47 protein-coding genes and 1 pseudogene (1 of these 48 only partly in view) are annotated in these 57,671 nt (G+C 49.3%); 35 read left to right on the forward strand and 13 right to left on the reverse strand.

Annotation, left to right across the window (positions count from 1 at the left end; translation table 11 throughout):
- Positions 1–312: 312 nt before the first annotated feature.
- The 5 genes from ACEPST_RS09630 (at position 313) to ACEPST_RS09650 (ending at position 6,182) form a co-directional block, all read left to right on the forward strand.
- Positions 313–1,941, forward strand: a complete 1,629-nt coding sequence (locus ACEPST_RS09630) for a peptide ABC transporter substrate-binding protein (RefSeq protein ID WP_204121913.1) — start codon at positions 313–315, stop codon at positions 1,939–1,941.
- 201 nt (positions 1,942–2,142) lie between these two features.
- Positions 2,143–3,072 carry an oligopeptide ABC transporter permease gene (opp3b, locus tag ACEPST_RS09635; protein WP_203642904.1) on the forward strand — a complete coding sequence of 310 codons (930 nt, stop codon included), beginning with the start codon at positions 2,143–2,145 and terminating at the stop codon, positions 3,070–3,072.
- Positions 3,073–3,083: 11 nt separating this feature from the next.
- Positions 3,084–4,109, forward strand: a complete 1,026-nt coding sequence (locus tag ACEPST_RS09640) for an ABC transporter permease (RefSeq protein WP_203637501.1) — start codon at positions 3,084–3,086, stop codon at positions 4,107–4,109.
- A 13-nt stretch (positions 4,110–4,122) separates the two neighbouring features.
- On the forward strand, positions 4,123–5,223 hold the full coding sequence (locus ACEPST_RS09645; protein ID WP_125765881.1) for an ABC transporter ATP-binding protein: 1,101 nt from the start codon (positions 4,123–4,125) through the stop codon (positions 5,221–5,223).
- Complete coding sequence (locus ACEPST_RS09650) at positions 5,223–6,182, forward strand: ABC transporter ATP-binding protein (protein WP_125765880.1); 960 nt, start codon at positions 5,223–5,225, stop codon at positions 6,180–6,182. The genes ACEPST_RS09645 and ACEPST_RS09650 overlap by 1 nt, the downstream gene beginning before the upstream one ends.
- Before the next feature lie 877 nt (positions 6,183–7,059).
- Here the strand turns inward: ACEPST_RS09650 and ACEPST_RS09655 are convergent.
- Positions 7,060–7,716, reverse strand: a complete 657-nt coding sequence (locus ACEPST_RS09655) for a histidine phosphatase family protein (protein ID WP_204121914.1) — start codon at positions 7,714–7,716, stop codon at positions 7,060–7,062.
- A gap of 668 nt (positions 7,717–8,384) precedes the next feature.
- Positions 8,385–10,241, reverse strand: coding sequence for a cation:proton antiporter family protein (locus tag ACEPST_RS09660; protein ID WP_204121915.1), 1,857 nt, complete (start codon positions 10,239–10,241; stop codon positions 8,385–8,387).
- Between the two features lie 911 nt (positions 10,242–11,152).
- On the opposite strand from ACEPST_RS09660, the gene helD reads away from it, so the two are divergent.
- Together helD and ACEPST_RS09670 are read left to right on the forward strand one after the other, a co-directional pair.
- Entirely contained in the window at positions 11,153–13,447 is a 2,295-nt protein-coding gene (helD, locus tag ACEPST_RS09665; protein ID WP_204121916.1) for an RNA polymerase recycling motor HelD, read from the forward strand.
- A gap of 130 nt (positions 13,448–13,577) precedes the next feature.
- Positions 13,578–13,817 carry a LysR family transcriptional regulator gene (locus ACEPST_RS09670; RefSeq protein ID WP_395390690.1) on the forward strand — a complete coding sequence of 80 codons (240 nt, stop codon included), beginning with the start codon at positions 13,578–13,580 and terminating at the stop codon, positions 13,815–13,817.
- On the opposite strand, the gene ACEPST_RS09675 is transcribed toward ACEPST_RS09670, so the two are convergent.
- Positions 13,814–14,986 carry an IS256 family transposase gene (locus tag ACEPST_RS09675; RefSeq protein ID WP_057879063.1) on the reverse strand — a complete coding sequence of 391 codons (1,173 nt, stop codon included), beginning with the start codon at positions 14,984–14,986 and terminating at the stop codon, positions 13,814–13,816. The two genes, ACEPST_RS09670 and ACEPST_RS09675, sit on opposite strands and share 4 nt — an antisense overlap.
- 127 nt (positions 14,987–15,113) lie before the next feature.
- Here ACEPST_RS09675 and ACEPST_RS09680 point away from each other — a divergent pair, with 127 nt between their 5' ends.
- On the forward strand, positions 15,114–15,839 hold the full coding sequence (locus ACEPST_RS09680) for a LysR family transcriptional regulator substrate-binding protein (RefSeq protein ID WP_395409181.1): 726 nt from the start codon (positions 15,114–15,116) through the stop codon (positions 15,837–15,839).
- A 39-nt stretch (positions 15,840–15,878) separates the two neighbouring features.
- On the opposite strand, the gene ACEPST_RS09685 is transcribed toward ACEPST_RS09680, so the two are convergent.
- Positions 15,879–17,057, reverse strand: a complete 1,179-nt coding sequence (locus tag ACEPST_RS09685; RefSeq protein WP_204121918.1) for an NADH-dependent oxidoreductase — start codon at positions 17,055–17,057, stop codon at positions 15,879–15,881.
- Between the two features lie 524 nt (positions 17,058–17,581).
- Here ACEPST_RS09685 and coaA point away from each other — a divergent pair.
- The 6 genes and pseudogenes from coaA (at position 17,582) to ACEPST_RS09715 (ending at position 24,977) form a co-directional block, all read left to right on the forward strand.
- Positions 17,582–18,505, forward strand: a complete 924-nt coding sequence (coaA, locus tag ACEPST_RS09690; RefSeq protein ID WP_125765875.1) for a type I pantothenate kinase — start codon at positions 17,582–17,584, stop codon at positions 18,503–18,505.
- Between the two features lie 12 nt (positions 18,506–18,517).
- Positions 18,518–19,096, forward strand: coding sequence for a hypothetical protein (locus ACEPST_RS09695; RefSeq protein ID WP_204121919.1), 579 nt, complete (start codon positions 18,518–18,520; stop codon positions 19,094–19,096).
- An 811-nt stretch (positions 19,097–19,907) separates the two neighbouring features.
- On the forward strand, positions 19,908–21,449 hold the full coding sequence (gene guaA / locus ACEPST_RS09700; RefSeq protein WP_204121932.1) for a glutamine-hydrolyzing GMP synthase: 1,542 nt from the start codon (positions 19,908–19,910) through the stop codon (positions 21,447–21,449).
- A gap of 971 nt (positions 21,450–22,420) precedes the next feature.
- Positions 22,421–23,094, forward strand: a pseudogene (locus ACEPST_RS09705) (transposase).
- Between the two features lie 382 nt (positions 23,095–23,476).
- Positions 23,477–24,244 (forward strand): hypothetical protein, encoded by a 768-nt coding sequence (locus ACEPST_RS09710; RefSeq protein WP_204121097.1) that lies wholly within the window; start codon positions 23,477–23,479, stop codon positions 24,242–24,244.
- A 226-nt stretch (positions 24,245–24,470) separates the two neighbouring features.
- Positions 24,471–24,977, forward strand: coding sequence for a hypothetical protein (locus tag ACEPST_RS09715; protein WP_395425069.1), 507 nt, complete (start codon positions 24,471–24,473; stop codon positions 24,975–24,977).
- Here the strand turns inward: ACEPST_RS09715 and ACEPST_RS09720 are convergent.
- Positions 24,950–26,029, reverse strand: coding sequence for an IS30 family transposase (locus tag ACEPST_RS09720; protein ID WP_395390477.1), 1,080 nt, complete (start codon positions 26,027–26,029; stop codon positions 24,950–24,952). The genes ACEPST_RS09715 and ACEPST_RS09720 overlap by 28 nt on opposite strands.
- A gap of 169 nt (positions 26,030–26,198) precedes the next feature.
- On the opposite strand from ACEPST_RS09720, the gene ACEPST_RS09725 reads away from it, so the two are divergent.
- From ACEPST_RS09725 to ACEPST_RS09780, 12 genes are all read left to right on the forward strand, one after another.
- On the forward strand, positions 26,199–26,918 hold the full coding sequence (locus tag ACEPST_RS09725; RefSeq protein ID WP_395425070.1) for a hypothetical protein: 720 nt from the start codon (positions 26,199–26,201) through the stop codon (positions 26,916–26,918).
- A 30-nt stretch (positions 26,919–26,948) separates the two neighbouring features.
- Positions 26,949–27,278: a hypothetical protein gene (locus ACEPST_RS09730; protein WP_204121095.1), complete on the forward strand. Its 330-nt coding sequence runs from the start codon at positions 26,949–26,951 to the stop codon at positions 27,276–27,278.
- A complete protein-coding gene (locus ACEPST_RS09735; protein WP_204121094.1) occupies positions 27,275–27,856 on the forward strand; it encodes a hypothetical protein in 582 nt (193 codons plus the stop codon). The genes ACEPST_RS09730 and ACEPST_RS09735 overlap by 4 nt, the downstream gene beginning before the upstream one ends.
- A gap of 180 nt (positions 27,857–28,036) precedes the next feature.
- Complete coding sequence (locus ACEPST_RS09740) at positions 28,037–28,411, forward strand: hypothetical protein (protein ID WP_204121093.1); 375 nt, start codon at positions 28,037–28,039, stop codon at positions 28,409–28,411.
- 21 nt (positions 28,412–28,432) lie between these two features.
- Positions 28,433–29,191, forward strand: coding sequence for a hypothetical protein (locus tag ACEPST_RS09745; RefSeq protein ID WP_204121092.1), 759 nt, complete (start codon positions 28,433–28,435; stop codon positions 29,189–29,191).
- 127 nt (positions 29,192–29,318) lie between these two features.
- Positions 29,319–30,092 (forward strand): hypothetical protein, encoded by a 774-nt coding sequence (locus ACEPST_RS09750; protein ID WP_204121091.1) that lies wholly within the window; start codon positions 29,319–29,321, stop codon positions 30,090–30,092.
- A gap of 42 nt (positions 30,093–30,134) precedes the next feature.
- Positions 30,135–30,593: a hypothetical protein gene (locus ACEPST_RS09755; protein WP_204121090.1), complete on the forward strand. Its 459-nt coding sequence runs from the start codon at positions 30,135–30,137 to the stop codon at positions 30,591–30,593.
- Positions 30,594–30,816: 223 nt separating this feature from the next.
- A complete protein-coding gene (locus ACEPST_RS09760) occupies positions 30,817–31,293 on the forward strand; it encodes a flavodoxin (protein ID WP_204121089.1) in 477 nt (158 codons plus the stop codon).
- 141 nt (positions 31,294–31,434) lie between these two features.
- Complete coding sequence (locus ACEPST_RS09765; RefSeq protein ID WP_204121088.1) at positions 31,435–31,848, forward strand: hypothetical protein; 414 nt, start codon at positions 31,435–31,437, stop codon at positions 31,846–31,848.
- A 98-nt stretch (positions 31,849–31,946) separates the two neighbouring features.
- Positions 31,947–32,429 carry a flavodoxin gene (locus ACEPST_RS09770; RefSeq protein ID WP_204121087.1) on the forward strand — a complete coding sequence of 161 codons (483 nt, stop codon included), beginning with the start codon at positions 31,947–31,949 and terminating at the stop codon, positions 32,427–32,429.
- A gap of 77 nt (positions 32,430–32,506) precedes the next feature.
- On the forward strand, positions 32,507–35,038 hold the full coding sequence (locus ACEPST_RS09775) for a M1 family metallopeptidase (RefSeq protein WP_204121086.1): 2,532 nt from the start codon (positions 32,507–32,509) through the stop codon (positions 35,036–35,038).
- Between the two features lie 316 nt (positions 35,039–35,354).
- Positions 35,355–36,431 (forward strand): hypothetical protein, encoded by a 1,077-nt coding sequence (locus ACEPST_RS09780; RefSeq protein WP_204121085.1) that lies wholly within the window; start codon positions 35,355–35,357, stop codon positions 36,429–36,431.
- Positions 36,432–36,619: 188 nt separating this feature from the next.
- Here ACEPST_RS09780 and ACEPST_RS09785 read toward each other — a convergent pair whose 3' ends face one another.
- From ACEPST_RS09785 to ACEPST_RS09800, 4 genes are all read right to left on the reverse strand, one after another.
- Positions 36,620–38,023, reverse strand: coding sequence for a C69 family dipeptidase (locus ACEPST_RS09785; RefSeq protein WP_204121084.1), 1,404 nt, complete (start codon positions 38,021–38,023; stop codon positions 36,620–36,622).
- Positions 38,024–38,100: 77 nt separating this feature from the next.
- Positions 38,101–38,868, reverse strand: coding sequence for an ion transporter (locus ACEPST_RS09790; protein WP_204121083.1), 768 nt, complete (start codon positions 38,866–38,868; stop codon positions 38,101–38,103).
- Between the two features lie 305 nt (positions 38,869–39,173).
- Complete coding sequence (locus ACEPST_RS09795; protein ID WP_204121082.1) at positions 39,174–40,541, reverse strand: dihydrolipoyl dehydrogenase family protein; 1,368 nt, start codon at positions 40,539–40,541, stop codon at positions 39,174–39,176.
- A gap of 60 nt (positions 40,542–40,601) precedes the next feature.
- The gene (locus ACEPST_RS09800) at positions 40,602–41,039 is read right to left on the reverse strand and encodes a MarR family winged helix-turn-helix transcriptional regulator (protein ID WP_204121081.1); all 438 of its coding nucleotides are present in this window, start codon (positions 41,037–41,039) and stop codon (positions 40,602–40,604) included.
- A gap of 365 nt (positions 41,040–41,404) precedes the next feature.
- On the opposite strand from ACEPST_RS09800, the gene recQ reads away from it, so the two are divergent.
- Positions 41,405–43,204, forward strand: coding sequence for a DNA helicase RecQ (gene recQ / locus ACEPST_RS09805; protein WP_204121080.1), 1,800 nt, complete (start codon positions 41,405–41,407; stop codon positions 43,202–43,204).
- A 100-nt stretch (positions 43,205–43,304) separates the two neighbouring features.
- Positions 43,305–43,838, forward strand: a complete 534-nt coding sequence (locus tag ACEPST_RS09810) for an ATP-binding cassette domain-containing protein (RefSeq protein WP_204121079.1) — start codon at positions 43,305–43,307, stop codon at positions 43,836–43,838.
- Positions 43,839–44,142: 304 nt separating this feature from the next.
- Here ACEPST_RS09810 and ACEPST_RS09815 read toward each other — a convergent pair whose 3' ends face one another.
- From ACEPST_RS09815 to ACEPST_RS09825, 3 genes are all read right to left on the reverse strand, one after another.
- Positions 44,143–45,633: an alpha-N-arabinofuranosidase gene (locus ACEPST_RS09815; protein WP_204121078.1), complete on the reverse strand. Its 1,491-nt coding sequence runs from the start codon at positions 45,631–45,633 to the stop codon at positions 44,143–44,145.
- A gap of 508 nt (positions 45,634–46,141) precedes the next feature.
- Positions 46,142–47,416 (reverse strand): oligosaccharide MFS transporter, encoded by a 1,275-nt coding sequence (locus ACEPST_RS09820; protein ID WP_204121077.1) that lies wholly within the window; start codon positions 47,414–47,416, stop codon positions 46,142–46,144.
- Between the two features lie 14 nt (positions 47,417–47,430).
- A complete protein-coding gene (locus ACEPST_RS09825; protein ID WP_204121076.1) occupies positions 47,431–48,411 on the reverse strand; it encodes a glycoside hydrolase family 43 protein in 981 nt (326 codons plus the stop codon).
- 274 nt (positions 48,412–48,685) lie between these two features.
- Between ACEPST_RS09825 and ACEPST_RS09830 the strand changes: the two genes are divergently transcribed.
- From ACEPST_RS09830 to ACEPST_RS09855, 6 genes are all read left to right on the forward strand, one after another.
- Complete coding sequence (locus ACEPST_RS09830; RefSeq protein ID WP_203642853.1) at positions 48,686–49,576, forward strand: ArsR/SmtB family transcription factor; 891 nt, start codon at positions 48,686–48,688, stop codon at positions 49,574–49,576.
- Between the two features lie 86 nt (positions 49,577–49,662).
- A complete protein-coding gene (locus ACEPST_RS09835; RefSeq protein ID WP_204121075.1) occupies positions 49,663–50,748 on the forward strand; it encodes a GntR family transcriptional regulator in 1,086 nt (361 codons plus the stop codon).
- Between the two features lie 435 nt (positions 50,749–51,183).
- The gene (locus tag ACEPST_RS09840) at positions 51,184–52,788 is read left to right on the forward strand and encodes a xylulokinase (RefSeq protein WP_204121074.1); all 1,605 of its coding nucleotides are present in this window, start codon (positions 51,184–51,186) and stop codon (positions 52,786–52,788) included.
- Between the two features lie 25 nt (positions 52,789–52,813).
- Positions 52,814–53,545 (forward strand): L-ribulose-5-phosphate 4-epimerase, encoded by a 732-nt coding sequence (locus ACEPST_RS09845; RefSeq protein ID WP_203637477.1) that lies wholly within the window; start codon positions 52,814–52,816, stop codon positions 53,543–53,545.
- Between the two features lie 665 nt (positions 53,546–54,210).
- Positions 54,211–55,635: an L-arabinose isomerase gene (gene araA / locus ACEPST_RS09850; protein WP_203640882.1), complete on the forward strand. Its 1,425-nt coding sequence runs from the start codon at positions 54,211–54,213 to the stop codon at positions 55,633–55,635.
- A 693-nt stretch (positions 55,636–56,328) separates the two neighbouring features.
- The gene (locus ACEPST_RS09855; protein ID WP_204121073.1) at positions 56,329–56,892 is read left to right on the forward strand and encodes a sugar O-acetyltransferase; all 564 of its coding nucleotides are present in this window, start codon (positions 56,329–56,331) and stop codon (positions 56,890–56,892) included.
- Positions 56,893–56,975: 83 nt separating this feature from the next.
- Here the strand turns inward: ACEPST_RS09855 and ACEPST_RS09860 are convergent, their stop codons facing one another.
- Positions 56,976–57,215, reverse strand: coding sequence for a hypothetical protein (locus ACEPST_RS09860; RefSeq protein WP_204121072.1), 240 nt, complete (start codon positions 57,213–57,215; stop codon positions 56,976–56,978).
- Positions 57,216–57,510: 295 nt separating this feature from the next.
- Here ACEPST_RS09860 and ACEPST_RS09865 point away from each other — a divergent pair, with 295 nt between their 5' ends.
- Positions 57,511–57,671 carry the 5' portion of a glycine cleavage system H protein (lipoate-binding) gene (locus tag ACEPST_RS09865; protein ID WP_203646196.1) on the forward strand. It continues 157 nt past the right edge of the window, so the window shows 161 of its 318 coding nt (coding positions 1–161); it begins with the start codon at positions 57,511–57,513; the stop codon falls past the right edge of the window.

Here is a 57,671-nt window from a genome sequence, read left to right on the forward strand (position 1 = left end):
GAACTCTAATAAAAGGGTTTACTAACTCTATGTAACCGTAACCATTGCTGGTATAACAGTCATTCAGCATCGTAACTTTATGCTGTTTTTCTGTATACGGTATACAGAAAACGAAAATTTATCCTGTTTTAAATGTGACATCAGATTTTAATTTTTTATTTTAAACTGCGGTACAACAGCGTTTTTATAAAATTTTTTAAATTAAATTAGCTTTTACCATTGATTTTAATTGTTTTCTAATATACAATTGCAATATCAAATTTGAGGTTGTCAATTTATTTATCAAACAACTAAGAGGGGTTGGATTATAAAATGAAAATCAATTCGGCAGTCAAACTCGGAACGGTCGCGACATTTGCCGCTGTGTTACTTGCAGCGTGTGGATCATCATCAAACAGTTCTAGCGAGGCTAGCAAGCAGACGTTAAACTGGATGGAAAATTCCGCATTACCTTCAATGGATTCTTCTACCGCCACGGACGTTGTTTCTGGGGAAACGATGAACAACACCGGTGAAGGTCTTCTCCGGATCGGCAAGAACAGTTCCATTCACCCAGGGGTCGCTAAGAGCTACACCAAGTCCAAAGATGGTAAGACTTACACCTTCAACTTGCGTAAGTCTAACTGGAGTAACGGCGACAAGGTAACCGCTAAAGACTTCGTTTACGCCTGGCAACGGACCGTTAACCCTAAGACCGCTTCACAATACGCTTACATGTACGCGCAGGTTAAGAACGCCAACGCCATCATGAACAAGAAGAAGCCAGTTTCTAGCTTAGGGATTAAGGCCGAAGGGGACTACAAGGTGGTTGTCACGTTAACGCAAGCTACTAGTTACTTCCCTTCATTGGTTGCAAGTCCAATGTTCTTCCCACAAAATGAATCAGTTGTTCAAAAATACGGTAAGAAATACGCAACGAATGCCCAGGACAACGTCTACAACGGTCCATTTAAGTTAACTTACTGGACTGGTACGTCCGATAACTGGACATTAAGCAAAAACACTAAGTACTGGGACGCTAAGAATGTTAAACTAAAGAAGATCAACTTCAAGACGATGAAGGATCCCCAAACTTCTTTGAGTCAGTACCAAAGTGGCAAGCTTGATGCAACTTACTTGAGTGGTCAACAACCTAAGAACTACAAGAACGACAAGCAATACGTTGAACGCAAGAGTGCCTCAACCTTCTACATTGAATTGAACGAAAAGAAAGATTCAATGATGAAGAACAAGAAGGCGCGTCAAGCCTTATCACTGGCTATCAACCGGAACCAATTCGTCAACAAGGTCTTAGCTGATGGTTCTACTGCCGCAAAGGGCTTAGTTTCAACTGGTTTAGCTGAAAACAAGGGAACGGACTTCAACACTGATGCTGCTGTTCCAGCCGCAACTTCACAAGACCTGGCCAAGGCTAAGAAGCTTTGGAAGCAAGCTTTGAAGGAAACGGGCCGTTCTAGCTACTCACTGACCTTGATGGCCGATGACACGCCAGCCGGTAAGAACAGTGCCGAATTCATCCAGAGTCAATGGGCTAAGTTGGATGGCTTAAAGGTTACCAACAGTAACTTGCCATTCAAGACGCGTTTGAGCCGTTCACAAAATGGCCAATTCGATGCCGTTATCTCTGCTTGGGGTGCTGACTTCCCTGACCCAATTTCATTCCTGTCTCTGTTCACTTCAGGTAACTCTTACAACAACGGGAAATGGTCTTCCAAGGCTTACGACAAGGATGTTGCCGCAGCCACTGGTAAGGATGCCAACAACAACACCGCTCGTTGGAATGACATGGTTAACGCCCAAAAGACTATCTTAAATGACCAAGGGATCATCCCCGTTTACCAACAAGGGAAAGCCCAACTGGTCAAGTCCGATGTCAAGGGATTGATTTACTTCCCAACCGGTGCTAACTGGGACTTCAGTCGCGCTTACATTGCTAAGTAAGCAACACGTTTAAATCAGTTATGACGGTCAGGCGAAGGCCCGACTTAAATAAGCTTTATCGGGGAGTAAGGATTAACGCGAGTTGGTCCTTACTTTTCGATATTATTGCAATCATTTATCATCTTGTTGTTTTCGTGGAGTTCTTGTTAAGTTTAACGACTTAACGGTAACAAATAAGTCTACTGATTGAGAGGTAAACAAATGGCAAAGTATCTAGCAAAACGGATCTTTTACCTGATCCTGACCTTATTCATCGTTATTACCTTGACGTTCTTCCTAATGAAGTTGTTACCCGGGACGCCACTGACTAACCAAGCTAAGTTGTCCAAGAGTCAGATTGCGCTGATCTACGAACAATATGGTTTGAACAAGCCAGTCTGGCAACAGTACCTGCTGTACCTAGCAGGGGCTGTGCGGGGTAACTTCGGAACGTCTTTCCAATTCAGCGACCAACCAGTGTCCTACTTGCTTTCAAGTCGGATCGGACCATCCTTGCAGATTGGGCTGCAAGCCATGATCTTAGGGGTCATCGTTGGAATCATTGTCGGGGCCTTTGGGGCCATGCGGCAGAACTCGTGGGTTGATACCACGGCTACGGTTGTTTCTATCTTAGGGATTTCTATTCCATCTTTCGTCCTAGCCGTTTTACTCCAGTACTACTTGGGGTTGAAATTGGGCTGGTTCCCAATCGCCGAATGGGGTGGCTTTATCTACACGGTCTTGCCAACCCTAGCGTTAGGCGCGACGCCGCTAGCCGAGTCGGCGCGGTTCGTCCGAACCGAAATGGTCGACGTGCTCAGTTCGGATTACATTGAACTGGCCAAAGCGAAAGGGTTGAGTCGTACGGGGGTTATTTACCACCATGCGCTACGGAACAGTTTGATTCCGTTGATTACGATCGTTGGACCGTTAGCTGTGAACATCATGACTGGATCCATGGTTGTGGAAAACATTTTCTCCATTCCTGGTATCGGGGAACAATTCGTTAAGTCCGTCTTGACGAACGATTACCCAACCATCATGGGCTTGACCATCATCTACTCATTCATGCTCTGTGTCGTTCTGTTGTTCACCGATATCTTATACGGTATCGTGGACCCACGGATCCGGATCACAGGAAAGGCTAACTAGGAGGTAAATAAATGGCAGATACAGTTAAACTCCCTGAAGATAGCTTTAAGCGAATCAATGCCGATGACCGGGCAGCGCTCGACAGTGAAAAAATTGCGGCGCCTTCGTTAACCTTCGCGCAAGATGCATGGCGCCGGTTGCGGAAGAACAAGGGTGCTTGGGTATCCTTGATTGTCTTAGCCATCGTGTTCATCATGGCCTTTGGGTCCCTGGTGGTCTCACCACATAATCCAAACGCCGTGAACCCGTCATATGCCAACTTGCCTTCTAAGATTCCTGGTATTGGTATCAATGGCTTCAACGGGACGTTGGTCCAAGCGGGTCAACGAATCGATGCTTATAAGCAGGCTGGGGCTTCCAGCAAGTTTTACATCATGGGGACCGACTACTTAGGCCGGGACCTGTTCTCACGGGTTCTCTACGGGACTCGGATTTCCTTGATCATTGCGTTAGTGGCGACCCTCTTTGATTTAACGATTGGGGTGACCTACGGGATGTTCTCGGGGTGGAAAGGTGGCCGCATAGATACCATTATGCAGCGTATCATTGAAATCATCTTGTCCATCCCTAACCTAGTTGTTATCGTCCTGTTGATTTTGATTCTGAAACCCGGGATGACCTCAATCATCATTGCCATCGCGCTGACATCGTGGACCAACATGGCCCGACTAGTCCGAGCGCAAACGATGGAGATAAAGGAACAAGAATACATTCTGGCGGCGAGAACGCTGGGTGAGCGGCCGCTGAAGATAGCCTTCAAGCATCTTCTGCCAAACCTCTCCAGTGTGATCATCATTAACACGATGTTTACCATCCCTAACGCCATCTTCTTCGAAGCCACCTTGTCCTACATTGGGATTGGGATTTCCTCACCACAGGCTTCACTAGGGACGTTGTTGAACGATGGACAGAAGAACTTCCAATTCCTACCATATCAAATGTGGTGGCCAGCGTTGATTCTTTCCATCATCATGTTAGCCTTTAACCTTCTGGGTGATGGCTTACGGGATGCCTTTGATCCGCGGACGAAAGAGTAGGTGAACTAACGTCATGGAGAACGATAAAAACATTTTGGAAGTACGCAACCTGCAGGTTAATTTCAAAACTTACGCCGGTGACGTTAAGGCCATCCGGAACGTCAGCTTTGATCTGCGGAAGGGTGAAACCTTAGCCATCGTTGGGGAATCTGGTTCCGGTAAATCCGTGACCACCCGGACGATTATGGGATTAAACGCCCGTAACGCCGACATCACCAGTGGCTCGATCCTATACAAGGACCAAGACCTGTTGAAGAAGAGCGACAAGGAAATGGAACAATTCCGGGGACAAGATATCGCCGAAATTTTCCAAGACCCAATGACCTCGCTGGACCCAACCATGAAGATCGGTAAGCAAATCGCCGAACCGCTGATGGTCCACAAGGGTATGAAGAAAGAAAAAGCCTTGGCACAAGCCTTGGAAATGATGAAATTAGTTGGGATCACCGACGCAGAAAACCGGATCAATGATTATCCGCACCAATTCTCTGGTGGGATGCGGCAACGGATCGTGATTGCGATTGCCTTGATCAACTATCCAGAAATTCTGATTGCCGATGAACCAACGACCGCCTTGGACGTGACGATTCAGGCCCAAATTTTGAACCTGATGAAGGAACTGCAAGACAAGATTTCCACGTCAATCATCTTTATCACGCATGACTTGGGTGTCGTGGCCGGCATGGCCGACCGGGTCGCCGTTATGTATGCTGGGAAGATCGTGGAATACGGGACCGTCGATGAAATTTTCTACAACCCGAAGCATCCGTACACGTGGGGCCTCTTGAGCTCCATGCCAACGCTTGATTCGAGTGGGGATGAATTGCCATCGATTCCCGGGACGCCACCTGATTTACTCGATCCACCAACCGGGGATGCTTTCGCTGCCCGGAACGCGTACGCCCTGAAGATTGACACGGAACAGGAACCACCATTCTTTAAGGTTTCTGACACGCACTACGCGGCCACTTGGCTGCTCCATCCGGATGCACCAAAGGTCACGCCGCCAGCCCAAATCGTGGCACGGCAAAAGAAGTACGCTGAGATGCAACAGGCCTTGGTCGCCAAGCAACGACCAAGTGTCCCAGTTGAAGAAGAGGAGGAACAGCAATAATGGACTACGAAAATGCCGAAAAAATCCTCGAGGTCAAGCACCTCAAGCAATACTTCAACGTGGGTAAGGCCGATGAGGTTCGCGCCGTCGATGATATCTCGTTTGATATCTACCGCGGGGAAACCTTTGGTCTGGTTGGCGAATCCGGTTCTGGGAAGACCACGACCGGTCGGGCCATCATCCATTTGTACGAACCAACCTCTGGTGAAATCTTGTTTAACGGCAAGAACGTGGATAACTTTACTAGTAAAGACGACCAACGCGAATTCCGTCAAGACATGCAAATGATTTTCCAAGATCCTTACGCGTCCTTAAATCCGCGGATGAAGGTCAAGGATATCGTGGCCGAAGGTATCGACATTAACCATTTGGCTAAGGACGATGCCGACCGGACCAAGCGGGTGGAAGACTTGCTGGAAACTGTGGGTTTGAACAAGGACCACTCCAGCCGGTACCCCCACGAATTCTCTGGTGGGCAACGGCAACGGATTGGGATTGCGCGGGCATTAGCCGTTGATCCTAAGTTCGTGATTGCCGATGAACCCATCTCAGCCTTGGATGTTTCCATCCAGGCCCAAGTGGTTAACCTAATGAAGAAGCTCCAGCGTGAACAGGGCTTAACGTACCTGTTCATCGCCCATGACCTCTCCATGGTGAAATACATTTCGGACCGGATCGGGGTTATGCATTACGGCCGGATGCTAGAAATCGCCGACTCTGACGAAATCTACGCCCACCCCTTGCATGACTACACCAAGAGTTTGCTGTCCGCTGTGCCTGTCCCTGACCCTGAGTTCGAACGGACCCGGGAAGAGATTGCGTACGACGGTAGCGGTGAAAACGATGGCAAGGAACGTCATCTGGTTGAAATCGCCCCACGTCACTGGGTGCGGGCTGCCGATGATGAAATTGACATGTACACCCAACGGGCCCATGAGGCTTCGTTGATTCGCAAGTAAGTGTTTTGGCACCGCAGCTGTTTTTCTGGCTGCGGTGCTTTTTTGTTTGGACTTGGTTTGGGGATTTAGGTCAAGGGCTTAGGGTCAAAGGCTTTTGGGTCAAGGACAGTGGGGGATGGCCGCCTGCGGCTTCCAGGGTTCCGCCTGCTGTGGGGACCGCTTCCGGCCTGAGGAGCGGTCCTCCAGCTCGCTTTTAAGCCGCCAAGGTCGGCGTCTCAAAAGTCGCCCCGTGATGTAAGGCCGGGAAGCCCACCGGCCTTACATCACCGACACAGCCGTCTCCACCCTGGCTTCCTCCGGCTCCTGATTGTGCGTTGACCAGGTCGCTGGTTTGGCCCGAAGCCCGAAGCCCGAAGCCCGAAGCCCGAAGCCCGAAGCCCGAAGCCCGAAGCCCGAAGCCCGGTTAAGCACCACTTGTTCTTGAAGCAATCAGCCACAGTTATTTGCGTAACTTGTGGAATTAGAGGACGAAAAAAGGTCAGCAATCGTGATTGATTGCTGACCTAGGTGTAGACTGTCTTTCCCTTCTTGAGGTGAGGTCTTTCAGGAAAAATCCAAAGAAAGGTTTTACAGTCTATGAGCGTGTTTCAGGCGTTTTCGTTGCTGATACTAATCGATCGTCACAATCGAAAGTAATCAAAAAAGCCGCCCTGTATAAGCTTTGACAGGCTAGGGCGACTCATCCGTCGTTACTGTCTCCGCTCTTGAAGCGGCTTGTAAGGTCGGTGCTCGAACGCCAGTCTTTTTCATGCTTATAATATAGCATATTCTAACCCGGACAACCCTGCCAAGCGCTTACAAATTTCGTTATAAAAAGCCTGCCAATAAAAGCTCGTCAGCAGGCCAATATGAAACTATTTAATTTTGCGATACGAAACTATTTAATCTTACCCTCAGAGTTGTTGTAGTCGTTCACCTTGTAGGTCCCGTCCTTAACGGTAATCTTGGTGATACTCCCGTTATCGACCGGCACGGAGACGTCGATGTTCGAGTACTTGGAAACGATACTGCGGATGGTCGTGCTGTGGGTGGCAATCAGAATGCGGTCACCATCTTTGGCAGCGGCAATTGCGTGGTCCAAACCAGGTTGTACCCGGGCCCAGAACATCGCGTTGTCTTCAGCATCGCCGAAGGGGTCTTGGGCGTGGAACATATCCTTGGTCTTTTCAATCGTCAATTCCTTGATCATGGCGTTGAAAGAGTCTAGGCCAACCGGCGTACCCAGCGTGTGCCAGGTGAGGCCGGTGTCGAGGCCTTCGAAGTACCCAAAGTTTTCTTCACGGAAGGCGGGTTCCGTCGTCAAAGCAACGGGGGCCTGGTTAGCGGCTAAAATGTTCTTCGCCGTATTCTGGGCCCGCGTCGTGTCACTGGCATAGGCAGCGGCAAAAGGAATCTTCGCCAATCGCTCGCCGGCGCGTTTGGCATCGGCGATTCCCTTAGCGGTTAGCGGAGAGTCGGACCACCCTTGAATCCGGTGGTATTTGTTCAAATAAGTTTGGCCGTGACGCACCAAGTAAAGTTCAACTGTTGCCATCTCAATCTCTCCTATTCTTCAAAGAACTTGATCCATGGTCCTACTCGCATTGCCTCCGGGATAGTGAAAATAGGCCGTGACGCTGTGACGTGTCGTTCCCGGCGGTGGCCTCAAGGTATCCTGCTGTGGGGCCGGTTCCAGCCCAAGTGCGGGCTTTCACCTCAACTTTGAGCCTGAGAAGCGGTCTCAAAGGTTGGCCCATGCTCTAAATAGAGGAAGTCACTCTATTAAGACCATCGACACAGCCGGAAACCTTGGTCCACCTCTGGTCACTGAGACTGTCTTGGTGAGCCTATTTTCACCATCCCCGCGGCTGATAAACGGTTAGATCATGGATAAGTTCAACTGTTCGTTAAATGACGTCTACTTCCAGTTAGTTAAAAGTACAGTACTGATTCCAATGCATGAACGATGATAACTAACTGAAAGACATAACCAATAGTGTGGGTACTCGCAGTGTAGCCGAGAGGGCAGCGAAAATGAGCTCAGCCGGGGGATTCTCTGTGTTCTTCAGAGAATGGCGACTTTGAAACGCGGTTTAGGCGGTTCAAAGCGAGGTCGAAGACCGTTCTTTGGCTTCGGCCGTCCTGCCCCCAGCGTTCCGGCTCATTTTCGCTGCCCGGTAAGGCGGGGGAGTACCCACACAACTGGTTAATATCTTAACAGTTTTAGTTTAAAATGCCTAGTTCGCGACGGATTTCACGAGCCGTTTCCGCGTTGCTCGTGAAGATAATCCGGTCATTCAGCTTCAGCGTGGTACTCCCGGTTGGCCGAACAAAGTGACCATCCCGGAAAATCTGACTGATGGTGATGTCTTTAACAAATGGCAAACTGTGAATTTCCAGGCCGGTGTAGCGCCGGTTGTGGAGGGCCACTTCGTAGACGGCGGCGGTCGTTGAGGTCAACAGGCGTAAGGTCGTTGGCGTTTCAATCAGGCTCCGGAGCATGGAGATGTTCACGTTCGGCGTGTTGTAGACCTCGATGCCCAGGTCGGTCAGCTCGTCTTCGCGGGCGTCTAACACGTTGCGGTCCTCGAAGCGGGCGATGACCCGTTTGACCCCGTAGGCTTTAGCAGCCTTGGCCAGCTCATAATTCTTGTTGGCGTTGAAATGGCCCAGAACCACGATGTCGGCATCGAAGGCGTCCTGCCCCTCCACGTAGTCACTTTCCAGGGAGTCCAGCAGGTGGACGTTGACCTCGGAGTTATAAGTTTTGTAATTGTCAGGTTTGTCGGTATACATACTGATGTCGTACCAGCTATCGGCCAGCTGTTGCGCTACGGGTACGGTCAGCAGGTTGGTCCCGATAAAGTGGACGGTCGACTTCTTCAGGTCCTCAGCCTCGGCGGAATAGCCGGTGTTAAAGAGCAGGGGACCCAGCACACAGGTCAAAATGGCGGCCAGTAGGAAGGCACCGGACTGTTGCGAAGTGACGACCTTCATGGACTTGGCAACCTGCAAGACGGCCAGGACCATGGTGATGGTTGCCGCAGAAATAGCGGTCCCCGCAAAGGCGTTGCCACGTTTGAACCGTAGCCGCAAGATGAAGTAAACGGCGGCCTTGGATAGCAGGTAGGCGGCAAAGAAGGCCGGAATCAGCAGCAAGGTTGCCGGGTCTGCCAGCAGCGTGCGCAGGTTGAGGTCGGCCCCACTCATCATGAAGAAGATGGGGATGAAAAACCCATACCCGATGCCGTCGAGTCGGACCATGGTGTTTTCCTGTGGCTGCAGGAGTTTCATCACGATGCCGGCCACAAAAGCGCCCAGGATGCCCTCGGCCCCCACGGATTCGGCAATGACCACCAGACTAAAAATCAGGAAGAAGGCCAGTCGAATGTCCAGTTGGGTCGTGGACTTGTTGATGCTGTCAAAGAAGGTGAAGAACGGCTTGAACCGGCGGAAGAGTACCCCGGCGGCCAGGAAGACCAGCAGGAGCAGCCACAGGGATTTGCTATTGTCGCCAAAGACCGACGCGTAAATCGTTAGCGAAAACAGTGGGATGATTTCACCCAACGCCGCGATCAACAGGACGGTCTGCCCGAATGGTTTGCTCAGCAGTTCCTTTTCCTTCAGCGTGGCAATGACGATCCCCAAAGAAATCGTCATGAAGATAATGGCCGCCAGCCACGGGTCCTTGAACAGCCCGGTCCACTGGCAAATGAAGCCCAGCAACAGTGAGCTGGCCATGATGGCCGCGTAGCTTGAGACGGCGAGAAAGACCGGCGAGTACTTGGGCGCACTCCCGGCCGCTTTGGCCGCTAACGGGGTCTGTGGCACCTTGCGCCGGCTGAACAGGCTGAAGTCGATTTCCATCCCACTGAGGAACAGAAGGAAAATGACCCCGGTGCTCGACAGTAGGGACAACGTCGAATTGCTGTGAACGATGTTGAGGACGCTAGGGCCCAACAGGATTCCCACCAAAATTTCCACCACAGCGGTCGGTAGCACGGTCAGTTTGAATTTGGCCATGACCAGCGGCGTCACCAGGGCGGCGGTTAAAATAATTAACAAGGATACTTGATCCATCGTTTCATCCCCTCAAAAAAAGTTCCCCTACATTATACCAAAGTTCGCGTGAAGGAACTGGTTTGACGCCGGTCAGTTTACTTTCTTTATAGGTCGAACACGTGTAAAATGGAAAGTCGAATTATGCTTGATACGGGCATCGGCATTGCCTCCGGGCTGGTGAAAATCGGCCGTGACGCTGTGGGCGAACGCCCGTCACTGACATAGGCGGTACGGACGCTCCCGACGGCGGATTCAAGCGGCCCTGCTATGGGGCCCGGTTCCAGCCTGAGGGGCGGGCTTTCACCTCGACTTTGAGCCCAAAATCGGTCTCAAAGGTCGGCCCACGTTCTAAGCTGTGAAAATCACGCAGCTAAGAACGTCGACACAGCTGGGCGGCTTGATCCGCCTCTGGTCGCTCAGACTGGCCATGCCAGTGACAATCAATGTGGTTGGTCGATGAACACCATCTCGGTGGTGTTCATCGGTTTAGCCCGTAGTTAGGCATAGTTGATTAATGTTGTTGGTTTCATTGTTGACGTCGGTAGGTCGCCTTACTAATCATTCGGCCTAACTGTTAAGACAATGACTTATCTAGTAGGTTAGACTAAAATAGAGTTATGGAATAAAGTTGGTGCATGAAATAAATTAACGTAGCCACCACAATTACCATGTGAGTGGCGCCGGAGTCAGTTAGGTATGGAGCCCCTGTGTCGGTGTTGTTAGACCGGTGAGTTGCCGGCCTTACAACACGGGTCGTGTGGGGAGACTTGTGGGTTTTGCATGGCTCACCGCCGCCTGTGAAGACCACCCTATGGCTTCACAGGGTTGCCCCACAGGGGTGGCATACCTAAATGACGCAGGCGGAACGGACTGAAACACAGTAATTTTAAGCGGTAGTTGTTTACCCAGTTATTTGAGGAGGGATTGGCTTGCCAGATTCAATCAAGGCCCACGAGCAAGAACATTTAGACGCGGTGGTCACAAAGATCAAGACCGCCGAAAAGGAAGCTAAGGAACGGATCGACGTAGCCGAGAGTGATGAGGCCGGGATCCGCAAGAACTTTGTCAATGATTTACGAATCAAGACGGATAGTTACGAAGGGATTTTGGAAACGGCGCTCTCCGTGCGGCAACAGCAACAGATGCTGGCCGAACGGCAGAACAGTTGGCAACATGCGACGACAGAACTGAGCACGCTCAAACGCTTGGAACAGAAGGCTTACTTCGCCCGAATCGACTTCCAGGAAGGTCCCAAGGCCAAGGTGGAAACCATTTACATCGGCCTGGGTTCCTTCTCCGACACGCCCGACCACTTCCTGATTTATGACTGGCGGGCGCCCATCTCCAGCATCTACTACGATGGCGAGCTGGGCAACGTCAGCTACCAAACGCCGGATGGCGAGCAGACGGTGGATGTTAAATTAAAACGCCAATTTCAAATTGAAGACGGCACCATCATCACCCTGTACGACACGGATCAGACGGTCACCGACCAGATGCTCCTGTCGGCCCTGAGTGAGCATTCCGACACCAAGATGAAGAGCATCGTGACCACCATTCAAAAGGAACAAAACCAAATCATCCGGGACACCGGCTCCGACCTGTTATTCGTGCAGGGGGCGGCGGGTTCCGGGAAGACGGCCGCTATTTTACAGCGGGTCGCGTTCCTCTTGTACCGGTACCGCGGGCATTTAACCGCTGGCCAGGTTATGCTCTTCTCGCCTAACCAATTATTTAACGATTACATCGACCAGGTGCTCCCAGAATTAGGCGAGCACAACATGGTCCAAATGACGTATTACCAGTACGCTGGCCGTCGTTTGCCAAAAATTGAAGTGGAAACGTTGGCCCAACGCTTTGACGAGACCAACACCCCCGCGCAAAAGAAAATCAATCAGATGAAGGGGAGCCTGGCGTTCTTTGATGCCGTGACCGGTTACGCCGATCATTTGGAAGCCAAGGATATGGTCTTCCGCAACATCAAGTTCCAGGGCGACGTCTTCATTCCCAAGGAAAAGATTCAGGAAATCTACTACAGCTTCAACCGCAACTACCATCTGGGCAACCGGCTCCAGGCCACCAAGGAAGCCCTGATTCGGATCCTCAACCGCCGCATCACTAGCGAAATGAAGACCAAGTGGGTTGAAGACACGATTCAAGATTTGAGTAAGGAACAGTTGGATACGCTGTACGGGGATGACCCCCGGGAGTTCGATTCTTCCGAAAAGGAAATGCAGTTCTTGGCACGCAAGGTTGTCATGAAGGCCTTTGAACCCATTCGGAAGGCCATCGTGCGGGCACGCTTCCTGAGCATCAACAACCAGTACGTCCACATGCTCCGCGACATGCCGAACCGCATCGACCTGAGCGACTACCAGGTCACCGTGGCCGACTGGAACGCCAGCGTCGAGGAATCCGTGGCAAAATTGCGTGACCACCGAATGCAGCTGGTCGACACCACGCCGTACCTGTACCTGTACGACAAGATGACCGGGAAGTCCGGCGAACGCGACATGCGCTACGTCTTCATGGATGAAATTCAGGACTACAACGCCTTTCAATTGGCGTTCCTGAAGTTCAGCTTCCCGCGGGCGCGTTTTACCATGCTGGGGGACCTCAACCAGGCCATCTTCACCAAGGAAAATAGCCGGACGCTACTGCAGGAGCTGAGCACCATGTTTGACCCCGACAAGACGCGCGTCGTCCAGTTGACACAGTCTTACCGGTCAACGCAACAGGTCACCGACTTCACCAAGCACATTTTAAAAAATGGGGAAGCCGTGACCGCTTTTGCCCGTGAAGGGGAGCTGCCAACCATGACGGTGGCGGCTGACGAGGAAGCCGGTCTGCAAAAGGTTATCGCCCAAATCAAGCAAAACGAGGAAGAGGACGAGACCACGGCCATCATCGGCAAGGACTTGGCGGACTGTCGCGACCTGACGGAGCGCTTGAAGGCGGCCGGCGTGGCGGTGACGTTGATCCAATCCGAAAACCAACGGCTCGCCCCGGGGACCATCGTGGTGCCATCCTTCTTGGCTAAGGGGCTGGAGTTTGACGGCGTCATCGTGTGGCAGGCCTCGGCCAGCCGCTACGACGCGGATGATGAACGGCAATTGCTGTACACCATCTGCTCACGAGCTATGCACCGCCTGAGCCTGATTGCGGTCGGCGAGTTATCACCACTGTTGAGCGACGTGCCAGCGGATGAGTATGAAATGGTTTAAAGACAGAGCATGAAATTTAGTTAGGGAAGGCCTCGTCGACAATTGACGAGGCCTTTTTTAAAGGACGGTAAAGTTAACGACGAGGTTAATCAACTAATGTGGTAAAGTACGGTTAAAGAGGTGTATATTTATGACATTTGAACAATTGCTGTATACGTTGGAGTTGGCCAAACATCGGACATTAGGTGAAGCAGCGGACGTCTTACATATTAGTAAATCAGGCTTAAGCCAAACCATCTCTCAGTTAGAGGCTGAACTTAACACAACCATATTTGAACGAACACATGATGGCACGAGTCTGACAGTTGCGGGTGGGGAGTGTCAAATTTTTTGTGTAAATGGAAGTCCTCTCCCATTAGCTAGCTTCTAATACATGGATTCTAACGTATCTTGAATTTGCTTGAAACCTCGATGCGTTCGCTCAAAATTTTGGCCGTTGTAGTCACGAATAACTGTGACCAGAACGCGTTCTAGTGCTGGTTCATTTGGAAATTGTTCTTTCTTCTTTGTCTGCCGTTTTAGCTTCTTGTTGAATGATTCAATGAGATTTGTGCTGTAGATGCTACTGCGTATCGCAGCTGGAAAAGTGAAACAGGTCAAGAGATGAGGATTATTTTCTAGCTTGCCCGTTACTTTTGGATACGCCTTTTGCCACTTGTCTATGAAGTCAGCTAAGGCCTGTTTTGCGTCGTCCATGGTAGCTGCTTGATGGATCAGTTTGAAGTCGTTAAGGACCTCTTGTCGGTCCTTAGTTCGAACGTGAGCTTCAATGTTCCGACTGACGTGGATCAGGCACTGCTGGAGCTTAGCCTTAGGGAAGTGGTCACCAATTGTGTTGGTAAGGCCGACTAAGCCATCGGCCACGAATAAGAGGACTTCTTTTACACCACGCTGCTGAATGTCCACGAGAAGCTCTTCCCAAACGGTACTGGATTCAGTTGGAGCGACTTGGTATGCTAGGACCTCTTTCATACCATTTGGTCGAATGCCAATGGCGATATGCACGGCTTCTTTAGCCACTGAGTCCCGGCGCAGAGGTAAGTATGTTGCGTCCACATAAATGACTGCGTAACGACTCGCTAGAGGGCGCGTCTTGAAGGCGTTGACCTGTTGGTCAACGACCTTCGTGAGGTTTGAAACCGTTTGTGGTGTGTAATGAGCACCATACATTTTCTCAATCAAATCCGCGATCTCACTAGTGGTAATCCCTTTTTCGTAGAGCTGGACAACCGTGGCTTCTAAACCATCCGTTTGGCGTTGATAGCTTGGAATAGTTTGCGTATTAAAGGCGCCATTTCGGTCGCGTGGAACCTCCAAGTTTAGTTCCCCATACTTAGTTTTAAAGGTTCGCAGATAATGCCCATTGCGTGAATTGCCGCTGTTAAAGCCTTGGCGGTCGTAGGGTTCATAACCGAGGAACGATGAAAGTTCCTCGTGCATTAAATCATTGATGGCCGTTTCCAAATGTTGCCGAAAAACTTCGTCCAAATCTTGCTTTTGTGCTAGTGCTGCCATAATTTCTTTGTTAAACTGAGTCATGGGGAAAGCCTCCTATGTCCTATGAAGTGAGTGTGGTTGCTAACTATCATAAGGGAGAGGCTTTCCCTTTTCAATTGCTTATTTTTCTATTTACACATAATTATTTAAACACTCTGCGGGTGAAAAGATGCTTCCAACCATTCAAAAAATCCTATCTGGGAAAAATGATATGATGAACGAAGCGATGGTTTCGGGTCAAACGGCATATGAACAAGTTAAAATTGCCTATTCCAATACCATGATCAAGGCGATTCCTGAGGCCTTTTTCAAGATTGCACAGACCAACGTCAAGAGTAATTTGAGGTTGGATATTGTGCAAAAGGCCACGCACCAAATCATTGAAGAGGTTAAGAATGAAAAATTAGATGCCGGATTTATCACCATAAATAATCCGAATTTAAAACAAATTTCTCAATTGAAATTTGATATCGTGCACACCAGTAAGGTTAAACTAACCGTCAATAAAAATAATCCACTTTGCAATCAAAAATCGATTAGCTTAGAACAATTGGCCAAGCAGAAGTTTGGGTTGTATACGGATGAGTATAACGATCAATTGTTTAAACAGTTACAGTATTTGTGTGGTCCGCTAAACGTGGTCTTGCGAACGGATAGTGGGTGGACAATGCTGAAAGCAATTTCGGACATGAATATTGTCTGTCTGGGCAGGGAATGGCAAGGAAACAACTCACCGGATATGCCAGATAATTCTGATGTACTCATTCGACAGCTGGATTTAGGGAATATCATTAATGATGAATTTGTCGTGGGCTGGATTACGAGACCAGACTATCGAAAGTCACCCCTGTTGGGTTCGCTAATTACCCAAGTCAATCAAAATTTACGTGCTTAAAAACGGATGCTCGCAGTACTAGCATCCGTTTTTGCTATCTTATTTGTGAACAACAACTGATCCTAAATCAACTGTTTTTAGGCTCTCTAGTGACTTGGTGCCGGGTAACTTCATATCTTTGGGAAGATTAGTTAATAGGTCGATGAGGCCTTGGGTCAGGCAGGCTGCCTTTGCCTGTTGTGGAGAGAAACTATGAATAATATCAGCACCACGTCCCTGGTTGATTTTTTGCCCAATCTGAGGATCGATTAGAGTTGCCCGGCCAATCGCGACTAAGTCGACGTGATTGAGGAGGTCAAGCATGTCTGCCTCACTGCGAACACTTCCGGCAACGATTTCCAAGGCGTTGTTCTTAATGACAGGGCGGAAGAGGTCGGCCATCATTTTATCGGTATCACTGGCGGTCTCTCTGTAGTCGAGCTCAGAGAGATGGATGTAATCAAAGTCAAATGACTCCGTCAACGCCTGAACTAGCTGGGTTGATTCATGCCAGGTATAACCAACGTTGTCGCCATGGATTTCTTCTGGGCTGATTCGATAGCCTACGATGAAATTTTTGGGAGCTAATTCGTTAACGACTTTGAACACTTCGCGGGAGACTTCTTTGGCAAAATTCATGCGTTTGCCTAAGCTACCACCCCAGAAATCGGTACGTTGATTTGAATACTTAGAGAAGAATTCCTGTAGCAAGTAATGGTTAGCACCGTGAATTTCAACCCCGTCGAAACCGCATTCAATTGCCCGTTTGGTTGCTTGACCAAAGTCCTTAACGATTTGCCAAACTTCATCCTCGGTTAATTCGTGGAGAGGGTAATCAATCCACGGAAAGTCCATGTCGGTTGGGACTTCAACGTTGCCGCCGAGCACACCACGGAACTGAGCCTCACGTCCTGAATGTACTAATTGAAGGATGGCTTTATTACCATCTTTCTTCAGAGCCTTAGCAACTTTAGTTAAGCCGGGCTTGAAGTCATCATCATAGAGGGCAAGTTGTTCACGGTCTTTGGCCCATGATCTGGAGGGACCACCGTTGGGGCTTACGCTGGTATATTCAACGATGACCATGCCGGCAGATTGTGAACGGGCGGCGTAGTAGTTGAGGGTATCTTGGGTGACTGCCTCGTTTAACCCACTATTTGTGAGCATCGGAGCTTGAACGAGACGATTAGTGAGCGTAGCACCGTGCTTGAACGTAACAAAATCGGTTAATTTTTTCATTATGTTATACCTCCTGTTTGATTGTGTAAATATTAACATGAATTTTGACCGCTTAAAATTAGGCGTTTTTAAACGTCATGTTTAGAATAGGTGAACATGGTCATTGGTGGTGGCGCTGATTTGAATCCGATTTGAATCCGCTATCAATCTAGTGAAATCATGCCCGGTAACTAGCGTATCTGCGGTATAATAGGATTTAATTGTTTGACCTGTTGTGCACAGAAAGCAAGCAGTGCCAAGGCTTAGAAGCTGAGGCACTGGTGCGAGCGGTAAATCAACGTTGCCGGCCATTGGAGCCGGAGGTAGCTAGGTACGGAAGCCTGTGTCGGTGGTGTTAGACCGGTGTTTTTCCGGCCTTACAGCACGGGACGCGTGGCGAGACTTGTGGGTTTGACAAGGCTCACCACCGCCTCTGGAGACCGCTCTTTGGCTCCAGAGGTTGCCCCATAGGCTGGGAGTACATGGCTACCGCAGGCGGAAATACCAGCACAACAGTTTATTTTAACCAAAGTAGAGGTGTCTCCATGAGTGATCCCATCAATTACAATGCGTTTACCCGCGCCCAGTGGCGGGCCTTTTCCGATGACGCAACGCTTCCACTGACGCAGGAAAGTTTGCGTCAGATCAAGGCGTTTAACGACCGGATTTCCCTGCAAGACGTTCAGGACGTGTACATTCCGTTGGTGCATTTATTACACTTGGAATTTAACCACTACCGCCAATTACAAAAAGACAAGGCGGCCTTTCTCCAGCAAAAGCCACGGCGGGTCCCATTTATCATCGGCATCGCCGGCAGTGTGGCCGTGGGCAAGAGTACGGCGGCGCGCTTGCTAGAAGTGTTGCTCAATCACTATTTTGAGGGGCAACGCATTCAGCTGATTACGACCGACGGCTTTTTATACAGCAATGAGGAATTGAAAAAACGCAACCTGATGGCGCGCAAGGGCTTTCCGGAAAGCTATGATATGGCGTCGCTGATTCAGTTTTTAAACGACGTTAAGGCGGGGCAGGAGCTAATTAAGGCCCCCGTTTACTCGCACAAGGTGTATGACATTGTGCCAGATCAATTTGAATACATCGTGCACCCGGACGTTTTAATCGTTGAAGGGATTAATACCCTGCAATTGCCGACCAATGAACAGATTTATGTCAGCGACTTCACCGATTTTTCGTTGTACGTCGATGCTGATCCGACGCTGATTGAGAGCTGGTTCTTGGAACGGTTCGAGTTGTTATTGCAAACGGCTTTTCAGGACCCGACCAACTATTACTATCCTTATACGACGGTCAGTCACGAGGAAGCCATCGCGAAGGGCAAGCAGGTTTGGCGCGACATTGATTTGAAAAATTTAACGGAATACATTTTACCCACGCGTAATCGGGCGGACATGATTCTGCATAAATCCTTCCACCACCGCATCGACCGCTTGCTGTTGCGGAAATACTAGGGAGGCGGCGCGATGTTACGAGACGCCACGATTGTGGACGCGGACGCCGTGGCCATGCTGGTGCTCCACGAGGTGGAACGCCGCCAGCTCAGGCGCCTGCGCCGCGTGACCAAGGAACAGTTATCGCAAATGTTATTTGTCGGCTACCACCAGCCTGATTTTCGCTACGGGTATCCGCAGGCGAGAGTTTATCAAAATCAGGGCGTGGCGGTCGGCGTGGCTTACGGGTATCCCGCTGTAACTGAGCGGACGCTGGATAATCAGTGGGCGACGTTGTTTGAACGGCAGCAGCTGACGGTGCCCCAACAGCTCGTGGTGACGCCGCGGGCCTTGCCGGACGAGTGGTATCTGGATCTGTTGACGGTCCGCAACCGTTCCAAGGGCAAGACCTACCAGCAGAAATGGTTTGACGAGTGGCTGCTGGGCGATGCTATCCATCGCGCGCGGCAGAGTCGATTGCCGGCGATGGGGATGGATGTGCGGCCGGGGAGTTCACTGGCGGGATTGGCGGCCGACTTCGGCTTCGTCGCCACGCAACGCCGCCAGCTAGACCGCCAAACTTACTATCATTTGCGGCTGACACTGGTTTGAACCGCAGATAGCGAGTTGGTTGTTCTGCTGGTGTCTGTCTTGAGGTGTTAATTGTTTTCAACCTGGTGAAAACTGGGCCTGGTCGCGTCCGTTCCCGACGGTGCGCTCAAGGTGCCCTGCTGTGGGGCCGGTTCCAGCCTGTGAAGCGGGCTTCCACCTCAACTTTGAGCCGAAGTGCGGTCTCAAAGGTTGTCCCATGCTCTAAATAGAGAAAAGCACTCTATTAAGACCATCGACACAGCCGGGTACCTTGGCGCGCCTCTGGTCACTCCCGCGACCGGCCCAATTTTCCCAGCCCTGCGGCTGACACCGGCTTGAACTGCAGATAGTCAGTTGGCGGTTCTACTGGTGTGCTGTTTGGTTGATAATTATTAAAAATATGTAATGGACATGAAATAGTGTTGAATTTGGTTGGTTTCAACCTGTTATAAATGGATGCGTCAATGTTAGTGACCAGAGGCAGGCCAAGAACCTCAGCTGTGTCGGTGGTCTTGGCAAGGGGATTTTCCTTGCCTAGAGCACGGGACGACCTTGGAAACTCGCGAACTTTAGCGAGGTTTCAAGGCGAGGCGGAAGACCGGTCTTTGGCTGGAGCCGTTCCCCACAGCAGGGCTTCTTGAGCCTGCCGCCGGGAACGTAGTTGCGCACCATTTTAACGTGGGGCTGTCAGCCGCAGGTGGAGACCAAGCAAATTTTCCATCACCGGGTGAAGCGATTGTGGTGGATTTACATTGACCCGCGTTTCAGAAATCGGTATGATATAACCAATGTTTAAAAAGAAGAAAGGGTGAATGGCTTGGCAAACGTTGATATGTCCAAATTCGATAAAATTATCGTCTTGGACTTCGGAAGTCAATACAATCAATTGATTACGCGCCGGATTCGTGACATGGGCGTTTACTCTGAACTAAAGGCCCACACCATGAGTGCGGCTGAGATCAAGGCTTGGGGCCCTAAGGGGATTATTTTCTCCGGGGGACCTAACAGTGTGTACGACAGCAGTGCCTTTAACGTTGACCCAGAGATCTTCAAGTTAGGGATTCCTATCTTGGGTATCTGTTACGGGATGCAACTGATGGCCCACAGCCTGGCTGGCGGGAAAGTTGAATCCGCTGATAACCGGGAATACGGGCGGGCTGACGTCACGGTATTAAGTGATGATGCCAAACTGTTTAAGGACACGCCAAAGACGCAGACGGTCTGGATGAGTCATGGTGACTTAGTGACCCAGGTGCCTGATGGCTTTGAACGCGTGGCAACTAGCGAAAACTGCCCGATTTCTGCCATGCAAGACGTTGACCGTAACTTCTACGGGATTCAATTCCATGCGGAAGTTCGGAACACGGAATACGGTAATGACATCCTGAAGCACTTCGCCTTTGATGTCTGTGGCGCAGAATCTAATTGGTCGATGGATGACTTCATTGACCTGCAGATCGAACACATCCGCGAGACAGTCGGCGACAAGCGGGTCTTGTTGGGCCTGTCCGGTGGGGTCGATTCCTCCGTGGTCGGTGTGCTCTTGCACAAGGCTATCGGAACGCAACTGACTAGTATCTTCGTGGATCACGGTCTGTTGCGGAAGGGTGAAGCTGAACAAGTGATGGCGAGCCTGGAAGGGAAGTTTGGTCTGAACATCGTTAAAGTCGATGCGCAAGACCGTTTCCTGAGCAAGCTGGCTGGTATCACTGAACCCGAAAAGAAACGTAAGATTATTGGGAATGAATTCATCCAAGTCTTTAACGACGAAGCGCAAAAGCTCGACGGTATCGACTTCTTGGCCCAAGGCACGTTGTACACCGATGTGATTGAAAGTGGGACGGACACGGCGCAAACCATCAAGTCTCACCATAACGTGGGTGGGTTGCCGGAAGACATGCACTTCCAGCTGATTGAACCCCTGCGTTCCTTGTTCAAGGATGAAGCCCGTGAGTTGGGTGAAAAATTAGGGATGCCAAGCGACCTCGTTTGGCGTCAACCGTTCCCTGGCCCCGGTTTAGGGATTCGGGTTCTTGGTGAAATCACGCCAGAAAAGTTACAAATCGTTCGCGATAGTGACTTGATTCTGCGTGAGGAAATCAAGAAGGCCGGCCTCGACCGTGATATTTGGCAATACTTTACCGTCTTACCAAACATCAAGAGTGTCGGCGTCATGGGCGATGGCCGGACCTACGACTATGCCGTGGGTATCCGGGCCGTCACGTCCATCGATGGCATGACCGCGGACTTCGCACGCATTCCATGGGATGTCTTACAGGAGATTTCCGTCCGCATCGTAAACGAAGTGGATCACGTCAACCGTATCCTGTACGACGTTACGAGCAAGCCGCCTTCGACAATCGAGTGGGAGTAGGCTTTACTTCCATTCAGCCGGACTGTAACGGCGTAAATATACGATGATTTAATAAAAGCAGCTAACCTCTTGTTGGGGTTGGCTGCTTTTTTAGTAATGATAATCTATAGAAGGGGAAAGTCTATTGAGTAGCAAGGAACGTATAAAACTGTGGAAGTGTAGGCAGTCTTAGTAGTATTCCAGCCGACGCAAGTACCTGGCATGAAGGGATTCCCAAGGAAATTCGCGGTAATTTCGAGACCAAAGAGTACGGGGCCAACTTAATAACGGGATGTGCTTTCCGGTCTAGGTTTCGGGTCTTTGGCGCCTCGGGAATACCCACCCAATCCATTATAAGAAGCTTCGTCGTCATCGTTATCTGCTGCGCTATGATGCGCACGCCGATGGTTTATTTAAGGGCGGTAAGAAACTGAAAATGCCAGTGAAGCCGGTGGACAAGAACTTACAGGTGTTGGGGTATAAAATTTGCCGCTTATTCAAGGTGATTAAATCACTGAACCGCCGTATAAGAAAACAGATGTGCGGTGGTGTGAGAGGTCGGCAGCCGAAGTAATCGGCTACCTCCTACTCAATCGATGAATTTATAATTGAAGTATAATTTTTCAGCAGGAGCAACTCCGAAAAAACAAGTCTTTGTGCTTCGCTCACTATATTAACGGGGAGTTAATGAAATTTTCCAAGGAAAAACAAATTTTGATGCATTTAGTGATAGCTATATCACTAAGTCTGCCCAAGAGCTAAATAAATTGACTATAGAAGGTCCTAGGTCGACTTATTGATTATGGCGAGTTGAACAGCAATTATAATAAAATTTATAAGGTGAAATGTTTGTATCAAAAACTATTCTGACATATTATATAAATATAAGCTTCTATACCATTATTCTTAGGTATTGAGGGCTTAGCAATCTTAAAGGTATACAAGTGAACATAATGACAGGTATTCTCTAAGTTGATATTAAGGGAGGACTTATGTATGAAATTACTAAAAACAAATTCAGTAAAATTATCACACCCGTTTACCAACTTTTGCCAAAATATATTCGTTTCCGTCAAAATTACAAACAGCTAAAAACAGCTAAAAGTCAGTGATATCACCATTATCGCCTGTATGCTTACGCGAATAGATTTACGGGATCCATCAGAAACACACTAAAGGCTTCAACGCCACCAAGCAGTTGTATTATTACGGTTTTAAACTACATGCAGTCATGGATAATAATGGGTATTTTGTGAACTGGGAGCTAACAGCGACCAACGTTGATGATCGAAAGCCAGTCGAAGAATTATTTCAAGAGAACCCAGCATGCCAGATTCTAGCGGACGACGGCTATCTTAGCCGTCCCCTTCAGCAACAGCTGAAAACGCAAAGAATCAACTTCTGGTTCCTACTACGAAAGAACATGCGTGACTCAGGCCACGTTAACTCTTCGTTTTTGAAGAATCAACGGCGCCACATTGAGGCTGGTTTTAATAATCTCAATACGGTAAGCCACTTTGAGCATCCAGGAACCGGTACGCTAATCGTCTTAGGTAGCCGATTAGCGGCACTGTTCTTGTGGAATACACTCAAAGTTCATAGTAATCTGGTTCGTGGCCGAAGTGGATTGCGAATAGACGTAGGACTACGTGTTAAAAGTATATAAATAATAGGTTATTTTCATAAAATACAAAAAAATTTATAGCATTTATTATTTGCACTAGGACTAATTCTGGGGTATTATGCCTGTATAGTCCTTTTGCATAATTAATGCTAATGTTAAAAATTCTGCAATCTGCTGGACCAGGTACAGTGTTTTAATTATTGGCTTTGAGGCAGTAAAGCTAAATACTTTAAAACATGTTGGATTTTTCAATAATTAGAATGGAAGGGGAAAGACTTCAGCTGAACCAATAGAAAGGCTTCATAGAAAATATATAATACTTTTCTAATGCGATATGAAGTAACTTTTCAGTAGTATTGATTAATAGAGGGACTGAAGTTGTTCGATGTATCGGAGAGCATAAATTGAGGAGGATTGTCGTTTTATGAAAATGTTAATGAAGACGGGATCATTGCTATTGATGGGGTTAGCTCTTACAGGTGGTAGTTTACTCCCTACTGCTAATGCTAAGACGAAAAAAGCCAAGGTTTTATCAACAACTAAGATTGCTAAAGCAGCTTATCATGGCAAACACGGTAATGTTTATAGCAGCGCAAAGTTGACCAAAGTTCGCTATCGGATGGCAAAATATAAACATACAACCTGGTATGGAACAAAGCATGCTCTCGTAAAAAAGAATGGAAAAAAAGTGTCATTAACTTATATCAAGGCGGGGTCAAAGAAGGGATGGATTTATAGCAAATATTTAAATGTTGGAAAAGTTTCAGTGAAGAAAAACAAGGCTAAGGCGCCACTCAGAAAAGTTAAAACTGGATCGAGGGCGAAACGATTTGCTAATGATTTGAGTACAATTAAAAGAATTGCCATCTCAGGAAGCAGTATGTTACAAGACCAGATCAATGGCGTTTCAACCGACCCGGGCAACGGGTATTCTTCGTTAGCTGAAAATATTCGGGGATTTGCTAATGAGTATTACCTTGACGATTATGACGTTGCTAAGAATGATAAGAGCGCATTGCTAAGTATTTACGATTTATTAAAAAAGCGTCTTCCAGGTACATCTACTCAAAAAGCTAATCTAGAGTCGATGGCCAAAAAGGTAAGCGATAGCGAGGATGAAGGTACTGAAAATGATAGTACTCGTGTTAAAACCTTTACTTCGCTATTCACAGATTTAATTACAAAGATGTAGACAGTTCTGTGAGCGTTAGAATTACTACTATTACATAAATGGTAACAGTAGTAAGGACCATCTAGAAATTTATGAGCAGCTAAGCATTCAACTATACTTAGCTGCTTTTGTAGGATTAACGCACGTATTTTAATTGCTTTTGGTGGGTACATGCCCTTAATTTTCTGGAGCTTTTATGATTGAACCCGACAAATTATCGACCAATTGCGAGTTGAGGAGGGTATATATGAAAAACAAAATTGTGACACTAGCGACCTTAACGGTGGTTTTGGGGATTGTGTCCGGGTGTAGTGCAATTGCAAAACCATATGACAGCAAAATATCGTCGATAAATGCCGCTGAAAAAAAGATTGCAAATCAGAAGACTATGGATCAAAAAACCTCGGCTCTAAAACAGCTTGAGGAAGAATTTCAAAAGTATCAGCAGGGTAAAAATCCATATAAACAAGTTGTAGCGGTTTATCGAAATGATATTGATCAGCTCAAGGGTTCAATTAAAAAGGATGATCAAAAAACAATCAAAAACGCAACACCTGATAATCCAATGAAGGAAACACAGAGCACATTGGAAGCCAAGAATGCTAAATTAAAGGAACTCAAGGGGTCATTGATTCAACAGCGGGGGGTTGTATACACAAATCAGGGTTTTAAACAAATTAACGATAGAATTGATCAGCAAATCAATACAAACCATTCCCCCAATTGTCAAATCAAGTGCAACACAGGACAGTAAGGCGTAAGCATAACAGGATGCATGTTCTTGAAGACCTGTGTTTTGAAGACCTGGGCGGCGCTAGCATAGCCCAGGGATTTACGTAATCGATGGTTAAGTGCGTTTTGAATGGCTTGGATCGTTGGTAGATCAAAGTTCTTGAGAGAGATGCCCTTCGGAATGTACTCACGGATGAGACCGTTGAGATTCTCATTAGACCCTCGTTCAGAGGGCGTATAAGGATGAGCGAAGTAAACTTTGGTTCCTTGGACCTGATCTAGCTCGGCAAACTCACTGCCATTGTCAAATGTGATTGACTGGAAGTTCTTAGGACCATAGGCCGTAATGACCCCTTGAAGTGCCTGGCGGCAAGTGTCAGCGTGGTAGTCAGGAATCTTAACGATGATTTCAAAACGACTGACACGCTCGGTCAATGTCATCAGTGCGGGTTCGCTAGTAACCCGCTTGCCCTTAACTAGATCTCCTTCCCAGTCGCCCACCAAGATACGTTGGTCGACGATAGCTGGGCGCTCATCGATTGAGCTGCCCAATATCTTCTTATTCTTTCGGGAGCGAGCTCGACGAGTGCTCTTTACTCGACGACGTAGTTTGACTGGTAAATCAGCGTTACACAGATTCAGATAGCCTAAATCAATGTATCGATAAACAGTAGGTGTCGATGGGCAAGGCTTGTCAGGGTAAAGCTGATGGAATCGGTGGACGAAGCTATCGACACTATCGACTCTAATCTTCGTTTTAAGCGCTTCGACTAATAGCTTGAAGAAGAGCCAGCAACGCTTTAGCAAGCCCTTAGAATGACATTTAAGGCGGTCTTTTTCATAGACAGCCTGTCCTGCTTCAGCAAAATATTGATAGTATGGCAGATAGTCGGAGTTAAGCTGGCGAACCGTGCCACGCTTGATTTCGCGTGAGATAGTACTGGGATTTCGATGAAGATTACGAGCAATTTGGCGAACAGATTGGTGGTCCTTCAAGAACGCTTCAATTTGGCCACGCTCTTCGGCAGAGAGTTGTTGGTAAGTAATGGTAGTGGTATGATTTGACTGGGTCATGGAGATACCTCTTTCTTTTTGGTTTGGTCGCTTAAAAGTATAGGTCTCCATGGCCTATTTGTTTACCCTCAATGTCTTAAGGGGTGTTGCACTTCAATTTTAAATCGGGCATACAAACCATTCGCAAATTAAATCATATATTCTTTCGACAGATTCCACGCAAAAGTACGTGGATGCGTATAAAAAATTTACGTTGCAAGGAAAATCGAAAGGGTTACAACGAGGTAGCGGGGGGCCTCGTGAAAAAGGGTTCTACGCTGCAATTGGTTTAAGTAAGAGTGATTATAATGCATTGTCCAACGGAATATATGATTACTATGGTAATGCGGTAGATGAAGGATGGATTACGCAAAGACAATCTGAGACTGCGTATATAAAGGCTCAGAAGAAGCTGTTAGCAGGTGACTATGCCAAGCACTCAACTGATTTACATGAAATGAACTTCTATCAAATTGAGACGGGCGATTATTCAGCTTTGATAGATTCTTGGAAAGAGGTTGCTGAAGGCGTTAATCCAGAGGATGGGACCGGCTTTCACTGGGGACCAATAAAAGCAGGGTATAGATTTACGATTTCGAAAAACCAACTGAGTGACAGCCAAATTATTTTTAACAGAAATAACTTGGGGGTATCAAAAATCTCGGAAATAGATTCGACTGGAAAACTGAGGGGAGATTCATTGGAAGTGAGATTTAGCAACAAGGTTTCATTTGCTATAGGTGACGCATTAATTGCGGACGCTTCAACAGGTCCACGTAATTATACGATTACATTTCTGCCAAAGGGATCGAGAGTTAATGATTGGCCAAGTGGTATTAATACTGCTAAAGAGCATATTGAGATTCACACTAGTAACATGAGCTTTTCAGAAGTTTTTGAGCGGAAGTAGTCTGGGTATTTATCGATATGGAGGATGACTATGTTATTAAAGCAATATATGTATGAACAACGGGTTACTTTGCCGGACTTTGTTAAAATGGGTGAAGAGCAAGCTAGTCAATTTGACTTTTTAACGCTAGGCGATGAACCTGATAGATGCGATTTGATTAAAGAAGTTTATCAGCGGATTTTTCCATGGTACGATGAGGAAGAGGATGCTGGAGACACGCTAAATACGTATCGCATTGCGATTAAAACATTTTATGGTAAGTATTATCGATACTTAGCACGAGAAAAACAACTTGAAATTCTTGATATCAAAAAAAATACACACCGCATAACGATGATCAAATATTTGAGTTTGAAATGACCGATTCAAATGGGAATATGTATTATCAAATCTGTAATAATTATCAGTTGGGTAACTTTGGTATCTTACCAATTCATGGCGGTATTAATCCAAAACGAGCTGCAGATCCTTACTTTGATTTCTTTGATGCTTTTTTGCTTTCAGTGTACGCATTCTATAATGAAGATGTGAGTTTTGAAGGTGAGCTGGCGAATGCCATTAAAAGTCGGAAGGATTATTTTCAACAGTTTGATAGTGCTGAAGATTTTGTGAATAGAAACATGCTGACTGAATACTTTTATAATCAAGAAGACAATGAAATTGGCACATATGATGATTTGACTTATTTTTCCAAAATGAAGAGTTTTGAAGAGTACGTCCAGGCAGTGACCACAATCATAACTAGAAGGGGAAAGTATATTTGGAATATACTGGCAGGACCAGAGCAAGCGGAAGATCTAAAAGTACCTTCAAATGAAAATGCGGAGAGTCCAAAGGTAGATATTCCGGCTGCGACGGCGTACTTTCGTGACAAGTATACTTTAGAGCATAAACTTGCTGAAAAAATAGCTAAAGTTGCGTATTTTCAGGATTCTTAATTTATTTGAGAGTTTTATTGTACAGGGGACGTAAAGTTTCTAACTACGAAAAAGGTAGCTAGAAGCTTTTTTGTTGCCGTTCAACAATCAGTTGCAATTAAACTTTTTAGTGCGGTGAAAGTCAAATAGTGCTATGGTTAATTTGGTTAATGAATACATAAAAAGGAGAATAGTGGGAAGATGCGCAAACTAGCAGCAACACTGATGGTGGTGACGGCACTTGGTTTTGGGAGTAGTGTGGTGACAACGACCACGGCAAATGCCAGCACCTGGCACAAAGGGACACCCAAAGTTTTACGTGGCGTCTGGAAGTATAGTCCTTCAGGTAAGTGGAAAGACGATGTCAGTCCTATGTTTAAGCTGACAAAGACCACGATGAAGACGTATGGTCGCGGCAGTATTCAGGGGAAGGCCTCTTACAAGGCATTGGGTCACCATAAGTATCAGGTGAAAACGAAGGCTGAAGGAAAATTGCCACCACTGAATTTCAAGTTTCAATACGTCAGTAAGCATAAAATGCGGATGGTTGGGTACAGCCAGCTCTACAAGAAGTAAGTCATGAGGAGGATTAAGCGAATGAATAAACGGATAAAGCTAGTTATTGCCGGATTGGTGGCGCTCAGTTTTGGAATTGTCTCTGTGACCACAGTGTCTTCGCCAGCTTTGGCAAAGACTAAGGCGGCCAAAGTGATTAGCCATCAAAAATTAGTGAAGACAAAGTTCCATCCCAATGGTGGCAGCTTATATACCTCAACTAAGCTGACGAAGAAGTCGCCTAAGGCGTTCAAGGCAGTGAAAACAACGTTCTACGCGACGAAGTCAGTCAAGCTGAAGAAGGCTAATGGTAAGCGGGCAACCTATTACTACGTTAAAAACAAGAAGGGCAATATTAACGGTTGGATTTGGAAGGGGTATTTGAATAAGACTTCAGATCTAGCTCAGCGTTCATCAGATATTCGAAGATTCAAGGGAGCCTATTCATTGTTGGAGAAGCGGGGCGATATGCGTTCCCTGTCTGACAAGGCACTTCGAGAAATGACGTTAGCTCATGCCTATAATATTAGTGACCACGTTAATAAGGCTGGAATTGCATCCTTGTTAACAGGGTTCTATGCCTGGAATCCCAAAGAAGCAAAAGCATCCTTAGCCGCGTACAACATATTTAAGGGACGTTTTAATGCCAAAACGAATGCGAAATTGTTGAAGCAGAAAAAGGCAGTTCTAAAAGCAATTTCGGAATATAAATCGGACAATTTTGGTTCTGATGACGATTTGTGGAATGCAACGAATGATTTTGGCCTGACATTGGCTAAGGCGGTTCATACGCTGGATTAGTGAGTTAACGATGCGTCATTGTTTTGGCAATGGGAAACAGACCTTAGTCAGTCTTGATCATTACGAAGATGGCACACCACTGAACTTTTACTACTACAAGAAGTAAGTCATGAGGAGGATTAAGCGAATGAATAAACGGGTAAAGTTAGTTATTGCCGGATTGATGGCGCTCAGTTTTGGCATCGTCTCCGTGACCACAGTCTCTTCGCCAGCTTTGGCCAGGACCAAGGCGGCCAAAGTGGTTAGCCACCAAAAATTAGCGAAGACGAAGTATCATCCCAATGGTGGCAGCTTATATACCTCAACTAAGCTGACGAAGAAGTCGCCTAAGACGTTCAAGACAGTAAAAACGACGTTCTACGCGACGAAGTCAGTCAAGCTGAAGAAGGCTAATGGTAAGCGGGCAACCTATTACTACGTTAAAAACAAGAAGGGTAATATTAACGGTTGGATTTGGAAAGGGTATCTAAACAAGACCCAAGACCTGGCACAACGGGCCTCTGACATTCGGCGTTTTAAAGCGACTTACAAATATGTCGATAACCCCAAGGATGACGGCTATCAATTGTACCGTGACTCGTTGAGCGGCATGACTTTAGCCCATGCTTATAATGACAGCATCTATGTTGAGGATGCGGGTATTCCCTCAATTCTTGAGGCAACCTATAGTACGTCGAACGCCAAAACGCTGCGGGGATGTCAGGCAACTTATAAAATTTTCAAAGGACGGTTCAGCGCTAAGATTAACGCAAAACTAGCGAAGCAATGGAAAAAGGTCTTAAAGGATTCTGCTGCGGTAAAACGCCAACCCGATGTGGGCGACGTTACCGATCAGATGTACGACTCGACTTTGAAATTTACGAAGACGTTAGGTCATGCTATCCATGGCTTGGATAAGTAAGCATCGACAGTTACCAGATTTAGTAAAGGAGCGATAAGGATTATGAAACCTAAACTGATTTTCTCAACAATGGCAGTAGCAGCTGGTCTAGCCTTAGGTGGGGTTGCGACTCCGAACACGACGGCCGAGGCGAAGATTCACTACACAACGATGCCCAAATCATTCAGAGGGACCTGGGTGTGCGTTGATGATGAAGATTCCGCCAACATTCACACGCTTAAGATCTCGAAGTATGTGTACGACTACAAGTCTAATTATCATGGCAAGAAGGAGACGCTGGCTAAATGGTCCGGCAAGAAAAAATCACATTACTATAACCACAGTGACCTTAGCGTCAAGAAGGGCAAGCATGCGGGAACTTGGCGAATCAGTTGGTATCGCATGAACAGCCTGTTTGCTGAAACGATTAAGAAAGTGAACCATAAGGGGAAGACGGCGTTAGTTTTCCTCGACCGTTTTGGCGATGGCACGCCGGAGAGAACTTATTTCTACAAAAAGTAGACTAGCATTACCTTGTCGTCGTCAATTCAAAAATTGGCGGCGGTTTTTTAGATAGCTTAGTCACCTCCTTAACCCAAATGTAGTCCATAAATGCGTCAACTCTCATACCCAAAACGTATACGCAATCACTCAGTTTTGGAATCTTTCGCAGGGATGACCACAGACGGACTAAAAGGGTGTATAACTAAGTTAGAATGCTATTTATAAAACGGGGGAATGACTAATGGGGCAATCAGTTGTCATGTACTTTTCAAATACTGGGACTACTCAGGCTATCGCTGAACAGATTGCGGTTACGACGGGCTCTAAGCTCATTGGGGTTCACGCCAAGGAAGACTATACACCGGCCGATTTAGACTGGGAGGACCCAGCCAGCCGGAGTTATCACGAGATGCATGCCGGGAAGGTGCGGCCAGCCATTGAGGCGATTGACCCGGCACCGATTGCGGCCGCCGACGTCATCTACCTGGGCTTCCCACTCTGGTGGGCGACCGTGCCACGGGAAATCAACACGCTCCTCGACAGTTTGGATTTGACCGGCAAGGCGGTTCATCCCTTCTGCACATCTGGGTCGACGCCAATCGCCGAGGCAGTTGAACGGTTACGGGCAAATTATCCGCACATTGATTGGCATACCGGTCGGCGTTTCGCCACCAGTCTGACCGCAGATGAGATTCGTGACTGGGCGGCAGAGGACTAATTACGGCGAATACGTCAATGACTGTCGTCTCTTTAACTAAAAAGTAAAACCCCACAAATTGTGCGCCACAACACTGGTAATCGCGAGGTTCACCGTGCTATTCTGGGCTTGTACCGAATACATAGTGGAGGAGCGATTCAGATGACGTTCAAACAAGTTGGGGTCTCTTTGTTAACACTAGTCGTTTTAGCACCGGTGATGACCGTACCCGCCAGCGCTAAGACTAAGGTGATTCCAAAGGCCATGCGGGGCACCTGGGTAATGAAGCCGCAGTACAATGCGAAACCGCATATTAAGAAAAACATGTGGCTACCTAGCATGAAGTTAGTGGTTTACAAAAAGACTGCCAAGTGGCAGATGAGGGGTTACTTGCCTTCAGATACGGGTTATGATCATAAAATCCATAAGATCAACGCCTTTCAGTACAGTAAGGATGTTGTCACGCTGCACGGGGATGCGCTGTTTACGAAGTGGAATTTCTTAAGTCGTCGGGGTAAGAAACTCGATTTCGGCCAGCAGCGTGGTGGCGACATTTTCATGACACGAGCTAAATAAGGACACCAACACAATCCCCAATCGGATTGTGTTTTTTTGCCGAGAAATGGTCGTATAATAAAGACAGAGAGAAAAATCCAACCACAGGAGGATTTTACATGTCAAAACAAGTGATTATCTACTTTTCAAATACCGGACACACCGCTGCCGTGGCCCAGAAAATTGCGGCCGTGACTGGCGCGCAACTCGTTCAACTTCAGGCCGAGCAGCCCTACACGCCGGCCGACCTCGATTACAAGGATCCGACCAGCCGGACCTCGCTGGAGACCCATGACGAGACGTCGCGGCCAGCCATCGTGGTGCCGGAAAAGACGCTGATTGCCAACGCCGACAGGATTTACCTGGGCTCACCCCTCTGGTGGGGCCAGGTGCCACACGTCATCAACACCTTGCTGGAAACCGGTTTCTTCCGTTGCAAGGACGTCCGGCAGTTCTGCACCTCTGGCGAGACACCCATCACCAAGTCGACGGCCAAGCTGACCACGGACTATCCGGCCATCAATTGGGGGCCCAGCCAGCGTTTCACCAGTGCCATCACCGGCACGGCGGTCGAGGACTGGATCAAACGGGGGAATCGGTAATCTCGTCGCGTGATTCGTGGCGCCCCGCAAACAATTGTCGTATAATGGGTTTATTCTAAGAATTTAAGGAGAAAACTATGGCAGAATCCACACATTTTTATGCACTGTTTCAACCAACGCATTACAACGTTTACCTTGATATCAACCGTGCGACCAAGCTGATCTCTGGGACGTCCACCATCACCGGTGACGCCAAAGAGACGAGCATCGCCATTCACCAGAAATACATGACCATCAGCGCCGTTAAAGCCGATGGCAAGGACGTGCCATTTACCTTTGACGACGAGTCCGAAGGCATCCACATCGACCTGGGCAAGACCGGCGAGACCACGGTGGCCATTGACTTCACCGCACCATTGACTGACAGCATGATGGGGATTTACCCCTCCTACTACGAGTTAAATGGGGAGAAGAAGCAATTGATCGGGACGCAGTTTGAAACGACCGCTGCTCGCCAAGCCTTCCCATGTATCGACGAACCCGAAGCCAAGGCCACGTTTGACCTGGCTATCAAGTTCGACGAGCATGACGGCGAAACCATCATCAGCAACATGCCTGAAGTTAAGACGGTTGATGGTGTTCACTATTTTGACACCACAGTTCGCATGTCTTCTTACCTGATTGCCTTTGCTTTTGGGGATATGCAGAGCAAGCTGACGACCACCAAGAGTGGCGTTAAGGTCGGCGTCTTTGCCACCAAGGCACACCAAGCCAAGGAACTCGACTTTGCCTTAGACATTGCCAAGCGCTCGATTGAATTCTACGAAGACTTCTACCAAACGCCATATCCACTCCCACATTCCTGGCAACTGGCCTTACCCGACTTCTCAGCCGGCGCCATGGAAAACTGGGGCCTGGTCACGTACCGGGAAGCCTACTTACTGTTAGATCCCGACAACACGTCATTTGAAACCAAGCAACGTGTGGCCACGGTTATTGCCCACGAATTGGCCCACCAATGGTTCGGTGACCTGGTAACCATGAAGTGGTGGGATGACCTCTGGTTGAACGAAAGTTTTGCCAACATGATGGAATACGTGGCCATCAACGCCATCGAACCCGATTGGCACATCTGGGAATCCTTCCAAACCGGTGAAGCCCCAATGGCCCTCCAACGGGATGCCACGGACGGTGTTCAATCCGTTCACGTGCAGGTTGAAGATCCCGCCGAAATTGACGCGCTGTTCGACAGTGCCATCGTCTACGCCAAGGGTGCGCGGATGCTGGTCATGGTTCGCGCCTTGATCGGTGACGACGCCTTACGTGCTGGCTTGAAGAACTACTTTGCCACGCACCACTACGGCAACGCCACCGGGGCCGACCTCTGGGCCGCTCTGGGGGCCGCTTCCGGCATGAACGTCGGTGCCATCATGACCTCTTGGCTCGAACAACCCGGTTACCCCGTTGTTTCCGCCGCAGTTGTCGATGGCAAATTGACCATTCACCAACAACAATTCTTCGTGGGTGAGGGCAAGGACGCCGGCCGTCAATGGCAAGTGCCATTGAACAGCAACTACGACGCTGCCCCAGCCATCTTTGCGGACACCGATGCCACGTTAGGCGATTACGCGGCGTTGCGTCAGGCCAGCGGCGAACCTTTCCGTTTGAACGTTGGGAACAACTCCCACTTCATCGTGAAATACGATGCCACCTTGTTGCAAGACATCCTGGACAACTTGGAGTCCCTGGACGCCATCACGCAGTTACAATTGCTGCAAGACCTGCGTTTGCTCGCGGAAGGTCGGCAAATTTCTTACGCGGACATCGTGCCATTACTGCCACGGTTCGCCAAGAGTCACTCCGCTGTGGTCAACGACGTGCTCTACGGTGTTGCCAACAACCTGCGGAAGTTCGTGACGCCTGGTTCGACCGAAGAAGCCCAGTTACGGGCCTTGTTTGGCAAATTAAGTGCGCCACAGGCTGACCGGTTAGGATGGTTACCACAAGCTGGCGAATCCAACGACGACCAGTTGACGCGGCCAACGATTTTAAACGCTGCGCTGTATGCCAAGGAACCAGCCACGTTACAGGCCGCTCACGCCATCTTCACGGCGAACCAGGACAAGTTGGCTAGCTTGCCAGCTGCCGTACGGGTTTACATTTTGGCGAACGAGGTGGAAAACTTCGGGAACGCCGACTTGTTTGCCCAATTGTTGAACGACTACCGGAAGTCCAGCGACGCCAGCTACAAGGCCGACATCGCTGCGGCCTTACCAACCACGCCGGACGCTGACTTGATCAAACAATTGATCAATGCGTTCGAAGATGCCGACACCATCAAGCCACAAGACTTGCGGGCATGGTACCGTGGCGTGTTAGCCCACAAGGGGCAACAGGCGGCATGGGATTGGTTACGGAACGACTGGCAATGGCTCGAAGACACGGTCGGTGGCGACATGGAATTCACCACCTACATCACCGTGACGACGGGCGTCTTCCACACGCCAGAACGGTTGGCTGAGTTCAAGGCCTTCTTCGAACCTAAGATCAACACCCCAGGCTTAACCCGGGAAATTAAGATGGACACCAAGGTCATCGAGAGTCGCGTTGACCTCGTCGAAGCCGAAAAGGATGCCGTGAACGCTGCGGTTGCCAAGACGGTGAAGTAAAGCTTAAGTGAATGAAACGGAAGCCCTCATCAGAAATGGTGGGGGCTTTTTCGGTTCTGGATAGGGGAGACGGGGCGTATGGTATACTACAATGAGTTATTGATAGTCTCAATTAAGTTGAAATGAAATGGGTGAAAAATTGTGTCCAAATCAGACCAGGTTAAGTGACCAGAGGTGGATCAAGGTTTCAAGGCGAGGCGGCAGACCGCTCCTCAGGCTGGAACCGGTCCCCACAGCAGGGGACCTTGAATCCACCGCCGGGAACGACAGTAGCACGAGACTGATTTGCACAACAACTGTGGAAGAAGGGCATGGCGTGAGAGAACTCGTCGATTATTTTCAATCTATTCGGATTCGGGGGATGGGCTGGCTGTTGCTGGTCTGCCTGTATTTATTTGGGAACCAACCAATGCTAATTTTGGTGTACATCTACTTAGCCGCGATGATGATTCTGCGGACGTGGTTGGCGCAGTTTCCGCGACTGGCTAAATGGGGACTGACGGCAGTTTACGGCCTCTTGATGGCGTTACAGATTATCTTTGTCTCGGTCGTGGTCTTTCCGGACCGCGGTTGGTCATTCGTGTACTTCCCCGAAAAAATCATCGGGGTCGTCATTGTGTTGTTACCGCTCTGGGTCGAACGCTTCGTGACGACCAACAATCAGGTGGCCTTTTACCTGCCGACGGTCGAAGAGGCGGCAACGGTCAGCTTTGATGAGCTGCGGCAGAGCACTGACAAATTGAGCGACCTGATGAACGATGCGACGGCCGCCAAAGACAAGGTGTCCGTTGACCATTTGAAAACGATATTGGCGGACCTGCCGCGCCACAGTTCCGTGCGGTACATCAATCACGGGACATTGACGGACGACTACTTTGCGGCCGCCACTGCGACGCTAGGCGATGAGCACCTGTACCTGGCTGTTTCTAATACCGGGAGCGCCGCCAGTGAAATGATCTCGGTGGTCACGCGCAAACAGTTCAATCACGTGTCACTGGCCTTTGACCGCGACCTGGCCACGATTATTTCGTACAACGGTGGGGACAACGTCTATCCGCCGGGGATGAACGCGGAAACGCTGGAGTTTTTCCACCAGAAACAGGGGGCGTCGCTCTTGGTCTACAGTTTGCCGGTGACGCGGGCGCAGAAGCAGTTCGTGATTGATAAGATTGCGGAGATCAACCGGGAAGGCAGTGCCTACAACATGGTGGGCCTGGTTTCGAAGCACTCGGCGAAGCCCAATATCCTCTTCTGTTCGCAGTTCGTCTACAAGATGCTCAAGTTGGCGGGTGTCGCCTACTTTGACAAACGAGACGGTGAGGTTAAACCCACAGACTTTATCGAGCAAGATTACTATAAGAAATTGGCGTTTGCGTATGAGTTGAAATTCTAACTGACACCAGCGCTTAAGTAAAAAAGGGACAGAATCGTTTTTGCCTGCAATGGCTCGCGGGTTAAAACGATTCTGTCCCTTTTTTGCGGATGTTCGCTAGTTATTTTGGTGGGGGCCAGGTATACTTGCAAGAATCACTTGAAATAGAAAAAGAGCCTGGAAAAATCCCAGACTCTCAATCAGATCAATTAGTCGTTTAAGTTGTAACGTAACTTCATGTGTTCGGAACCAAAGGTCACCATGTCGCCCAGTAACTTGGTTTGACGGGTGAATGATTCGTTGGACAATTTTTCGTTAGCATCCTTTAAAATCTTCACGTCGGCGCCGTTAACAATTGCGGCATCCGTGTCGTTTTGAATCTTACGGTAGGCACCCATGGCGTCCAAGGCAAAGGTGTTCCGGAAGTCTTCGTACAGGTCGAAGTCCGTGTCACCCAAGAGGGCCGTGGTGCAGCTCAACCAGTACATGTGGTTCATGTTGAAGGTGCCATCAGCATCCTTGTAGGCAGCTGGGGTGTCGTCAACGTTGGCGTAGAAAGGTACGACCGTGTTGAACGTGTTGGCACCAAAGGCTAACCAGTGAATCCCGGCAATGCTGTCGGGCACGTTGTTCCGAATTTGCAAAATGTGGACATCGTGGTTCCGGTTGATCCCGATTGGGCGGAACTTCGTCTTGTCACTTTCGGAGCCGTCGCCGTAAACATCATACTTCGTGTTTTGGAAATGAGAGCTCAGGACGTACTTGACGTCTTCAATAGAGATCTTCCGGTTGGCGTGGCAAATGAATGGCAGGTCTTGACCCTGTGGGTCCTGTTCAACGTCTGGCGTGAAGTACTTTTGACCGAACCAAGCACGGGGGTTGTTGTAAACCGTGTCCTTGTCGGTTGCACTCCCAAAGATGTGACGCAGGTTAACGCCGTCAAAGTCGGGGTTCAGGTTGTAAGTGGCAATCATGTCAGCCAGGTCATCTGAAGCCAGTGTGTCATCGGCGTTGAAATCAAAGTCGTCAATGTTCATCCGGTTAGGGGCAACCACGTAGGCGTCATCTGGAATCCGCTTAGCAGCCCAGTGATGACCACCGATGGTTTCTAACCACCAGATTTCGTTGTTATCGGAGAAGGCGATGCCGTTTGGTTCATAGGTCCCGAATTCCTTCAGGAGGGCACCCAAACGTTCGACCCCTTCCTTGGCACTGTGGATATATGGCAGAACTAAGGTGACCAGGTCTTCTTCACCGATCCCACCGGCAACGTAAGGGTCGATGCCCAAGACGCGGGAGTTCGTGGTGATGGTTTCAGTGGCTGACATCGCGATGTTATCGCTGTTGATGCCGGCTGCTGGCCAGATACCGTTGGTCAGAATTGAGTTAGGAATTGACGTGTAACGTAAGGGGTTATCAGGTAGCTTGATTTGAACGCCACTGATAACGGCTTGGTAATCCCGGGGTTGGTCAGCGGGGTTAACCACGACAAACTTTTCGGGGTCGAGGGCTTCGTGACCATCGTCGTTCCGTGAAATGATGGTTGAGCCGTCGATTGAGGCCTTTTTCCCAACTAAAATAGTGGTACATGAACCTTTAATTCGTTTTTCCATAAATGCAGCACTCCTTTTAACCCATATTATATCATTGTCGTCAGGGTGAAGAGAAGTGGTTCGGCAATTCCAGCGGGCTATTTTTCAGCTGTTTCAGCGTGTTTGTTGGATGTGTCGTCAGTCTTGGAGCGTTGCGCACGCAAGAGGTCTCTGAGCTCTTGGTTCTGTTGCTCGATGGTGGTCAGGCGGTTAACGACCTGCTGATACTCGGAGTCGCGTCCGCGGTTCGCAAAGTAGGTGGTAATCGTACTGGTCAACGCCCCGATAAAGCCAATGCCCACCAGCATCAACAAGGTGGCCGCACATTTGCCGACGACCGTATGCGGGGCTACGTCACCATAGCCGACCGTGGTCGTGGTGGCAATCGCCCACCAGAGGGCCTCGCCCCAGGAAACGTGCTCGGCGTAGGAATACAGGGTGGCCGCCAGAATCAGAATGGCGGTACAGGCCCAGAGGAGGTAGACGAAGCCATTTGTCTTTAGGAAGCCCTTTAGGGTATGACGGAGCTTGCCAATGAAGCCCACGAGTCGGACGAACCGAAAGAGGCGGACCAGTCGAAAGAGCCGCGTGATCCGAGCCAATCGGAAGAAGCTGAAGATGGTACTGAGGGGGATGATGGCCAGGAGGTCAAAGATGTTGTGGCGGAAGAAGGCCCATTTGTGGGGTGCACGCCACAGTCGAACGAGGTAATCCAGCGTAAAGAAGGCCAGAATCCCGTCATCCAGTACGGACCACGGCCAGCGGGTGATGCCAATGACGCCGGAAAAGTCAAAGACGGCCAGGCTAATCGAGATCAAGGCCAGGCCCACGACGATTAAGTTGTAGATTTTTTTAACGGTCGCCAAGGTAATCACTCCCCATAGTCATTTGTCCCTCGTATTAAGATTAGTATGACACGTTTAGATGGCGGATGAGTGTGGGGGCGACTGGTATTGACGGTGGGCTTACTTGGTAAAAGAGTGTGACAAGGGGCGATTAGCTGGTGAGCATTAAGGCTGATAACTGAATAATCCTGGGCTTGGATTGTTTAGTTATCAGTTTTAAGCGGAACCAGCTGCCCTTTGTCACACGTTTCGGCCAGATAATAGGCAACGACAAAAGAGCCCAGGACAAGTCCCGGGCTCAAGGATGATACATAGTTTTAAAAAGATTAGACCGTAGCAGCAACTGGAACAGGCATCATGGCTGGTAAGAGCGCATCGATAATGCCCTGAGTGGCCGTTGGAAAGGCAAAAATCATCTTGTTAAGATCCAGCGCGCTCAGTCGTTGGTCAATGATTAGGGCCAGGACGTTGACGATATCCGGGGCATCCATGCCATAGACCGAAGCACCCACCAATTGGTTAGCATTATTAAATACAGCCGTCAATTCGGCATCGGTTTCGTTCTGATAGGCGAAGGCAAAGAGCTTGCCGTAGGGGATGGTCTGAACGTGGTAACTGTCTGGATCAATGGCCACATCTTCAGTGGTCACGCCAATTTGGGCCAACCGCGGGAGCGTGAAGAGCACACTGGGGATGGCCGGGTAAGCGATGGGGTCCGAGTTACCTAAGATTTGCCCAGCGATGTAGTTCGATTCGAAGATTGCCGTCGGCGTGAGCTTGGGTTGGTCCTTGTCCAGAACGTCGCCACTGGCGTAAATGTTGTCGCCGTTTGCCCGCAGGTGGTCATCGACTTCGATACCACGTGCACTGGAGTAGATGCCGGCGTTCTCTAAGCCTAGGCGGGTGACGTTGGCTTCCCGACCGGTGGCGTCGATGACGTACTGGGTGTCGATGCTCTTGCCACTAGCCGTGGTGACCCGGTAGCCATCGGTGGTGACGTCAACGGATAAGGCAGATTCATTGAAGTAGCAGGTCGCACCGGCTTCTTCTAGGTGGGCCACTAACTTGTCAACGTGCGCGGCATTAAAGCCACGCGCAGCCCGATCACCGTGATCGATGAGGGTGACCTGACTCCCGAGAGCCAGCACCAAGGAAGCAAATTCTAGCGAGATGATGCCTGCCCCAATAAAGGTGAGATGACTAGGTAATTTTGGTAGACTAAGGAACTCACGGCTGTCATGCAGAAATTCATTGCCCACGATGGCGAGGCGTTTAGGCTTTTGCCCGGTGCCAATCACAATGTTGTCAGCCTTGATGATTTCCTTACCAACTTGGATGAGGTGGTTGCCCATCAGAATGCCCCGACCATTGATGATGTCGATCCCCATTTTAGTGAAGAGAGTTGTCATTTGGTCTGGGAGAGAATCAATCACCTGGTGCTTGTAGGCCATGAACTGGTTCCAGTTAACGTTGGTCGTGCTCTGAACCCCGACATTAGCGTATTGGTGAAGCTTGGCAATCAGTTCTGAAGGTCCATCCAGTAAAATTTTGGCATCACAGCCATAGTTGGTACAGGTGCCGGCAACCAAGTCCTTTTCGATAATAACGACTGATTTTCCGGCTTGTTTCAAGGTGACAGCGGCGTGCCAATTGGCGTGACCGCTGCCGATAAACGCGACATCATAGTGTGACATTAACTAAATAACCTCTTTCTGTTTTTGGTCGTGAACGATTGATTCGGGGGACAAAAAACACTAATTTAGCATTTTTTGTAGTTTCTCGATGAGCGCATGGTTCATCTGTAACGCGGCGTTGTACTGAACCGGGTCGATGTTTTGGGCATCGACGCAGATTCGAATCGCGTCAAAGATGGCTGGCTTGGACGTCCGCCCGTATTCCGTGAGGCTGATGATCAATTGACGCCGGTCATCGACCTGGGGGGTTCGCGTGAGCCAGCCGTTGTATTCCATTCGCCGAAGCAGTGGGGTCAGCGTATTACTGCCAAAATCTAGGCGGTCACCTAGATCATGCAGGGGCTGCCGATCATTTTCCCACAGGCTCAATAGCACGAGATACTGGGGATACGTCAGGGAAAACGGCTGAAGCGCTTGTTGATAGAGTTTAATCAGCAAACGGCTAGCGTGGTAAGTTGAGAAACAAAGTTGATTGGCTAGAGTTAAGTCATCCTGCACAGTATCCTCGCCTCCAATTAAGTTGTGTACGATATACTGTACTATAAGCGCATTTGTCTTACCTGTCAACTATCTTCGGGCTATATTGTGAAAAATCCGAGATAATTAAGGCCGTTGTAACCGTCACCGAATCCCGGTTAAATAGGATTGTGGGATGAACTAAAAATTGTTGAATAAATTTTTCCACTAAAAGGTTAACTCACACTATTTACGTAAAATGGCTAAAAGCCAGCCAACTTACAGGCGAGACTGAGGGTTGACGATGGTCGGTCAACGACCAGGGGAGTATTGCGGGCCAACCTAGCGTATAATGGAGCCTAGAGTTAATCCGCAGAAATTAGAAACAAGCATAAGGAGTAGACGTGATGGAGTTAGTGGCAGCACAAAAGGTTTTAAAAACAGTCTTCGGCTACGATGAGTTCCGACCGGGTCAAAAGGCCGTCATCGAACACGTGATGGCTGGCGATAATAGTTTGGCCATCATGCCGACCGGGGGTGGGAAGTCCCTGTGTTATCAAATCCCAGCGATGTTGTTTGATGGCATTACCGTGGTCGTGTCCCCCCTGATTTCTTTAATGAAGGATCAGGTCGATGCGTTAAACGACAGCGGTATCCCCGCCACGTTCATTAACAGTTCGTTGGACTGGCCCGACATTCAGGAACGCTTGAACGCCTTACACAATGGCGTGTTTAAATTACTCTACATTGCCCCTGAACGGTTGGATTCGGCGGCGTTTATTCAGGCGCTGTCAAGTTTGCCAATTGATTTGCTGGCGGTCGATGAGGCTCACTGTATTTCCCAATGGGGACATGACTTCCGGCCCAGCTACCTGGCGTTGAGCACGGCGATTGAACAATTGCCAACGCATCCCCAGGTCTTAGCCCTGACGGCCACGGCCACGGAACAGGTGGCCACCGACATCCGTCAACAGTTGCGCATCGATGCGGCTAACGAGGTCAACACCGGGTTTGCCCGGGACAATTTGAATTTGACCGTGGTCAAGGACCAGGATACGGACCGGTACATTTTAGACTACTTAAAGGTCAACCAGGGCGAAGCTGGCATCATTTACGCCAGCACCCGGAAGGAAGTCGACCGGGTCACCAAACTCTTACAACGGCACCACATTGACGTGGCCCCATACCATGCGGGACTGGACGAAGATGTGCGGCGGCAGAATCAAGAAGACTTTCTCTACGACCGGGTCCAGGTGATGGTCGCCACCAACGCCTTTGGGATGGGAATCGACAAGAGCAACGTGCGCTTCGTGATTCACGCGCAGGTGCCGGGCACGCTCGAGGCCTACTACCAAGAAGCCGGTCGGGCCGGTCGGGATGGATTGCCCAGTGAGGCCATTTTGCTCTACCGGGCCTCGGACCTCCAGATTCAACGGTTTTTCATTGATCAATCCGAAATGGATGAGGAGCACCGCCAACGGTCCTATCGCAAGCTGCAGGTGATGAACCGCTATGCCAACACGCAGGGATGCCTGCAACAGTTTATTCTGCATTACTTTGGCGAAGAGTCCGAACCCTGTGGGCGCTGTAGCAACTGTCTCGATGACCGGGAAGCCCAAGACGTCACCACGGATGCGCAGAAAATTCTGTCCTGTGTTATTCGGTTACGGTCCCGTTACGGCAAGGCCGTGGTCGCGCAGGTACTGACTGGGGCGCACAATCAGCGAGTTCGCGAGAATCATTTAGACGAAGTCACCACCTATGGCATCATGCAGGGCCAGCGACAAAAGGCCGTCGGGGAGTTGATTGACTTTCTGACGGCGGCCGGCTACCTGGCAAGCGTTGGGGGCCAGTACCCGACGTTAAAGGTGACGGCCGAGGGCGGGGCCGTCTTGAAGGGCGACGAACAGGTCTTCCGGAAGATGGCCAGACAGGTCAAACGCCTGGCCCCAGAGGATGATGAACTCTTTGGTCAACTGCGCGCCTTACGTCGTGAATTGGCCGAGGCCATTGGTAAGCCACCATTTGTCATTTTCTCGGACAAGACGCTCCACGCCATCTGTGAAGCCCTGCCGACCGATGACCAGAGCTTCCTCGACGTTAAGGGGGTCGGTCAGAGCAAGCTGGATAAGTACGGCGAAGAGTTTATGACAATCATTCGCGAGTACGTGGCGACAGAACAGGAAAAATCATCAAAAGAAGCTTAATATCTAACGCCAAACGGCCAACGATTAACGGGAGTTTCCCGACATCGTTGGCCGTTTTTTGACGGCATAAAATGGCAAGACGTCTCACGTTGTTCACGTTATGAAAAACGCGACGGTGACCTGTTCGCTGTGCCACGGCGGACGCTTTGACCCGCAAGTGTTGACCTACACCTATCAGGGGAAGAACATCGTTGAAATCCTGGCGATGACGGTTGAGGAGGCGGTCACCTTCTTTGCTGGCACTAAGGTGGCGAATAAATTAACCCACGTGACCAATGTTGGTCTGGACTATTTAGCGCTCGGCCAGCCCCTGAACACCTTGTCCGGTGGAGAAGGGCAACGGTTGAAGATTGCCAAAAAACTCAACAAGCGCGGGAACCTCTACATTTTAGATGAACCGACTACCGGCCTGCATCCCTCAGACATTAAGGTGATGATTCAGATTATTAATTGCCTAGTGGACAAGGGCAATACGGTGCTGGTCATTGAGCATAACCTGGATATCATGCGCAGTGCGGACTGGCTAATTGATATCGGTCCGGACGGCGGGGACAAGGGTGGCGAGGTCCTGTATGAAGGCCCCGTTAGCGGCATCCACCAGGCTGAGCGCTCGGTGACGGCTCGGTATCTGTAAATGAGTCCGTTTCCGGCGGCGAATTCAAGCTGCTCTGCTGTGGGGTCGGTTCCAGCCAAAGAGCGGGCGTCCACCTCGCCTTAGAGCCTGTGAACCGGTCCCATGCTCTAAGCTGAGGAAATTCGCTCAGCTTAGAGCATCGACACAGCTGATCACCTTGATTCGCCTCTGGTCACTAACACTGTCGGCTTGCTTTCATCGTGCCTGACATGTTTAGGTATGCTGAAACCAATAAAAAGATTCGCGTCCGCGCAAAGTTGCGGATGCGAATCTTTTTTGCTAGTCGTTCATTTAATAAAACAGGTTATTCCGTAACCTGAATCCGGAACATGTTCCAGGAAAGCGGTTGGAGCGTGGTTTGTAAGGTGTTATCAGTCAGGGTGACGTGGTCGTTAGGGGTGATGGCCATGGTCTGATCTTCATTGGTTTGTTTGATGTCGTAGCCGGCAAATTGCGTGGCTTCAATCACGGATTGTGCGGTGAGTTCCCGCAGTTCAGTGCTGAAGTCCATGACATCTTCACCCTTATTTTCGGCAAAGACCACGACTTCGTGATGTTCAGGATTGTAGACGGCCAGGCTATCGAGGTAAGGCACGTCGGTAAAGTCCTTACTGTTGTAGGTGTCCGCCGTTTGCTTAGGAGCGAGCGCGATGCCGCGGCCGTACTTGGAGACCTGCATGAATGGGAAGAAGATGGACTGCAGCCAGATGCCGGTGTCATCGGTCATGATAGGCGCAATCACGTTGACTAGTTGGGCCAGGCAGGCAATTTTTACCCGGTCGGCATGCTTCAGCAGCGTGATCAGCATGGTCCCGACCATCAGGGCATCCTCAAAGTTGTAATGGTCTTCCAACAGATGTGGGGCATTTTGCCAGGGTGCGGTCTCATCATCTTGCTTGTGGGAGTGGTACCAAACGTTCCATTCATCCAAGGCTAGATTGAGCGTCTTATCGCTGTGTTTACGGGCCTTGACGGCGTCACACACGGCGACGATGCCACTGATAAATTCATCGAAGTCGACGGATTTGGCTAAGAAATTGTGGAGGTCGTTTTCCTCATTATCATAGTAACGGTGCAGAGAGAGGTATTGCACGTCGTCGTAGGTGTGGTCGAGAACGGTTTCTTCCCAGCTACCAAACGTGGCCATTTCCCGAGTGGAACTGCCGCTGACGACCAGGTCTAGGTCGGGGTCGACCAGCCGCATGACCTTGGCCGTTTCGTGGGCCAACTTGCCATACTCCTCGGCGTCCTTGTGGCCAATCTGCCAGTCGCCATCCATTTCGTTACCCAGGCACCAAGTCTTGATGTTAAAGGGTTCTGCGGCGCCGTTTTGCTTCCGCAGATCACTCCAGTAGGTGCCACCGGGGTAGTTACAGTATTCAACCAGGTTGCGGGCGGCATCGATGCCGCGACTACCCAAGTTAACGGCCATATCGGGCCGCGTGCCGGTCTGTTTCGTCCACTTCATAAATTCATGGAGGCCAAACTGGTTGGTTTCAATGCTCCGCCAGGCCAGGTCCAGCCGAGTTGGCCGTTGGTCTTTCGGCCCAATGCCGTCTTCCCAGTTGTAGCCAGAAACAAAGTTCCCACCGGGGTAACGAATCAGGTCGATGTTGAGGCCCTTAACGGCTTTGACCACGTCCTGCCGAAAGCCATTGGCATCGGACAGGGGATTCCCCGGGTTATAAAGGCCATCGTAAACGCCACGGCCCAGGTGTTCAATCAGGGCACTAAAGACACGGTCATCGATTTTAGAAATCTGATTGGTCGGGTCGACGGTTAATTTTCCTTGCATGGAAGTTTTCCTCCTAATTAGGTATGTGTCAGTTATCGGTGAATCTGGTACGTGTTTACGTGTGATAGAAGTCCATAGGTGTGAATAGATACGTAAGAAAATAACTATCTACACTAGAAAATCTGGTGACGATAAAGCAGAGTGAAGGGGGGCTAAGCGGATGTGAGCCGCAGGGTTGGTGAAACTGGGCCAGTCGTGGGAGTGACCAGAGGTGAGCCAAGCCGACCAGCTGTGTCGGTGGTCTTGGCTGAAGTTCTTTTTCAGCCTAGTCCACGGGACAACTTTTGCGACCGGTTCTCAGGCGCAAAGTTGAGGTGGAAGCCCGCCTTTTGGCTGGAACCGGCCCCACAGCAGGGCGGCTTGAGCGCACCGTCGGGAATGGACGCGACGAGGCCCAGTTTCACCAGCCCGGAGGCGCAGACAACATCCGCGTAAACCCCAAAGAAAAGAGGGGCGGCCGCGATTGGCCTCCCCTCCATTTCAAATCTAATTACTTAAGCGTTGACGGTCATTCCTGACTAGTCGCCGTTTCAGTCTTAGCATCAGGTGCTTCAACTTCACCAGCTTGGACAGGGTCTTCCTTCTTCAACATGAAGGCAGCGAACAAGGTAATGAAGAAGACAACGACACCCATGATAACGTAAGTGTGTTGGTAACCAATCTTGTCGTACATGCTCCCAGCAACGGTTGAGAAGATGAAGACGGAAATCTGTTTAGCGAAGTTCGACGCGAGGGCGTAAACCGTGGCGTACAAACGAATATCAAAGGCACCAGCGATGTACTTCATAATAGAAGTTAACAGCAATGGCATTTCTAGACCAGCCAACAGACGGAAGCCGACGATCCAAATCCAGTTAGGGGATAAAGCAGACCCTAAGATCCGGATACAAGTCAGGAACCCGTAGATGATCAACCCGTTCCGAGAACCAATCTTGTTGATGATCCAAGGCATTGGGAACATTAAGCAGAATTCAATGGCCGTTTGGGCGGAACTCATGTAAGAGTAAACCAAGGTCCCTTGAGCGGCGGTGTCAAAGAAAGTCTTGAAGAAGATGATAAATTGTTGGTCAAAGACATCGAATAAGGCAGAAGCACCCATGTAGAAGATCGCCAAAACCCAAAGGTTCTTGATCTTGAACACGGAAAGAACCGTCTTCATGTCCAGGGAGTCGGAAGTATCACCGGCAGCGGAGGCATTGTCCATATCAACTTTGTCAGAGAAAAGTAATAAACCAGTTAAAATAATAGCAGCAATGGTACATGCCCAGAAGATTGAGTTTGGTTTCCAGAGGAATACTCGACCGGCAACTAATGAAGCGACAACCCCGGCAACGGAACCACCAACCCGTGAGTGGGCGTATTCGAAACCGTTGGCTAAACTAGCACGTTGAACGTATTGTTCAATAACGGAAACACCACCGTTTAAGATGAAACTGAGGAAAGTCCCAGTCACAATGGCAACTAATACGGTGTTAATGTGCAGCAATGGCATGAAGGCCCATTGGAAGTAAGGCCCGATGAAAATCCCGACTATGGAAATCGTTAAGATCAAGGTCTTCTTGAAGAGTAACTTATCGGAAACAACCCCGAAGACTGGTTGGAAGATCAAGGAAATTCCGGCCATCATGGAGAAAATCATCCCGGATTCAGTCCCGTTTAAATGGGCAACTTGTTCCAACCAAAGGGTTAAATACCCGTTGACGACAGCCCAGATAAAGAAGTAACTAAAGTGAGAGAATGGGAACCCCCAGAAATGTTTTGATTCAGTTTTTGCATTATCCATTTTTTATTTCGCCCCTATTTGTAATTGTATGGAACTGGCTTACCAAAGTTTGGTGTGCCATCATCATTCCAAGTGAACGGCTGAACCATCGTGTGACGGTTTGGATCGTACAGTGGGTCGCCCTTGATGTCGGTGTAGTTCCGGCAGTGGTAAACCAAGATATCAGTTTTATCATCTTCGGCAACCGTGAAGGAGTTGTGACCGGGACCATACTGTTGAATTGGCATGTTGCTTTGGAAAACAGGTGTCTTGGACTTGGTCCAGTTGGATGCGTCCAGTAAGTCAGCATCTTCGGGAACACTCAGCATCCCCATAGCATAGTTCTCATCGGTCGCGCTGGCGGAGTAGGTGAGGAAGAACCGACCGTTACGGTGTAACACGGCAGGACCTTCATTGACCCAGAAAATCTTCGTTTCCCAGTCGTATTCAGGCTTCGTCAGCATCACTGGCTTGCTCTTCAACGTCCAAGGATTTTCCATCTCAGCGATGTAGATGTTGGAGTTCCCTTTGATTGCGGGATCCTTTTGCGCCCAAACGTAGTATAACTTGTCTTGGGCTTCAAAGACCGTGGCATCCAAAGCGAAGGTGTCCATTGGCGTTTCGACCCGGCCATGTTCGATCCAGTCGGATTCGTCACGCATGGGATCTGGATTGTCACATTCAATACAGTACATCCGGTGTTGGAACATCCCGTTGTGGTCGAATTCCTTGGTGTGGGAAGCGGCGAAGTAGATGAACCACTTACCATCAATGTAGTGTAATTCGGGTGCCCAGATCAATTGGCTCATGGCACCGCTACCATCTGGATGTTTACGCCAGATAGTCCGGGGTGCCGCGTTAGCTAACCCGTTTAAGGTTTTTGCTCGGCGAATTTCAATTAAGTTGTAGGCAGGCACCGAAGCAGTGAAGTAGTAGTAACCATCAGTGTGCTTGTAGATGTAAGGATCTGCCCGTTGAACAATGAGTGGGTTGATGTAATCCTGTGCTTGTACCATATTAAATCAATCTCTCCTTTGATTGGATAATTTGTAAGGACCTAAAATTGCTATTTCCAATAAATCCTAATAAATGATTACATATGAAATATACAACCGGATGAAAACGCTGTCAACCACTTTTGTTAATCTTTCTACAAAAAAGTTTGTTTTTCGTGTTTGGGTTAACTATAATATTAAATGTTAGCGGATACAACGCCGATTAGTTTTGATTTAGTTAACCAAATGGTAAATGTTAAAGAGCAAAAAACTTTGTGAAGAGGGGCGCATTACGATGCAATTAGATTTAACGGAAACATCTTTACCGGTTTACGAGGCCTTGGCAAGCCCCGTCCGATTGAAAATCATTCAATTGTTGTCCGGTCAACCGATGAGCGTCCAAGATTTGGCTGGTCATCTGGATTTAAGCAGTGCCATCGTCACTAAGCATCTGCGTAAGTTAGAGACGGCCGGGTTGATTGTCAGCAAGCGGGTCGGTCATCAAAAGATTTCTTCCTTACATGTCGATACGATTGAGGTCAAGTTCCCCCAGGCCATTTATCCGGACTTCAAGGTTCACCAGACCACCATCCCGGTGGGCCACTACACGGAGTACTCTGTGCAGCCGTCGTGTGGGTTGGCCGGTCCCGATGGCTATATTGGTAAGGTAGACAATCCCAAGTTCTTCATGTTTCCCGAGCGGATGAATGCCGGGATGATCTGGTTCAACGACGGTTACGTGGAGTACCGCACGCCTAACTTCTTACAACGCGGGGAGCACCTGGAGATGCTCGACTTGTCCGTGGAGTTGGGCTCGGAATTTCCGTTCTCCAACAATACCTGGCCGTCCGACATTACGTTTTCCATTAATGGTAAGGAAATTGGCACGTGGCGGAGTCCCGGCGACTTTTCCGATATCCGCGGAAAGTACACGCCAGACTGGGTGCCGGACAACGTCAACCAGTACGGCATTCTCAAAATCTTGCGGGTCACGGACCATGGCACCTATCTGGATGGGCAACCCTTCACCGATGTTTGTTTGGATGATTTACCAACGGATCAGGAGACCTGGACCATTCGTTTCGAGGTTAAAAAAGATGCTAAAAAGTCCGGTGGCTGTACTATTTTCGGCCAGGGATTTGGCAACCATGACCAAAATATTGCGTTGTCTGCCTTCTATAGTTAATTGTCTAATGAATTCCGATTATTATGATATTTATTTGAAACGGGCGCCGAAAACCGGTAGAATAAGTGCATTGATGAGGTGCTAACATGGAAAATAAATATCAGAAAGTCAAAGATGGCTTAAAAGAAGATATCATCTCGGGCAAATATCAGGTGGATGAAAAGCTACCGACAGAGTCCGAGTTAATGAAACAATACGCGGTGAGCCGCTACACGGTGCGCCGGGCAGTGGGGGATCTGGAAAGTGATCACTTCATTTACCGGATTCAAGGGGGCGGCATGTTCGTCCAGGACTGGCATAAGGACTGGTCAACGCCAACCGACACCAAGCTGATTGGGGTCATTACCACCCACATCGCGGATTACATATTCCCGAATATCATTTCTGGAATCGACCAGGTGTTGTCTAAGGCCGGTTACTCAATCTTGATCAGTAACACGCATAACATGCATGATAAGGAGCGTAAGAGCCTCATCAACATGTTGGACAGTAAGGTTGCCGGGCTGATTATCGAACCGACCCAGAGTGCCTTGCCCAATCCTAACGAGGACCTTTACCAGGAAATCAAGGATGATGAGCTCCCCACGTTGTTCATCAACGCGCACTATCCCAAGCTGGACTTTCCCTACGTGGATACCGATGACCTGACCGCCGAACAGAGCATGATGCGCTACCTGTTTGACCTGGGGCACAAGAGTATCTTGGGAATTTTCCAGGTGGATGATATCCAAGGGGTCTACCGGATGAACGGGTTTGTCCGGGCCTACCAGGAGCATCCCGAGTATTCCTATATGAGTAACATTATCATGTACCAATCGGGGGAATCATCCGAGAAAATCTATGAACGCATCAACGGTTACCTGCAGCAAACAGAGGCCCCAACCGCCATCGTCTGTTACAATGACCAGCTGGCGATTCGTGTAATCGACTATCTGAAGTCTAACGGCGTTCGGGTACCGGAAGATATTTCGGTCACGGGCTTTGACAACTATCAGATTGGGGAATACTTCACGCCATCCCTGACGACCATGAATCACGAGAAGGAACGCATGGGGGCCGACGCGGCCAATGCCATGATCAAATTTCTGAACCATGATCAGGTTGAGAACATCACGTACCAACCAGAAATTGTGAAGCGTCATTCAGCGATTAAGCTACCTGATGGGGAATAGCCGTCTGAGTTGATCAATAACGAGTATGAGAGAGCGAACTTGGTGAAACTGCCGGGTTCGTTTTTTTTGAGGTCGAAATGGATTCGGTAAATTTAGCATGCGTGGTGTGAGTTGTTAGAGACGACAGTGAATCAGGTCAGTTACTTATCCGGATAAGTACATAATCCAGGCAACAACCAACCTTTTAGACGCCAGATTTGGCGAAAATAGGTCAGTTTCACCCGGTTATCTTCCACTTTATGGACGATAATTTGGTTGTATTTTGAAAGAAGCAATGATTACGAGTCCCACAAACCTTTGATACGACTGAATTAAACAAATAATCCGTACAAATATAATTTGTTCTTGATTTATGCGAATAAAAATTGTACAATTCTTGTGTTGAGTCATAAGTTACAGAATTAACTAGCCGACAGAGCTATGGAGGTTAATCGCATGAGTGCGGAGAATATTATTCAGGATGTTGAAAGCGGTAACATCTCGTTGGGAATCGAACTAGGTTCCACACGGATCAAGGCCGTCTTAGTCACTCCCGACTTTAAAACGATTGCTTCAGGCAGTTACGTTTGGGAAAACGAGTTGAAGAAGGGCGTTTGGACGTATTCCTTGGAAAACGTTTGGGCCGGGATTCAAGCCAGTTACCAAGAAATGGCTGCGGAAGTACAAACGAAGTATCATGTTCCCTTGACCAAAATTGGGTCAATTGGGGTCAGTGCCATGATGCACGGGTACATGGCCTTTAATGAAAACGATGATCTGCTGGTGCCATTCCGCACTTGGCGGAACAACATCACGGAACAGGCCGCCGATGAGCTGACGGACTTATTCGACTTTAACGTGCCCCAACGTTGGAGCATTGCGCATCTGTACCAAGCCATCCTCAACCAAGAGGACCACGTCAAGGACGTGACGTTCTTCACGACGTTGGCCGGCTACGTGCACTGGCAACTCTCCGGTGAACGGGTCATTGGCATCGGGGATGCCTCCGGGATGTTCCCAATCGACAGTTACACCAAAGATTATGATGAAAAATTATTAGAAAAATTCAGAGACGTCAAGTCCGTCCGTCAGTACCACTGGGATATCAAGGAAATCTTGCCCAAGGTACTCTTAGCGGGTCAACCAGCCGGTACCTTAACGACTGATGGCGCCAAATTATTGGATCCGAATGGCAACCTGACCGCTGGTAGCGTGATGGCACCGCCTGAAGGGGATGCGGGGACCGGGATGGTCGGCACCAACGCCGTCCGCGAACGGACCGGGAATATTTCCGCTGGGACGTCCGCCTTCTCCATGGTGGTCTTGGACCAACCTATGAAGGCCGTTCACCGCGACATTGACTTGGTCACGACCCCAACGGGTTTGCCAGTTGCCATGGTCCACACCAACAACTGTTCTTCCGATATCAACGCCTGGGTCAACCTGTTTAAGGAATTTGCCCAAACGATTGGTGTTGACTTGAAGCCCGACGAATTGTACGGCGCGCTGTTTAACAAGTCAACGGAGGGTGATGCCAACGCCGGGGGCCTGTTGAACTACAGTTACCTCTCCGGTGAAAACATCACCAAGATGACGGCTGGTCGGCCACTGTTTGTCCGGACACCCAACAGCAACTTCACCTTAGCCAACTTCGTGAAGACGCAGTTATACGCCGCGTTTGCCCCATTGAAGATTGGTATGGACATCCTGGCTAACGAGGAACACATTCATTTGGATTCCTTGATTGCCCAGGGTGGGCTGTTCCGGACACCTAAGGTCGGTCAACAGGTCTTAGCCGACTCGTTGAACACGCCGATCACCGTCACCAGCAATGCCGGCGAGGGTGGTCCTTGGGGGATGGCAGTCCTTGGCTTCTACGTCACGGACAAGGATACCAACGAAACGTTGGAAGACTTCCTGGACAACAAGGTCTTTGCCAACCCTGACAGCACCACGGTCGACCCTGACCCAGCTGGTGTGCAAGGTTCGAATGAATTTATCGCCGGTTACAAGGCCGCCTTACCCGTTGAAGGCAAGGCCGTCGACTTACTAGCTGATTAATTACTGATAGTTAAGGAGAAAGAATATGCTTGAAGATTTAAAACAAGAAGTTTATGAAGCCAACATGCGTTTGCCAAAACTTGGCCTGGTCTCATTCACCTGGGGCAACGTCTCCGGGATTGACCGGGAAAAAGGCTTGTATGTTATCAAGCCTTCCGGTGTCGATTACAATGACCTGAAGCCAGAAGACATGGTTGTCGTGAGTGTCGCCGATGGCAAAGTCGTTGAAGGGGATATGAACCCTTCCAGTGATACGCCGACCCACACGTACCTGTACAACCATTTTCCAAATATTGGTGGGATTGTGCACACCCATTCACCTTGGGCCGTTTCCTTCGCCGCTGCTAAGATGGACATTCCAGCCATGAACACGACGCATGCCGACACCTTCTACGGTGACGTGCCCGCTGCCGATGCCTTGACGCAGGAAGAAATCGAAGAAGACTACGAAGGCAACACGGGGAAGACCATCGTGAAGACCTTTAACGAACGGGGCATCGACTACGAAGCCGTTCCCGCTGCCTTGGTTAGCCAACATGGTCCCTTTGCTTGGGGCCCAACGCCTGACAAGGCCGTTTACAACGCCAAGGTGCTCGAAGTGGTTGCCGAAGAAGACTACCACACGGCCCAGTTGACGCGGGCTAACCGGGAGTTGCCACAGTATTTGCTAGATAAGCACTACCTCCGCAAGCACGGCGCCAACGCCTACTACGGCCAAAACAACGCCAAGTCCAAGGAACACGCCGCTCGCGAGTAATACCCTTGCCGGAATGCCTCGCCAAGTAGGTACGCCATCCCATGAGGCACGGCCGAAGCCATAGAGCGGTCTTCGGCCTTGGGACCAAGCCTCACAAAGGCGTGAGTCTTGACCCCATCCAGTGATGTAAGCCCGGAAGAACGCCGGCCTAACATCACTACCACGGGATTCTGTACCTACTTAGCTTCGGCGGCAACGATAGAACTACGCGGAGCGACTGTCGTTCCTTGAACAGACATTGTTATAGTCAGTCGCACGCTAGGCTAGTGTGAGTGTGATCGTTGTGGGCATGATTCATTAGGGTTCATGCCTATGATGCCTATATGAATTGGTATTTATATAAAGCTATTGATTCATATAATTGATAGCGTAGGTAATCAACTTACACAAAAAACAATCGTCTGACTACGGGTTAAACGTATGTTAGCCGCAGGGCGGTGAAAATGAGTCCAGCCGTGGGAATTGCCTTAGTGGCGTGAGCCGCTTAGGCAATTGATAGCTTTGCGACTCGGTTCTTAGAGGCGCAAAGTAAGGTTGGAGACCGTCCTTTGGCTCCGGCCGTTCGCCCACCGCGTTCCGGTCTCATTTTCACCGTCCCGGAGGCGGTCAGCTTAACCCTATCAAACGAAACTTAAATATAAAAAATTAAAAGGAGTGTCATTATTATGTTATCAGTTCCAGATTATGAATTTTGGTTTGTTACCGGTTCCCAACACCTGTATGGTGAAGAACAATTGAAGTCCGTTGCCAAGGATGCCCAAGACATCGCCGACAAGTTGAACGCTAGCGGCAAATTGCCTTACAAGGTCGTCTTCAAGGATGTTATGACGACCGCTGAAAGTATCACGAACTTCATGAAGGAAGTTAACTACAACGACAAGGTTGCCGGTGTGATCACTTGGATGCACACGTTCTCCCCAGCCAAGAACTGGATCCGTGGGACGGAATTATTACAAAAGCCATTACTGCATTTGGCTACCCAATACCTGAACAACATTCCTTACGCCGACATCGACTTTGATTACATGAACTTGAACCAAAGTGCCCATGGTGACCGCGAATACGCCTACATCAACGCCCGTTTACAAAAGAATAACAAGATTGTTTACGGCTACTGGGGTGACGAAGACGTGCAAGAACAAATCGCGCGTTGGGAAGACGTTGCCGTTGCTTACAACGAAAGCTTCAAGGTTAAGGTTGCCCGCTTTGGCGATACCATGCGGAACGTTGCCGTTACTGAAGGTGACAAGGTTGAAGCACAAATCAAGATGGGCTGGACTGTCGACTACTACGGTATCGGTGATTTAGTTGAAGAAATCAGCAAGGTTGCTGACGCTGACATCGACAAGGAATACGCCGACCTCGAATCTCGTTACGAAATGGTTCAAGGCGACAACGATGCTGACAAATACAAGCACTCTGTTCGCGTACAGTTGAAGCAATACCTGGGAATCAAGAGTTTCTTGGAAAAGGGCGGTTACACGGCCTTCACCACGAACTTCGAAGACCTCTGGGGGATGGAACAACTTCCTGGTTTAGCCGCACAATTATTGATTCGTGACGGTTATGGCTTCGGTGCCGAAGGTGACTGGAAGACCGCTGCCTTGGGCCGTGTCATGAAGATCATGTCTCACAACGACCGGACGGCCTTCATGGAAGACTACACGTTGGATCTGCGGAAGGGCCACGAAGCCATCCTCGGTTCTCACATGCTGGAAGTTGACCCTTCAATCGCTTCCGACAAGCCACGCGTTGAAGTTCACCCATTGGACATCGGTGGTAAGGCTGACCCTGCCCGTTTGGTCTTCACTGGTTCCGAAGGTGACGCCATTGACGTCACTGTTGCGGACTTCCGCGACGGCTTCAAGATGATCAGCTACGCCGTAGACGCGAACAAGCCAGAAGCTGAAACGCCTAAGTTGCCAGTTGCTAAGCAACTCTGGACGCCAAAGGTTGGTTTGAAGACCGGTGCCTTGGAATGGATGAAGGCCGGTGGTGGTCACCACACCATGCTTTCCTTCTCCTTGACTGAAGAACAAATGGAAGACTACGCTACCATGGTTGGTATGACTAAGGCTTTCATTAAGTAATTTTGATTGAAAAGGAGTGGCCGCTCGCCGGTAAGGCGGACGGCCACTTTTCTTATCGGTTTGTGCTTTGCGCTCCCGGCGGCAATCCTTGCTCCCGCTGCTGTGGGGACCGACTACGGCCTGAGGAGCGGTCCTCCGTCTCGCCTTGAAACCTCGCTGAAAAGCGCGAGTTTCCAAGGTTGTCCCATGCCCTAGGTCGTGAAGGCACCCCGACCAATGCCATCGACACAGCTGCGTCCGCAAGGTTGCCTCTGGTCGCTCACAAACGTTATGAGAAGTGGCCAGGGTGGTGTGTAGGGGATTGTGCGTTGTTGGTAACGTGGATTAGTAATCTCACGGTTCTGAGCAAGACTTATTCCTATCCAGCATCACGAAACCTACAAAGAAAACTGTGTTTCTACGTTAGAACAAGCAACGTTATATCAAAACAACAAGAGAAATGACGCGGTAACGGGTTAAACAAGTGTAAGCCGCAGGGCTGGTGAAAATGGGCTAAGCCGTGGGAGTTACCTTAGCGGCAGAGCCGCTTAGATAACTGCTATCTTTGAGACGTGTTTTTCCGGCTCAAAGTAAGTCTGGAGACCGCTTCTTAGGCTCCAGACGTGCGCCCACAGCGTCACGGCCCATTTTCACCAGCCCGGAGGCGATGCCCAAGCACTTGTTTAAACCCAGAACCGGGAAAATGGAGGAATTATGGCTAAAAGTGAAAAACAAAAAATGATCACCGGCGAACTCTTCAACGTCTACGACCCAGAGCTAGTCGCTGAACGTAGCGTGGCGCGCGACCAGGTCGAAGCCTTGAACGCCTTAGGTGAATCGGACCCGGCTGCCAGTGAACAACGGGTGAAGGCCCTATTTGGGGCAACGGGTGCGGGCGTTGAAGTCCACGCCACGTTCCGGTGTGACTACGGGTATAACATTTATGTGGGTGATGATTTCTTTGCCAACTATGACTGCACAATCTTAGATGTGGCGCCGGTCCGAATTGGCAAACACTGCCTGCTGGGACCCAAAGTTCAGATTTATTCGGTGAACCATCCGGCGGACCCCAAGCTCCGGCGTAACGGGGCCATGGGGATTGGTAAGCCCGTCACGTTGGGCGACGACGTCTGGGTCGGTGGTGGGGCCATCATCTGCCCTGGCGTGACCCTTGGAAGCAACGTCATCGTTGCGGCTGGTGCGGTCGTGACTAAATCATTTGGCGACAACGTGGTATTGGGTGGCAATCCAGCACGTGTGATTAAGCAACTCGACTAATTAACTGTCACATAAATTAACCACCACAGAAAAAGAGAGAACAGCGTCATTGCCGTTCTCTCTTTTGATATAGATAAATTAACTTAATGCCAACAGCCCATTACGCTGCTCCAGTGGCCCATCATGGCGCTACTCCAGCCGCCCATACCGATGAACCCGCCCATGCCAACCAATGCGATTCCAATCACCAAGAATATCCCCAATAAAACAGCGGTGTCGTGGTCGTGGTTCGTGCGCGGAATTAATTTTGCCACTAGAAAAATAATGAGTGCAATTCCGGTAATGAGAATCAAGCCACCGGTTAGTAAATTGGCAGTCATCATAATATCTCCCCCTTTATGCCCCCATTATACAGAGTTTTCCGGAGAAAGGGGGAAATGGTTCCCGGGATTTCCGGGGCTATGGTAAAATGGGACGTAATTACAGGTGGCCGTTAGTCGCTAATTATTCGGTGACTGACCCAACCTGAAAGGTTTCGCCCCCTAACGACGACCACCGCTGGTTAGCTGAAACTGGTTAGTTAAGTTTTTACTACGGTGACCGGGTCAATGTGGCAGTGTCGTTGGGAGCACTGGCAACGATGAACAGGACAAAAAATAAGCGCAAGGGGTGACAACAATGATTGATCGAATTGAAGCAAGTGCGGATGCGCTGTGGTTAACGCCCGATGAAGAGGGGCGCCTGCGCTTGGGGTTTGCCGACGATGGTCGCGAGATGGTCGGCGACGTCACACGGATTTCCTGGCTGGTGACGGCTGGGCGCATCAAGTTGGGCACGCC

It is taken from the genome of Levilactobacillus sp. FUA 3915 (assembly GCF_044053135.1).
Taxonomy (GTDB): Bacteria; Bacillota; Bacilli; order Lactobacillales; family Lactobacillaceae; genus Levilactobacillus; species Levilactobacillus lanxiensis.

Bases quoted from the DNA above. Each gene is read 5' to 3' on its own strand.
- ACEPST_RS09630 (WP_204121913.1), top strand. From the start codon at position 313: ATGAAAATCAATTCGGCAGTCAAACTCGGAACGGTCGCGACATTTGCC.
- opp3b (WP_203642904.1), top strand. From the start codon at position 2,143: ATGGCAAAGTATCTAGCAAAACGGATCTTTTACCTGATCCTGACCTTA.
- ACEPST_RS09640 (WP_203637501.1), top strand. From the start codon at position 3,084: ATGGCAGATACAGTTAAACTCCCTGAAGATAGCTTTAAGCGAATCAAT.
- ACEPST_RS09645 (WP_125765881.1), top strand. From the start codon at position 4,123: ATGGAGAACGATAAAAACATTTTGGAAGTACGCAACCTGCAGGTTAAT.
- ACEPST_RS09650 (WP_125765880.1), top strand. From the start codon at position 5,223: ATGGACTACGAAAATGCCGAAAAAATCCTCGAGGTCAAGCACCTCAAG.
- ACEPST_RS09655 (WP_204121914.1), bottom strand. From the start codon at position 7,716: ATGGCAACAGTTGAACTTTACTTGGTGCGTCACGGCCAAACTTATTTG.
- ACEPST_RS09660 (WP_204121915.1), bottom strand. From the start codon at position 10,241: ATGGATCAAGTATCCTTGTTAATTATTTTAACCGCCGCCCTGGTGACG.
- ACEPST_RS09670 (WP_395390690.1), top strand. From the start codon at position 13,578: ATGACATTTGAACAATTGCTGTATACGTTGGAGTTGGCCAAACATCGG.
- ACEPST_RS09675 (WP_057879063.1), bottom strand. From the start codon at position 14,986: ATGACTCAGTTTAACAAAGAAATTATGGCAGCACTAGCACAAAAGCAA.
- ACEPST_RS09680 (WP_395409181.1), top strand. From the start codon at position 15,114: ATGCTTCCAACCATTCAAAAAATCCTATCTGGGAAAAATGATATGATG.
- ACEPST_RS09685 (WP_204121918.1), bottom strand. From the start codon at position 17,057: ATGAAAAAATTAACCGATTTTGTTACGTTCAAGCACGGTGCTACGCTC.
- coaA (WP_125765875.1), top strand. From the start codon at position 17,582: ATGAGTGATCCCATCAATTACAATGCGTTTACCCGCGCCCAGTGGCGG.
- ACEPST_RS09695 (WP_204121919.1), top strand. From the start codon at position 18,518: ATGTTACGAGACGCCACGATTGTGGACGCGGACGCCGTGGCCATGCTG.
- guaA (WP_204121932.1), top strand. From the start codon at position 19,908: ATGTCCAAATTCGATAAAATTATCGTCTTGGACTTCGGAAGTCAATAC.
- ACEPST_RS09710 (WP_204121097.1), top strand. From the start codon at position 23,477: ATGAAAATGTTAATGAAGACGGGATCATTGCTATTGATGGGGTTAGCT.
- ACEPST_RS09715 (WP_395425069.1), top strand. From the start codon at position 24,471: ATGAAAAACAAAATTGTGACACTAGCGACCTTAACGGTGGTTTTGGGG.
- ACEPST_RS09720 (WP_395390477.1), bottom strand. From the start codon at position 26,029: ATGACCCAGTCAAATCATACCACTACCATTACTTACCAACAACTCTCT.
- ACEPST_RS09730 (WP_204121095.1), top strand. From the start codon at position 26,949: ATGTTATTAAAGCAATATATGTATGAACAACGGGTTACTTTGCCGGAC.
- ACEPST_RS09735 (WP_204121094.1), top strand. From the start codon at position 27,275: ATGACCGATTCAAATGGGAATATGTATTATCAAATCTGTAATAATTAT.
- ACEPST_RS09740 (WP_204121093.1), top strand. From the start codon at position 28,037: ATGCGCAAACTAGCAGCAACACTGATGGTGGTGACGGCACTTGGTTTT.
- ACEPST_RS09745 (WP_204121092.1), top strand. From the start codon at position 28,433: ATGAATAAACGGATAAAGCTAGTTATTGCCGGATTGGTGGCGCTCAGT.
- ACEPST_RS09750 (WP_204121091.1), top strand. From the start codon at position 29,319: ATGAATAAACGGGTAAAGTTAGTTATTGCCGGATTGATGGCGCTCAGT.
- ACEPST_RS09755 (WP_204121090.1), top strand. From the start codon at position 30,135: ATGAAACCTAAACTGATTTTCTCAACAATGGCAGTAGCAGCTGGTCTA.
- ACEPST_RS09760 (WP_204121089.1), top strand. From the start codon at position 30,817: ATGGGGCAATCAGTTGTCATGTACTTTTCAAATACTGGGACTACTCAG.
- ACEPST_RS09765 (WP_204121088.1), top strand. From the start codon at position 31,435: ATGACGTTCAAACAAGTTGGGGTCTCTTTGTTAACACTAGTCGTTTTA.
- ACEPST_RS09770 (WP_204121087.1), top strand. From the start codon at position 31,947: ATGTCAAAACAAGTGATTATCTACTTTTCAAATACCGGACACACCGCT.
- ACEPST_RS09775 (WP_204121086.1), top strand. From the start codon at position 32,507: ATGGCAGAATCCACACATTTTTATGCACTGTTTCAACCAACGCATTAC.
- ACEPST_RS09785 (WP_204121084.1), bottom strand. From the start codon at position 38,023: ATGGAAAAACGAATTAAAGGTTCATGTACCACTATTTTAGTTGGGAAA.
- ACEPST_RS09795 (WP_204121082.1), bottom strand. From the start codon at position 40,541: ATGTCACACTATGATGTCGCGTTTATCGGCAGCGGTCACGCCAATTGG.
- recQ (WP_204121080.1), top strand. From the start codon at position 41,405: ATGGAGTTAGTGGCAGCACAAAAGGTTTTAAAAACAGTCTTCGGCTAC.
- ACEPST_RS09810 (WP_204121079.1), top strand. From the start codon at position 43,305: ATGAAAAACGCGACGGTGACCTGTTCGCTGTGCCACGGCGGACGCTTT.
- ACEPST_RS09815 (WP_204121078.1), bottom strand. From the start codon at position 45,633: ATGCAAGGAAAATTAACCGTCGACCCGACCAATCAGATTTCTAAAATC.
- ACEPST_RS09820 (WP_204121077.1), bottom strand. From the start codon at position 47,416: ATGGATAATGCAAAAACTGAATCAAAACATTTCTGGGGGTTCCCATTC.
- ACEPST_RS09825 (WP_204121076.1), bottom strand. From the start codon at position 48,411: ATGGTACAAGCACAGGATTACATCAACCCACTCATTGTTCAACGGGCA.
- ACEPST_RS09830 (WP_203642853.1), top strand. From the start codon at position 48,686: ATGCAATTAGATTTAACGGAAACATCTTTACCGGTTTACGAGGCCTTG.
- ACEPST_RS09835 (WP_204121075.1), top strand. From the start codon at position 49,663: ATGGAAAATAAATATCAGAAAGTCAAAGATGGCTTAAAAGAAGATATC.
- ACEPST_RS09840 (WP_204121074.1), top strand. From the start codon at position 51,184: ATGAGTGCGGAGAATATTATTCAGGATGTTGAAAGCGGTAACATCTCG.
- ACEPST_RS09845 (WP_203637477.1), top strand. From the start codon at position 52,814: ATGCTTGAAGATTTAAAACAAGAAGTTTATGAAGCCAACATGCGTTTG.
- araA (WP_203640882.1), top strand. From the start codon at position 54,211: ATGTTATCAGTTCCAGATTATGAATTTTGGTTTGTTACCGGTTCCCAA.
- ACEPST_RS09855 (WP_204121073.1), top strand. From the start codon at position 56,329: ATGGCTAAAAGTGAAAAACAAAAAATGATCACCGGCGAACTCTTCAAC.
- ACEPST_RS09860 (WP_204121072.1), bottom strand. From the start codon at position 57,215: ATGATGACTGCCAATTTACTAACCGGTGGCTTGATTCTCATTACCGGA.